Source organism: Paenibacillus sp. B46(2026) (assembly GCF_056786355.1).
Map to the genome: position 1 here is coordinate 5,363,448 of NZ_CM165907.1, position 57,671 is coordinate 5,421,118.

Sequence of the window (57,671 nt, forward strand, 5' to 3'; positions counted from 1 at the left end):
GGACTCGGTAAGATTGTACATTGTGATAGGATTGTTCCAGTCTAGGGATAAAACGGTCGAAGTCGGCACTTACCATGCCTGTGAACAAAATATCGACCACATGCAGCAGTGCAATACGTGAAGCCATATCTCCACGCCTCATGCCTTCTTCCAGAGAAGACGTGAACAGTGGAATGTCCGATACAGTTGCGAGTGTGTTACTTCCGTAGGAAGTCAGTGAAATCGTAGAAGCTCCAGCCTGTTTGGCACAATGCAGCGCATCGATGGTCTCTGGTGTTTCGCCCGAATAGGATACGGCCATCGCCACATCTCCCTCTGCGAGCGAAGATGCGGATGTAATCTGCATGTGTGAGTCGGAGAAAGCCGTACAGCTTTTGCCGATCCGCACCAGTTTCTGATAGAAATCCTGCGTAACAATCGACGAGGTAGCCACACCGTAAAGATCGATGCGGCGAGCCTGACACAATAATTGCACTGCTTGCTCCAATCTGCCCAAATCCAGCAAACGGGTGGTATCTGCAATAGACGCGAGGTGGTTGGCTTCGATAGCTTCAACAATTTTGGAGAGTGAATTGCCCGCCACAATATCCTGATACGCCGTTTCATCAGATGCGTGGGACAATTCTGCGGCGAGTTTCATTTTGAAATCAGGAAAGCCTTTGAAATGAAATGACTTGCAAAAGCGGGTTACCGTCGCCGCACTTGTGCCACTCTGCTCTGCCAGATGACTAATCGTCCAGCCGGGAATGTCCGATGGAGATTGCATAATGACTTCGGCAATACATCGCTCCTGAGACGGAAGGTTATTCAGTTCTTGCTGCAACGCACGTAATATGGCTGCCATGAGGACCTCACTTTATGAAAATTATTTTTATTTATTTTTATAGAATTAAGAAAATCATTTTTATAACTTCATTCTAATCAAGACGATCCTGCAAATCAAGAGGAATTTCACACGACTTTCAAATGAAGGAGCGGTGTAAAATGATCCCTCGCCACTTGATCCAAATGTTGGATACCCTTTATATTGAAAATAGAGAGGGGCGCAATAATAGGAATCATAATTGATATGAATTCGGTTATTTCATTTTTTCACGCTAAAACAAAAAAGCCTCTTCCCTTCTTTGGACAAAGAATAGGAAAGACTCTCGCGTTACTACGAATTAATTCATTTTAATTCATGCCATCTATCTTTTTAAGAACTCACTGGCTAAGCCGGGTACCGTCATTTGATGAACCGATTGATTTTCAATTTCCTCTGCCAGATCGTCATCTGTTAGAGAAACGAAGAACGTAATGTCTGCTTTTGCTTGTCCAAATTGGGCAAAAACGTCATCGGATATCTCATTTACCACTTTGGCGATGATTTCAATGATCTCATCCTTATACTTCTGAACCTCTTCTGTTGCATACAACAATCGGCTGATATGGTTAAAATACGTATCGCCGCCATACTGATATTCGGAGCAGCCCCATCTGTAATAGAACTCGTCCTCCTCAATCTATCATTTTGCATAATATTTTATTCGATACAGGCTGTGCAGCAACTGTATTTGATACCGATGCATTAGCTGCAATAGGTATACACATTGATTTTATTAATGGACGAGCTAAGCGGATGTATGGGGTAGGTGGAACGAGCGAAATCTGCTATGAACAGCACATTCCCAATCTTCGTATCGATCATATGGCTTTGACGGAATCATTGGCATTGATTTTATGATGAGAGCTTCTTGCAAAGTCGACTTTGAATTAATGAATGTTCAATTTTCAACATAAGCCATGTAATGATAGCCTTTGGATGGTTGTCATTATGGGCTTATTTTTGTATAACATGGATTGGTGACTCAATCCCGGAACAACGCATAATCTGAGGTTAATTAACTAAAAATCAACAGCAAAAAAGCCTTGCCCCATTCTTCATGACAAAGAATAGAGAAAGGCTTTCATGCTGCTACTTAATCCTAACTGCAATTCGCGTCAGATCTTCAGTTCTCCAAGCTTAATCAGCTCGACAACTGCCTGCGAACGACCCTTAACATTGAGTTTCTGCATCACATTCGAAATATGGTTACGCACCGTTTTCTCGCTGATGAATAACTGCCCTGCGATGTCACGCGTTGTTTTGTCCTGAACCAGTAATTCGAATACTTCGCGTTCACGGTGGGTTAACAAAAATTTGCTTTTATGATCGATACCCTTCAATGTTCACCCCTCCTTGCTCGGGTTGTGTTGGTGTAACAAGGTTAAGGGGATACAGTCAACTCATCTTATGTCAGGTCAAGAGCGTTGGTTCAATTTTATAAGAAAAATGGGCAGGAATTATGTGATTCATTGTCCAAATAGAACGTGTTCGGTTATATATGTATTGGATCATGTAAAACAAACATGCCTCTGCAGCTGATGTTGCCATCCACGCAAAGGCACACTTGTTCATCTGTCTTAAAAATTACCGATTCATTCGATTCATTATGCCATCGTTGTTGTTACGATTTAAGATACCATCGCCAAGGATGCCATCACGGTTATTGGAATCCGTTCCGCTCGTTGGGAAAATGCGCTCCACCATCGATTGGAACGTATCGATCATGCCACTGACCGGTTTACCGTTACGAATATCTGTGGCATAGTTCTCGACATGCTCCACAAAATCCGGATTGGCTGATACATATACATTCTCGATGTTCGGTGCAAACTGCTTGATTTTGGCTGAAATTTTACCCTTGATCTCCTCGGAAGTGTTGTCATCCGTGCTATCCATCCGTGGACGTTCACTTCTTGTTCCATACTGACTTTCGTTCATAGGGCGTGCTTTGCCGCTGTTCGTCAGACCACGCATCATGCCCATCGTGCCTGTGCCCATCGTGCCGTAGATGCCGCGATCATTGCCCATATGGCTGCGATCAGTTGCTGTACCCGTGTTCAAGCCTGGAGCAATACCGCTGGTGCTGTATGGAGACATCGTTCCGGTTCCGCCATTCACACGCATACCACCCATATCCTGATTCATGTTTCCACCACGCATGGTATCACTGGCATGATTGCGCATCGCCCCACCCAGCATGCTTGTACGACCATTCGACTTGCTATCCAGCTTACCTGAATGACCATCCGCCAAACGAACAGCCACATATGCATTACGATCCGTTAACATGACACGGGCAGTTAGAACTTCTTTCATCTCCGTGATCCGTTTTGCCAGCTCTTCACTGGATTTCAGATCAGTGACATTATGCATGCGATAACTTTTCGCACGAATGCCGTCCATGCCATTCGTTTCCACACCGTAACGGTTAATACCGTTGGCTTGCTCACGAACACTTTGCGTATGAAGATTGTTGGTATCCCGATTTGTGCCACATCCTGTCAAACCGGCCATTACAAAAATTGCTGTAGACAATGATAACGTAATAGCTGTTGCCTTTTTGACTGCTGGCATGTACTCATCCTCCAATGTTTGTTGGTTTTGTTCACAAAGATAGGATGCGCTTCTGTGCGTGCCGATATGCTGAAAGGATATGGTACCTTACCCTGTAGTTTTTGGTCTTCCTTTTGATATTTACCCCCATAAAAATAAAAAAACAGTGCTGCTATGTTCGCAGCACCGCATTAATCTATTTAGTTCGATTTCGGTCCAAGTTAGTTATAATCACGTATCGTTCACTCGTTCATTCCCCGTCTGTTGATGAGGAAATCGTTGACTCATTTTCAGAACGCGATGACTCTTCTGAAGAAGTTGTCGATGCTTTAATCGTCTCCGGGAATTTCTCCGCTTCCGTCAGACTCGTCGCATCCATGGCATATGCCCACTGACCATCCGGCGTAATGACCCAGATCTGATCCGGTTCGGATGGCAGTGTAAGCCCCCGATATACATCTCGAACTTGTTGCCCATTTACCGTCTGTTCAACAGACAAGGTGAATCGGGGAACAGTGCCCTTCAGCTCGGAAGCTTTGCGCACATCATCGGCTGTAGACAGGTTTTTGATTTTGCCAATGAGAGATACGGCATCTGTGGCTTCAATGGATTTTCCATTCAGTGTCCATACCTGCTCTGCAGCACCATCCCCCGATGTCGATTTCAACATCCAGGTGGCAGCTTCACCTTCCCACTCCAGAGACGCGACATTCGTCTCATCCATGTTAAAAGGGGTTGTATCCAACAGATCACGACGTGACAAGTCTATGTTGGTCATCGCCTCTGTCTGCACGGCAACTACGGGACCCGAATCAACACGCACATAACGTGCATCATCTGCTGGAAGCTGGCCGCCAATAGCCAGTTGGATCTCCCGCTTATCTTTGAGTTTGATATCCATACGTGTAGCATCTGATCCTAATCCGTATTTATCCAGATCCGTCGGTTCTTCTTCCACCAACAGTTCCTGATTCGCAACACTCAGAGCATCCAGCCAACTGCTTACACTGTAACCGTTCAGAGGATAGGCTTTCGGTTCAACCATCTGCCAGACGCCATTCTCAAGCTCCAAAGTCGACGATGCTGCTGCACCGGATGTCTTCTCCGTTGTGTCATGTATCGTGATGGATTGGATGTCCCCGGACTGAATGCCAAGCAACTTGGCTTGTACCGCTTCTTCTTCCCGAAAATAATTTTGACTGGCTGCGTACACCCAGCCCACAATCAGTACGATGACCACCAATATCGTTGGAACCCATTTTCTCATACCCGTCTGCGCCTCCACCATAAGAGTACACCGATGATAACAAAGATGAGCGGGAACGCGACAATCGCCACGAAGAAGATCGTTCTGGCCTGTTCACCGTTCAGATATGCCATCTCATAACCGGCTTGTACCCGTGGGCGAATCGTCAGTCCATCTTCTTTTTCACTCAGATAGTTCACGGTATTCAAAATAAAGTCCCGATTGCCGCCATTCGCAATGTCCGAATCCTGCATGAAAATGGACGATCCAAGAATAACCGCCTTCGGTTTGCCATCGGTCGTATCGGCTGCATACCCTAATTCCACTGGACCTTGAATGTCCTCTTCCGGATCATTGGTCGTTTCATTCTGTAATAAGCCGCCGATATTCGTCTCCCCATAACTGTCATTCGAAGAATGCATTAATGGGGAAAGGGTATATTTATCCAGTTCTTTGCTGGTCAATGCAATCGACAGCGACAACCTTGGATACAATTGGCTGGCAGCGAGTTTGTCCGTGATTGCATGTGTACCATACTCTGGCACCACCCAAAGGGGCCCCATCGTACTGGCCTGCTGATTACCAACCATGACCGCATGCTCATCAACAACGCCATAGTCAGCCATGAGGGCATCGATGTTTTTCCAACTGGATTTCATATCTTCCACAAATCCGAGGGATAATAACAACTTGCCTCCATTACTCAGATACGTGCGAATAGCCTTCATTTCGGTATCACTGAGATCACGTTGTGGCCCAATAATGGCCAGCACATCTGCATCTTCCGGAACCTTCCCGGCCTGATTCAGCTGCAACTCTTCCGTCTGCACATTATTTTGTTCCAAGGAGGATTGCAGCGTAGTCATCTGAGCGAGACTCAGCTCTTCATGCCCAGTCAGGAATACCATTTTGTGCATCTCGGTAGAGGACATATTCATTAACGCCTGCGTAAGTTTCTCCTCACCTGTGAACTGATATGACCCGTCACTGCCGTCACCTGTCGCGGTAAACAAACTGGCGATATCAATCACTTTGTGTTGATCTCCCTGCTCCAGCACAATGGAGCTGCCTGTTATGCCATATTTGGATGCAAGCGCAGGTTCCTGCGTCAGATTATACTGTTTAAGCTTCAGCTTACTGTTGCGTTTGGTGTATTCCTCCACCATATCCGTGACCTCGCGGTTCAGGACGGTGTTGTTGGCATTTTCGACGGTTAACACCAGAATGTTGACGTCATCCTTCACGTTTTTGATCGCAGTAAGGGACTGGTCAGACAACGTGTATTGTTTGTTCGAGGTCAGATCCAGCTGGAAGCCGCCAAGTGAATTCAGGAACAGTGTTAGCAAAATAAAGATGCCAATCACCGCTACGGACAGCACGGTACTGTTGGTATGACTTAACCATTTTTTCATCTTCTCACCTCCACCGCTTCCGTTCCACAATTTGAATGCTTAACAGCAGAAACACACCCGAGAGAGTGACATAATACAATATATCCGGCCCACTAAGCACACCTTTCATGAAGCTGTCGAACCGGTTAGTCAGGGCAAACGGGTCCAGCCAATGTTGCAAAACAGATCCCGTATTGCCTGCGAATGAATTAAGCATCCACAAAACGAGCAAAATAATAAAACCCGCCACCGCAGACACCATCTGATGCTGGGATAACGTAGAAGCGAACAGTCCAATCGCCATCATGCTTCCGCCCAGGAAGAATAAACCCAGCGCAGACATCCATACCGTCGTCATATCCAGTGTCCCATAGAACGACATGATGAAGGGGTACACCAGACTGCACAGGATGAGCACGACCAGAATGGCGAGAGCAGCGAGATATTTGCCGAAAATAATTTCTGTTACACGTGCCGGAGAAGTCAGCAATAATTCATCCGTTCCCTGCCTGAATTCCTCAGCGACCAAACGCATCGTCAGCAATGGGACTACAAACAGAAGCATGGACAGTGTGTCCCCCAGCACGAGACGGTAATCGACAATACTCGGCTGGTAATATACAAAGCTGGAATAGAACAACAGACTGGTCATCAGTACATATACGGCAAAAGCAAAATAGGACGTTGGTGACAGGAAATAGGCTTGCAGCTCTTTGTTGCATACCGCCATCATTCGTCTCATTTGGAGCCCTCCCCTTTGCGAGAATGGGACGAAGTATCCGCTGTATTCGTTGATGTTCCCGATATACTTGTCGATTCGATATCTGAAGTTACATCCTGATCCGTCTCTGCCCCAGCAACCTTATCCACATCCGCCGAATTCTCGTCTGTGTCTGTTGTCTCGGTTGTGGTCAGCTTCAAGAAGATTTGCTCCAGACTTAGATTTTCCTTTTTCATCTCCAGTATGGGTAATCCTGCACCAGACAAAAGGTAGAACAGCTCTTCCCGGAAATCTTCCGCGCTTTCTCCAGTAAGCAGCATTGTAACCGTATCCGCTGAATCTGACGTAAGTGAAGTGCCTTTGGCGGTATTGGCATCCGATGCCTGAATGACTTCACTCCGCACCTTCTCCCATGGTGTCAGCACATTATGTAGTTGCTCCGCAGTGGCTTTCACTTCAATCGACACCTTGAACTGCTCTCCCATGGATGAGCCAAAATGCTGTGGCGAACCATCCAGTACGAGTTGTCCCTGATTAATGATCAACATACGATTACAGAGCGTGCTCACTTCAGGCAAAATATGTGTACTGAGCAGCACCGTATGGTTCTCGCCCAGTTCCCGGATCAGATCCCTGATCTCGATAATCTGATTCGGGTCAAGGCCCGATGTTGGCTCATCCAGGACCAGCAGGTCTGGCTTATGAATAATGGCTCCCGCCAGTCCAAGACGTTGCTTGTATCCCTTGGATAACCCACGTACCAGTTGTTTTTCCCGACCCTGAAGTCCCAATCTGCTAACCATTTCACTGACGCGCAGCTTGACCTCACGTGCCGGGACATCTCTCAGATTCGCTACAAATCTGAGATAGGACTGCACCGTCATATCCGGGTAGAGCGGCGGAGTTTCTGGCAGGTACCCAATCTTCGAACGAACACGCTGGCCCTGCTCATGCACCGATGCACCATCCACCATAATGGAACCCGCGGTTGGATGCAGATAGCCCGTAATCATACGCATCGTTGTTGTTTTTCCGGCACCATTGGGCCCGAGAAACCCCACAATCTCACCACGTTCCATGGTGAAATCCAGTTGATGCACGCCGCGTTGCCCTTCGTACACTTTGCTGACCTGTTTCACTTCGAGCACATCATTCATCCTTTCCCGTTAAAATACCCGTGCGCCATCGTTTACTGTAGATGATGGTACACGGGAAGTTCTTTGTATATTACGTGATCTAGCCTAGCCTCAGCTTAATGTCACTTAAAAGAAAGCTTAAAAAATATTGTCCAAAATGTGAACATTCGAAGCAAAACCCACACCCTGCGCTTAAAGCCAACGTACCATAGAGTACAGGAGAATGTGCTCCTGACCAAAAGTCAGAGGGTGAATCGTGTGAAAGTATTATTCACGTTTTATATTTCAAGCGGTGGCGTGGATACGTTAAATCGACTGCGCACCGCTGTTCTGAATCGTCATGGTATTGAAGCGCACCTGCTGTATCTCCATGCAGGCTCGGGATTGCAGAATAACAGCGATACACCCACCTTCACCACATCCAGTGACGAAACTATCCATCATATCATTCATAGCCAACATTATGATGCCATCATTGCCACTTCGGACATTGCCATGCCCGGTCGCTTAAGGGGGCTTGGGTATACAGGACGAATTATATTTGAGGCTCAGGGACTCGGAACACGGGAGCAGGCCCTGGAAACCATACAGATGGCTACACCTTATCTTCAAGCCCATTGCGATGCCGCAGTCTTGCCTCCGACAGACCATCTGCTGGATATGTTCATTCACATCTGTCCATGGCTTCATCGGTTTGTTATTCCTAATATGCTGGATACGGACACCTTTGCCCCAATCTTGGTGGATGCGCCACCCTATCCCGTGCTAGCTTGGGTAGGGCGACTTGAACACAACAAAAACTGGCGTGAATATTTAACCATATCCAGTGAAATCGTCAAAAAAAATCCGAAAGCCAGACTATGGTTATTCCACGATCCAACTTTGGCTAATCCAGAAGATGAAGTCATGTTCCGGCACATGCTGGCAGAATACGGGCTTGAGGATCGGATTGGCATCTTCATTAATGTTCCTCATTCTCAGATGCCTGCATATTATTCCATGATTGCCGCTTCAGGAGGCATCATGTTATCTACTTCTCTACTGGAAGGATTCGGCTATGCCGTCGCTGAAGCCATCAGTTGTGGCTGCCCGGTACTCAGTACGGATTCAGACGGGGTGCGTTCATTTATCACACATAATAAGACAGGAAAGTTTTATCCGATTGGAGATGTCTCAGCAGCTGTTGCCGAAGCTATGGACCTCATGAACAACCAGAAACTACGCGAATATATTCGCATTCAGGGCAGACAGCATATGAGCTTGTCTTTCTCGCCTGATCGGTATGCCGTTTCTTTCCGTGAAATGATGACCGCCTTGCGTATTTTCCATTGAGGATCGCAAAAAGGCAGCTCAGAGGGATTCTCTGAACTGCCTTAACAGGGTTGATATTTTTAGTGTCCCATCATCATCGCGGGATCAGGCTTGTCGCCATTCTGAAGATCTTCCTTCGGCATTGGTTTTGGTTTGCGCAGGATCAAACTGAGCAAACATCCGAACAATGCAATACAAGCGGCCAGGAAGAATGTATCATTGAAACCACCCACCAGACCTTGCACTATAGCCGTCGGCTCCGTACTCGTTGTATTGTCTGCGATTCTTGAAGTAAGGAAGCCTGTAAGCCCTGCAACTGCGAAGGATACGACCACTTGCTGTGCTGCAGCCGTGAGCGGTGTAACCCTTCCAACCAACTTACGTGGTGCGGCATTCAATACATGCGTATTGAGCGGCATCATGGACAAGCCCATACCCAGGCCCATCATGACCAGAGCTGTTATAATCAGACCAAGACCTGTCTCTGCCGTGATGGAGGACAGAATAAACAATGCACCCGAGATAATTCCCAGACCCACGAAGGCCAGAGGTCTCGCACCAATTTTATCAAACAATCGACCGCCGAGCGGCATACCCACTCCGGAAGCCAGAGCCTGTGGAAGCAGAATGAGCCCTGTCTCCAGTGCAGTGTACCCTTTGATTTGCTGCAAATAGAGCGGGATCAGAATCATCGCACCGAACAGCGCCACTTGTGACACCCATGCGAGAACAATCCCCCGCGAGAAGTCAGATGATTTGAATACCCGAAGTTCCAGCAACGGATTTTGATGACGCAATTCTACAATAATGAACAAAATGAGCGCTACACCACCCACAATTACACCCGTCAGTGTTGTTGCAGATGTCCAGCTCGTTCCACCCTCACTCACACCATAAGCGAGCATCGAGAACGCAATCGGAGCCAAAATCATGCCGAGCAGATCCAGTGCAGGCGTGCGTCCACGATCCGTATCAGGCAAGAACTTGATACATAGAATGAAAGCTGCAATACCAATTGGTAAGTTAATCAGGAAGATCCAGTGCCAGCTTAGTGATTCAATAAACCACCCGGACAATACTGGACCTAATGCAGGGGCAAGCAGCATGGGAATTCCGAGCATACCCATGATGGAGCCTCTTCGCTCAGGAGGAGCCAGACGAAAGACCATCGCCATACCAATAGGAGCAACCATGCCTCCACCAAGGCCTTGAATGATACGGTAAATGATTAATTGCTCAGGTGATTGGGCAATCGAGCATAACACAGAACCCAAGGTAAACATGGCAATCGTGAATAGGAATACTCTTTTGGCACCAAAGCGGTCCGTTAACCAGCCTGCCAGTGGAATAACCGCAGATAAAGCCAAGGTGTAACCCGTAACCGTCCATTGGATGGTCTTAAGATCCGTCTCAAAATATTGAACGAGATTCGGAATGGCCACGTTCACCACCGTGCTGTCCAGTATAACCATGATCATACCAACGATAATAGCCAGGAGTGGCAGTATAATCGTTTTGATTGAAAACTCTGCGGGCTCCTGAGATACTGCTGTTTGTTCTTTCACGTTCTCCACACTCTTTTCCAGCCGGGAGATCGCAGGTTTATCCCTGCGTCTTGCTCAGCCTATATTTACGACCAATTTCAAACCATCGTTTTAAACTTTCGTTTAACACTGATCTAATTCTAATGAAAATACCTTTGCTGTCAAGCTATTTTTTAGAACTTTCTACTATGGATACACCACAAAAAAATGGAACAGGCATTTCCCTGCTCCATACACTGGCTGATCATACCTATTCAATTATGTCCATATCAATCTGCGAGCTTTGTCATCTGATATTCTGACAGTATGCCCAACGTCTGACCGTGAATACTCCTGCAGTACATTCGAATAACCAGATGATTCGGTGATGAACTGTTGCTGATGATCCTCATTTCATAAGGCTCGGATGACACATCCAGATTATGAATGACCTGGTTACCGCCCGCTCCCCCCGAACCCGATCCGATATGAAAAAGATGTCGGTATAGCTCCCCGTGGATACTGGCCGCACCAACAAATACATCTGTCCCTTCCCCGCCGCCAACATAGGCTAATTCCACATCTATATATTTCACGGGAACAAAAGTCTGTAACAGATTCTCATGAATTTCAAGTAAATATGCGGCCACTGCAGATCCCTCCTTCGAAGCATGAACCTTCCTGTACATAGGATATGCTTCCTCTCGTCCATTGCCATCTGCATTTACCCATTTTCGAACAATTGCTCGGAAATGCCCGACCTTCCGGTCCTCTTTTTTCATAGAATAAAAGGATAGAAGCTCGGCCGGTGCAGGCCGTGACAAGGAGGTAGCTATGAGAGTTCTGCTCGTTACGTATTGGGAGCTTACACATATGGGTGGAATATGGACATATGTCAAACAGCTGGCTGACAGGCTGATCGCACTTGGTGTTGAAGTTGATATCATGGGCACGAATGGTGCCAATAACGAAGTATATATTCGGAATCTGAACCGGGCATTCTCCAAGGATAAAGTGTGGCCTATGCTGCAAGCGAAGCTCAACCCAACCGATCTGCCACAATTCACAGCTGATCCTCTTCTGGCTTATTATGAATTGAACAGATATGCCTTCGAGATGGCTGCCGCTTATCTGGGGGTGGACCACTATGACGTCATCCATGCGCAAGATCCGGTAGCCGCCGTCGCTATAAAACGCATCTTGAACCGCAATATTCCGCTTGTCACCAGTTATCATGGAGCACTTGCACGCGAAGCCTTCTATGATGCCCAAAATTCCAACCCGCAGCTAACCCTCTCTGCATATTTGCAATCGAAACGCGGACGTTATTTTCTCTCATTGGAAGAGCGAAGTGCAGCACTGTCTGAGCTCATTCTGGTGTCCAGTCATTGGATCAAGAGTACGCTTACAGAGCTTGCGGTTCCCGAATCGAAGTTCCGGATAATCCCTTATGCCGTGGATCTGCCGGCCTACCGTGCATTAGCAGCGACGAAGTTCCGCCAGCGACCACCCACCGGCAAGAAAGTCATCGCCTTTACCGGAAGGCTTGAATATATCAAGGGCGTTCATGTGTTAATAAAAGCCTTAGCCAGTCTGAAAAGTAAACGTTCCGATTGGGTCTGCTGGATCGCAGGGGAAGGCAATCTGTTTGATGAATTGCGTGCCCAGGCCACGGCGGCTGGTATTTCAGCCGATGTTGTGTTCTGGGGCAAGCTGGACAATATTCCTTCCTTCCTGCGACATGCCGACATCTATGTCCAGCCCAGTCTGCAGGACACCCAGCCGTTCTCCGTTACCGAAGCGCAGCTGGCGGGTGTACCTGTTATCGTTAGTGGTACAGCCGGCATGCCTGAGATGGTTGAACCTGGACGTACGGGATGGGTTGTTCCTCCGCAGGATGTCGACTCGCTCCGTGAACTGTTGGATGCACTACTTGAGGATGATGTTACCCGGAGAACAGTGGGTGCGGCGGCGAAAGCATGGGCTGAACAACACCGTTCACTGGAAGTGATGGGATTTCGTACATTTCAAGTCTACCAAGAAGCCATCTACAGAGGAGGACATACGATATGACGTTACTTGTACCGAGTGATCTATACAATCGCTGGTTTTCGACTCCAGTTTCCACACCTCACATCGACGTGGACTACGCTGTAATGAATGAATTGATGAAGAAGCTGCCTAAAGGACATGTATTTCCCGATCCTGCATCGATGGCGATCATGAATTCAAAAGATTGAATCGTCCAATGATATGCCGTCTTCATATAACATGCAGGGAATATCAAACAAGGGGTGTCCCATATGTCATTAGAATGACTGGGGACACCCCTTATTTGCTTTAATTGTGTTCTAACGAACCGAGAACGCGCTATATGCTCCATTTTGCACAAGTCTGACATGTAACGAATCACAGAGACGTTATTTCATACATCGCGGGGGAAATCCAGATCTTATTAATCTGTCGCCAACTTGGAATACATATTCAGATCGTTGAACGTTTCGCCTGCCCTCTCGTATGCTCTGAGGGTGCCTTCGTATGTGAAATTGAGCTTTTGTAATAGCTTGATCGAGTTCACATTATCGGGGTCAACCTTTGCTTCAATTCGATTCAGCTTCAAAGCCGAGAATCCGTGAGCTAACAAAGAAGAGATCGCTTCGGTAGCATATCCTCTGCCCCAGTGTGATCTCGCAATGTCATACCCAATTTCTGCTTTTAGATTGTCAAAATCCAGCAAATTATAACCACATGAACCTATGATTTCATTGGTCTCTAGCAAAATGATAGAGAACCGAATGGCCTTGTTTTCCTGAGAAAGATCATGCAGAAGATTAATCATTTCTATGGCTTGATTTTCATCTGTAAAATGATTGATATTCATAAATCTAGTAACATCCGGATCAGACCAAATCTTATACAAGCTGGCCGAATCCGATAGGTTCATTTTTCGCAAATATAACCGTTCTGTGTGTAACTCTGTAATCAATACTCTTACCTCCATCAATTTATTAATAGTTAGGTTTAAGATATTGATATCTGCGCATAGTCCAGTCCCTTCTTTTCTCAACTTAAATTCATTATATAAAAAAACCACAGGATGCTGCCACTTGTTCACCAAAAAGAGAGCCCTCCCTTATAGCAATTAAAAATTGAAATATAAATGAATAACAAAAAAGGTGGGTCCCTAACATTACAAGGGACCTACCTTTCTAACAACAATTATACGTTTCCTCATTTTAAAGAAAATTTTTTTTTTCTAAATTTGTATTTTATAATTCTTCAATACGAATGACTCTATCAAAGTAAGTAAGTATATTGGTATTATGCGTAACAACCACAATTGTTTTTCCCTTCCTATTTAATTCTTTTAAATGTTCTAATATATATTTTTCGTTCTGCTCATCCAAGCTTGCAGTTGGCTCATCAGCAAGAATCAGATCACTATCTTGCAGTATAAGTCTTATAATGGCAATTCTTTGTTGTTCCCCTCCACTTAGCTGATACACCATCTTTTTTTTCAGTGCGGTGAGTGCAAATTCATCCAGATAACGATCAATCAACTCATTCTTGGCTTTTTTGTTCATCTTCTTATATTCTAGAGCCAAGCCCAGATTCCAAAGCACAGTTTCATCATCCACCAAACCATAATTCTGAAATAAATACCCTATCCTCTTTCTCCTCAGCATCATTGCTTCTTTGGAATGAATTTTAGGGTTCTGATGCCCAAATAGATGCAAGTTTCCTTCATCTTTACTCGTAATCAAACCGATAATATTTAATAAAGTTGTTTTTCCTTTTCCGCTTTCACCTGTAATTGCGACCATTTCACCTGTATTTATGGTTAGATTCATCCCAGATAGTATGGCTGAACCTTCATAACCTTTTCCAATATTAACAAGCTCAATTTCATGCATCATGATCCTCCCCGTAATATTTTATGAATATTTCTCACAATAACCAACCTATACAGGATAAATAAAATAACAATGTCTACCAATAAAATTAATAAATATACTATTAAATTAAATGGGATGAAGAAGTTTAAAAACGTAGCAGATAACAAAATGAGTGTAATTAGAAAGCGTGATCTCAGTATTCTAAAATCACTAAATCCCAAACCATACTTGTTAGCCAGATTTTTTCTATTGAACATTACATCAATGTAATTAGAAATATAAATAACAAAAACTAATGTAATTAAGAACAAAACAACAAATATAAAGGATTGTTGCATGTAAAATTCTGTAGAACTTATTTGACTTTGAAAAGGTGTAATCAATGAACCTTCAATAATTAGGTTCGATAAATTGAAGTTTTTGACTTGAGTCGAAAATTCTTCTCTGCTGTCTGCTTTGATAATGATGTTTCCTTGATTTAATTGGTCATAATAGTATAGTTCATCAAATTCTCCCTGATCCAAGATTATAATTGGGTCTTCAATCTCTTCCCCTGAAAGCTCTCCTCTGTCACCTTTACCAAGTAATTCAGGTTTCAGGCCGTTTGCAATATATAGAATGTCCACTGACTTGATCAAATTAGAGTTGGCGTTCTCAATTTCATAATTTTCATTATAACTTAATAATGCATTGTATCTTTTTGTATAGTATTCAATGATTTCTTGTTCATGTCGCTTATGCTTTTCAGGCACCAGAATTGTTGGTACTTTGATACTCTGCAAATGAATCGGCATACCTTGAGGATCTAAAATGTCCACAAACGTATTTAGATAAGTGTCATTCACAAAAATATGATTCTCCCTAAAATCAGATAAAACCTCTTCGCGTGTAGTTCCTCTGCGTTCTAATAAACTAGAAGAAAGTTGAGATAGTACACTGGAGAAATTGTGAACATATAACTGATCCGAGTTCCTGAAATGTTGTAATATCTCTTTAACAGAATCCCCATATTCAACAAGCAAATTTTTATTTTGAAGAGCCTTTTCATACTCGTCTGAGTTGTATCCAATGGACGTATAATAGTTTTCTAAATTTGAAAACTTATCATAAGTATGTAGTGCCTCTTTGTATTTAACAAAATTTTGTGAAAAAATTGAGGCAGATACTGTGATTGATAAAATCAATATAATTTTCACAGCATATAAACTCAAATTTAATCGGTTAGAATATACTTTATTTTTTATCATTAAACTAATGTCTATATATTTGAGGCTAACTTGGGTAATCAGCAGCATCATTAAATTTAATATCCCAATACTTAATAAGTAGAAAAATAACATGAAAAAGTAACGTGTTACAATATTATTGAGACTCAGGTAATAAACGATATGTACACCAAATATAATTGGAATAAGAATACTCTGCAGCAAAATAAGTTTTCTTACAGAAGTCATAACCATACGTAAAGATGAGAATCCTAGAACCTTTTTCACTGCATTCACCTTTACTCTTGTAAAGGTATAAATAAAAAAGATAAGTTGAGACAGTATCAAAAGTATCCCAAAATTAATTGAATTAGATTGAAATATCTGCTGATATTCGATCATAGCTGAATCTGCTTTCAATGTGATTCCAATATCACTCGAGATATTGTTTAATATATCTTCATCGAGATTGGTGGAAAAGGCCCCATCACTATCTATGAACTCTTCTTCCGTTAATACATAATAATTGAATGTCTTATTAGATGAAGTTGAGTTCAATAAATTTAGATTTGCCAAATCGCTATGATATATTTCATAAATCATTTTGTTATTGTTAGATACAGGAGTTTTTATCAATTGAAATTTGCATTTGTTATCGATTTTACATTGCTCATTCAAGCTCTTATATAATTTTCTCAGATTATCTCCGTTGTAATTTTCCACACTATAGGAACTTAACGAATCATCTCCAAGATGGTTGAGTTCAAAAATTGGATAGATTGTCTGATTAAATATAATTGATAATAATAATAGTTGACCAAATATGAAAATAAAAATTGCCCTTACCATGTTTTACCACCTTTAAGCAATCATTTATGAAACAAGAAGAATGGCATCCTTGATGCACCTAAGTATAATCAAACATTAACTATGTGGATTATTTACTACCGCCACTAGAAAGAAGCCGATAATCATAATAAGATGATTCATTACACCATAGACTTCTCTCAGCAGTTATATACGCTTTATCTGGAAGCCATCCTGACGTAGTTACACTCGAACATACCTTTACACTAGCTTTAACCTCATAGAATCTTCCATCATCTTTATTATTATCATAGATGTCAGAGAACACGCGGGTTCCTGTTTGACCCCCATCATACCATAAGTCTCCTCCTGCAACCGGTCCAGCAAATACAGTTACAGATGTTAATGCGAAGACTACTACCGCAAATAAAGCAGTCAGACCACGTTTGAAATTTTTCAACTTTTTACCTCCCCCAAAATATGGATGCCATTCTTCTATAAGTAAAATACTAGTACACTATCAAATTATTGTCAATATATCCCTAGTGAATATTTTAAATAAATTGATTTTTTTTACAAATGATACCGTAACTATTCTCCTGTATAATAATTCTAAATCAGTTTTCATATCTCGTAGTCGAAACAATTAACACTTACTCCTACAACAAAAAAAGTACCCTTACCCAGTAATAGCATAAAGGTACTTTCTTCCCATTTGAACCTCTGAATCCACCAGTCGTGACTACTCTATTTCCAATACCCACCAACCTGAAGCAAATTGAGCAAAATAGGCCGATGCTTCGCTTGAACTTGTTCCATCTCGGCAACCAGTGCCTTGAAGTGACGTTTGGTTCCCATCGACTCATGCAAACGGTAGCACATCAGCGGTTCATTGTAATAGAACATCTCATACATCGGAAATAGTCTCATCCACATCTCATAGTCATGTGTGTAGCGAAAATCGGTGTCGAACAAGCCGAACCGCTCAAATGCATCCATCTCTACCATGACAGTACAGCCGTTGATCGGACAATCTTCCAGCAGTACCTGCAACATCTCCAGACGGCTCCCCACCTCAGGCTGCACCGTATCCAACCACTCACTATCTGCGTTCACATAATGGTAGGCACCATGGCAGAATGAAGCCTTGACCTCGCGCATAAACTTCAGTTGCTTCTCCACCCGATCCAGCAGCATCACATCATCTGAACTGAGCCAGACAAAATATTCTCCTGTCGCCTGCTTGATTCCCTCGTTCAATGCTGTTGCGGTTCCACCGTTTTCTTTGCGAATATAGCGGATAGAATCCATAAATGGCTGTAGCCGCTCCACATGCTCAGTTGACCCATCATCCACCACGATCACTTCAATCTGCGGATACGTCTGGTGAATGGCACTGTGAACAGCCTGTTCGATATAAGCACAATTGTAAAAAGGAATGACGATCGATACTTTCGGCTCCATTCGGGCCTCCCCTTCCTCCGCTTGTCTCTGCACAGCCATTGCTTTTTCTCTATTATATGAAGAACGATTCAATCGGTATCGGACATCTGTAGTGCTGTATAAGCACATTTCAAAACGGATGGGCAGCATCTCGGCTCGCTAAACTTGCATACTTAGGCGTGTGATATAAGAACCGTTAATCGCCCCCCCACCCTCACTATTGTCGGCAAAAATGCTGCGCAAAGAGGGCGTTAATCAGCCACCTTCCGGCCTCATAACTGCCCTCCTACGCTACCCGCCAAGCGCCGCTATACGCTGCAATAACGGTTCGCGATATCTGGACCATACCATGGATGCCTCTCTGCCGATGACATCCGCATGCCGAACTGATCCCATTCCTCCATGCCAACGATACGCAGTAAGTGGCTCGTTCAGGTACGGAAAACGATGACCGTTCAGAAGAATACGCAGCCAGAGATCCAAATCGTGCGTATAAGGCAGCAACTCATCGAACAGACCTACTCCGCTGAACAGATCCTTTCGGATCATGACAGTACAGCCATTCACCGGATTGCCGTTAACGAACACGCGCAGCCAATCCAGATCGGCCATCGGTGCAGGCCCCCCGTTCAACTTGGTCACGGCAGAATGTTCATTGATGTAGTGAAAGTTTGTATGCGAGACGAGCACATTCTCGCGTTGCATAAACTCCAGCTGATGCCGGATTTTATCCGGGTACAGATAATCATCCGAACTGAGCCAGGCTACATAATCACCAGAAGCATGGCGAATGCCATGATTAAGTGCCGAAGCTGTACCACCATTGCTTTTGCCAAGTACATTTATATATGGAAGATAGGGCTGAAGCAACTCTGCATGCCGGGTAGAGCCGTCATTCACAACAATGATCTCCACATCAGGATACGTCTGGTTCAACGCACTCTGTATCGCCTGTGGCACGTAAGGGCAGTTGTAGAACGGAATCACAATGGACACTCTTGGACTCAACTTGTCGTCCTCCCTTGCTGGGCACGAACATCACTCAGGATATCCTGAAGCGATGTGGCAAATGGAATCAGCGGCTGCCAGCCTAGCTTGCGCAGCAGTGATAATTCCTCCTGTTTCCCCGCACCATCCGGACCGGAAGACGCTCCATCCCAGCGAACAGGGACTTCTGCTGCTGTCATGGACAACAGCAGATCTGCAATTTCACCAAGACTGCGCTCGACTCCGGACACCACAGGATATACCGTACCACTGGTTCCTTGTACCAAGAGAGTTGCATATGCCCTGACGGAATCCCGCACATCCAGAAAGTCACGAGTACTATCTCGCCCGGACAGGCGGAATGCCTCGGTTTTGCCCGCCTGCTCACAGGCTACAACATGGCGCGCAAGCAGTGAACAGATGCCTGTGGAAGGACCGGCTCCGATCAGATTGCCCGGCTCCGCCAACATAATTTGTTGTCCGAAGAGCGACATCCACGACAATGACACCATCTCTTCCAGAGCTTTACTGAGGCTGTATGGATGCGGAGGCTGGGGAATCCGGCCAGGTTCAGGCGTATATTTTAACCTCGATCCTACAATAACGGTTCGTGCTGTCGGACAACTGCGAAGCGCATCCAGCAAATACAGCACGGCCATCACATTGGTCTCCAGGACCAGTAGCGGATCAGCCCACGAATCAGGTACTGAATTTTTGCCAGCGAGATGCAGCACATAGTCGGGCTGCACCTCGCCGATCAGGTGACGCACTTGCTGTTTATCATTCAGATCACAGACATGAACTTGGGCGCCTTTACCGAATGAATACACATCAGGTCTCCGGACTACCGCTGCAACCACTGCACCAACTTCCCGAAAATAAGACACGGCATGTCGCCCGGTAAATCCGGAGGCGCCTGTGATCAGTACTTTCTTGCCTGTCAGCTCTGCTCCATCCATAATGCCAACTCCTTCAGCATTGTAGAATAATCCGGCAGGTCTGTCTTCACATCCTCGCGAGTGGACACCAGCGTACGATCCTGCACCATACTGTCATCACGCACAATCGTCACATCCTGCTTATCCCAGGTCTGCTTGAACAATACAAGCAGGTCATGCTTGCTCACAGGCACCGGATGAGCCAGGTGGATGAGACCACTAACGGATGAAGCCAGGTAATGGTCTACCCATTTGGCCAGCTCAAGTGTGGTCACACCGTTCCAGAATACGCGGGTATACCCGCCGATTTCACCTGTGCTGGACATAAACCATTGCATCAGACCAATGCCGCCTTTCCGAATCTCGGGTCCAATGATGGACGTACGGATCGTCAGATGGCCTTTATCCTGAACTTCGCCTAGTGCTTTGGTGATGGCGTAAGCTGAAGTCCCATCCGTTATATCATCTTCCCGGTATGCTCCCCGGTCCCCGCTGAACACACAATCTGTGCTGATATGAATCAGGCGTGCACCAACCGTATCCGCAACCCGCCGCAGACGATGCGGCAGGAAACCATTAATATGATATGCCGTAATTTTGTCCTCATCTGCGAAGTTGTTCAACACACCTACAGCATTAATAATCACATCCGGGTGCACCGCTTCTACCAATCGATCAACCATGAAGCTGTCGTTCACATCCAGGAGCAGACCATTCGGGTCCGTGACATCCCGAGTTGTGTAGAAGACGCTGTGTACACCTTGACGGCGGAAATAGTCGACCAGAATATGGCCGGCCATTCCGTTCCCACCAAGTATCAGCAGTTTCATGACAGGAATCCTCCGCGTTTCAGAATTTCACGAATCTCCTCTTTGGTCATCAGTTGATGTTCTGAACTGAAGCTGTTGAAGGAGACCGGAGGACAATTCGTGTAATGTTCACGTAGCCCCGGTATACCGAGTGTTGGGAGAATGACCAGGTACTGCTCATCGTAAACAACGGTAGTCATGCTCTCGAATTCACTCATCAGTATTTCATGAATTTTCTCACCTGGGCGAATACCACGTTCCACAATGGCCACGTTATCCACGCCGGAATCCTCAATCAACACTTCAGCGAGATCCACGATTTTGCATGTCGGCATCGTCATGACAAAGATCTCTCCACCGACACTCTCCACCGATGCTTTGAACAGCAGAGTAATCGCGTCCTTCAAGGTAAGAAAGAATCGAGTCATGCTCATATCCGTGATGGATACCTGGCCTTTTTGGCGGATCTGATTTTTGAACAGATGCACCACACTTCCATTTGTCCCCAGTACATTCCCGCCCCGCACTGTAACAAACTTGGTATCGCTGTGTAACAAGTTCGCATATACGATTAATTTCTCGCCGATGGCCTTTGTCATTCCATAGAAGTTGGACGGATTGGCAGCCTTGTCAGTCGAGATATAGATAACCTTTTCCACCCTGTTCTCAATAGCCGCCTCGATCACATTCTGTGTACCAATGACATTGGTTTTGAGTGCTTCGTACGGCTGATCTTCACACACCGGAACATGCTTGAGCGCTGCCAGATGGAATACATAGTCCACATGCTGGCAGGCAGCCGTCAAGGCGTCCTTGTCACGGATATCTCCAATCCGGAAATGAAGACGCGAGTCTTCAAAATCACGACTCATGGCCACTTGGCTGGACTCGTTCCGGGAATACACAATAATTTCTTTGGGTCGCTGGGGTAGCAGTTGAGCTACAAGTTCATAACCCCATGATCCCGTACCGCCAGTCACGAGTATACGCTTATTTTCAAACATGCATTTTCCCTCCAAGCAGAAATTTAACCACTTTACTGGATACGTCTGTTGCTTTGTAACCTTGCGGGCAGTCCCAATCGTTAGACATCTGAGTCATGACCTTCACACAATCGGCGATACGTGCCGCATCCAGACCGGAGACCACATTGCTGCCGCAATCTACTGTTTCCGGGCGTTCTGTCGTTCGACGCATGGTCACGGTCGGTACACCCATAATGCAGCACTCCTCCTGCACGGTACCGCTATCCGTGAGTGCACAGCGTGCATGACGTTCGAGCATTACGAAGTCGAAGAATCCAAACGGCTCGTGAAACTCCACCAGCGGGTTCATCTCCAGTTGCAAATGTTCTGCAATCCGGATCGCTGTTCGTGGATGAATGCTGCAGATCACACGCAACCCGTGTTCCTCCGCGACCTGATTCAGCCCTTTCATAATCTCCAGCAAATGAGGAGGGTGATCCACATTCTCGGCCCGATGGGCGGTAACCAAAAAATATTGCCCGGACTTCAGCTTGAGCTTCTTGAGTATTTTGCTGGAACTTACTTGCGCATCGTAGTGTTGCATTACTTCATAGATGGGATTGCCCGTGAGCACGATCCGTCTGCTGGGCACCCCTTCGCTAACCAGATGTTTCTTGCTCTGTTCCGTGTAAGGCATATTAATGGTGGAGATGGCATCAATCACCCTGCGGTTCTTCTCCTCAGGCACATCCAGGTCGAAGCAACGATTGCCTGCTTCCATATGAATAACAGGAACACCCATGCGCTCAGCCAGCACAGCACACAAAGCGCTATTGGTATCACCGAGCAGCAACAATTTATCGGGCTTCTCCTGCAATATCAGATCTTCCATCTGCGTAAACATCGAGGATAGCTGTCGTCCCAGAGAGGCCGCTTCATCCTGAAGAACGTAATCCGGTGCACGCAGGCCCATTTCCTTGAAAAAGAGACCGCTGAGACTTTCCGTGAAGTTCTGTCCCGTATGCACCAGAATATGGTTGGACGCGTACTGGTCCAGCTTGGAAATGATCAGGCTGAGTCGTATGATCTCAGGTCTCGTACCCAGCACCGTCATGATCTTCATCGTAATCCCTGCCTTCATCTTGTATTGGAACCTTTGCGCCCTGCTCGGCTACGTCCCGCCTTGGCAGATTTGCGTCTGCGACTAGCCGATTTTCCAGTATGCGGACGCGGTCCCTTCATTGTCCGGGGTTTGCCCTTGCGTTTGCCAGTTCCCGAAGTTTGTTTCCTCCCCTCACGATCTCGGCGAGAATGAGGTGCGAGTGACTTGCGGCGACGTTTTCCCGTTCTACTCCCCTGTTTGATAAGCTTTGCAGCGGAGCGAGCAGCTGCAACACCCTGAGCATCGTGCCCCAATGCAATCGGTGGTAATGAGGAAAGTGGTAACGCCTGAATGACGCTCAATGGGAATAACAATGCCCTTACTGTAGCCGGCTCCAGAGCCAATACCGTGCGCAATCCTCCATCCCCCCATGCATACACAGGTCCATTCGGAGGTTGGATGTACGTAAACCATCCGGGAAAACGTAACAACCACTGTGTCACCATCGTATGCAATTTCGTTCGGTAGGTTTCAATCCCGTACAGCCTTTCCGCTTCTGTCCGATTGCGCCACCCCGTATCAGAAGCCAGCTCTGAATCATTCAGCAAAGTTGTCGCCAGTGTGACAAGCGCTTCGGTATCCCCCGGCGGGGCCAGAAAGGCATCACTGCCTACGGATTCCATTAATTCCTTCAACCCACCTTGGGCAAAGGCAATGACCGGTTTGGCAAAGTAGAGCCCCTCCAGTGCGGTCATCCCAAATCCTTCTTTGACCATGCTCGGAATAACCACAATATCCATGGCAGTATACGCCAGAGATACGTTCTCTTCGAACGTGGTGAAAGTAAATCGGCGCGAATAGCCAGATTTCTTCACCCTTGATACACATTCGTCGTAATACTTTTTATCCGAGGGTGTGCCGATGATCCAGAAACGACAGCGCGAATGCGTCTCACAGATCTTCAAGGCCATATCCACAAAAGGTTTCAACCCTTTGGCATCATATATAAAGGAAGAAATATAACCGATACAGGTCTGCGATGACTTGAAGCCGAGTTCCTTGCGCTTGCGCTCACGCAGATGAACCCAGTGGTCCGGTGCTGGTAGCGCGGGTTCCCAGGTAGGCGAAATGACGGTTAGTTTATCACCCATGCCAGCTTCATGGAATGGGGCGACCGCTGTCTCGGATATACCGATAATCCAATCCGCATACCGGCCAATCATCTGGATCGCCTCGGTTGTATATTCATTCGAGTGAATGATCTCGGTTATCTTCCAGATGACCGGAATCTGAAGCGATTTCGCCGCTACAGCCGGCATTACATTGACACAGGTGTTTGTTAACACCATATCAGGCGCGGTTTCCCGAATTAGAGAGACCGCCTCCTGAAACGCGGGTGTATGGCGAAGATGCTCCGCATCGTCTGCAATGCCCCGGTAAGGTGTGTACACACCGTGAAGCATCGGCAGATTGCATATTTTGACCTGAATGCCGAATCTTCGTGCAAGCCCCGCAAGCTTACCCTCCTGTGGAGCTACGAGCACACAATCAAAGATCGAACCGATTTCCCTCATAAAATGAAGCAGCAGCTTCTCTGCGCCCGTAATACTGCGGGTGTTGCACACATGAGAAAACAACATCAGTTTTGGTTTCGTTGCCATGGCCGCACGAACCCTGTATGTGAACATCCTGATACAGGGTACAGTGCACACCTCCTCCCGGCCAAAATTAAGGGAATATAATGGTTAACATTTCATTAATCCGTTTGCCGTACGTGTGGTCTTTCAGTGTGCGTTCGAGCCCTCGAAGTGCAATCTCCCGACGTTCTTTCTCATGAGTAAGATAATATTCCACCTTGTCGAGCAACTCCTGTGGGGAGGAATACGTCTCAATTTCCACACCCGGTTTGTAGAAACGGGCAATATCATCGCGTTCATCGGTCAGCTGTAGTGTTGTGGAGGAAGCAATTTCAAACGTTCTCGGGTTCGGTGAGGCTGGCGGAATTTTGAGGTGATTGTTATTGACCGAATCATCTTCATGGGATCGATGCAGGTTGATGACAATTTTGGTGCCATTGTACACATCATTGGTCTCCTGCGGACTCATCCAGCGGCCGAGTTCGATCTTCTCTCCATAGGCGGTGTAGTCAGGCAGACGGTCCCACCAGATGCCGTTAAATACCGTATTGTGTGACATCAACTGCGCCATGATCGGGTTGAAGAAGTACACCCGGTTCCAGTAGGCGGAGCCGATAAAGCTGACATCTCGTTTTAATGGGGCAGGGGTTGTAATCGGGAAGTAATGATTTGTGAAGGCTGCAAAAGGAAGGTAGTGAACCGATGCACAACCGCTTTGTCGATACAAATCGATACAGTTCAGTTCCAGCGTGAAAACATGGTCAAAATGTCTCACAATCTCCAGTGTCATGTCTGTGTAGTACGGATCATCCGTGAGCCAGATCGCTGTCTGAATGCCCGCTTGGCGAATCGCATCGATATGCTCGATGGGAATATCCATTCCATCCAGCACAAGCACCAGATCAGGACGCGTTTGCAGTGCAATCTCGGAAACCGGTTGACGCGGATCAGACAGGGTTACCTGAGCTACCATACCCTGAAGTGTTGCCATAATCGCCTCATCCAGCGGGGAGTACGGGAAGCCTTTACCCGAAGATACATACAGCACATGCAGCTGCCGGAAAGGCAACGGTTCCTGTGCACAATTCACAATATAGTTGGCGCGACCGCGCAGATATCCTTCTTCCTTACCCGCATCATATCCGGCATGTTGCCCATTTTTGCGCGCTTGATCTGCCAGGCTGAGTACGGGTGCATGAACCTTTTTGGTTTTACGGTGTTTGAGAGACATACCGCCACTCCTTTATTTTTGGGATAGGGTTCTCGTTGGTGCTGTACTTCAGATGGGGATTACAGATGTTCCAGCAACTGAGCAATGCGACGCGTGAACGTGTGCTGGTTCATCGTAGTGAGAAGTCCACGCCAAGCCATCGCTTGACGCTCCTCTTCATGTTTCAGATAATAGTGGATCTTGCGCTGAAGCTCTGCCGCATTGCTGAACGTCTCGATGTCATAGCCCGGCTGATAATAACGGGGCAGGTCTCCGCGTGCATCCGTAATCTGCATCGTGCCGCAGGCACTGATCTCATACGTGCGTGGATTAATCGAGCGGCCTTCAAGATGGTGTGTGTTGCGATTGTCTTCTCCATTCTCGGAAGTCCGGTGAATGTTAATGACGATCTTGGCCCCATTGTAATAATCCACTGTCGCTCCGGGGTCAATCCACCCTTCGTGGATGAAACGACCAAGGATATCAAAGCGTGACAGTCGGTTCCACTGACTACCTGCGATGAACACCTTTTTGTCCGCGAGAAAAGGGGCCAGCTCATCAAACAAGGCAATCCGGTTCCAGAACCCTGTACCGATAAAACAAATGTCGTACTGATGCTGCGGAGCCGTGCGCCGCGGTTGAAACTTGCCCGGATTCACAGCCAGTGGCATATAGACGACCCGGCTTGCTCCATGTCCCAGATAGAATGGCACAGCGGCCTCTTCATGCGTGAACACAACATCATAGTGCTGACAGAGGGTCGCTGTATCTTCGGTGAAATACGGATCATCCACAAACCATACGGCCGTTCGAATACCGAGTGCACGTATGCCCTTCACCTGCTCCAGATGATCTGCAGGAAATACATGCAGACCATTCATGACGAGCACGACATCGGGTCGATGCTGACTGGCTTCCTGCAACATCGCTGCTGGCGATCCAACAACGCATTCACGTACAGACTGCTGCAGAGCCAGGGTGACACCTTCATCGATGGCATCGAAACCTTGCGGAATATACAGTACCTTCATGTCCCGCAGGGTCGGTTCAAACATCTGCACCCGCTCCATCATGGCCTGACAGCCGCCAAATCTGCGGCCTTCTGCGTATCCGCCGCGGTAAGCCGTCTCCGCTTCGGTCAGCGGACGGTGTCTTCGTTTTGCCACATTCTTCACCCTGTCTTCCTTCAGGAGATCTCACTTCCAGACTCTCCCCGTGATTGGTCTTCCCTCTAAAGGATATGCCTCGGGGTCAGATGCATCATGGACGGGTGTCCTGCAAGGCGCAAAATTGGCGCTTGCCCTCCACATCCGCCTGTACGGGCATGTCCGCTTCTGCGGCGAACCAAATAACCCGGAGGGATCTGTCCCCCCCGGGCTATTTGCATCTGTTAGACAGGTATCATTCCATGCAGGAATAATCGTGTCTACTCGGTTACTGTGCTTTGTACGCCAGCTGATGTCCGTCCTCGAATCCCTTGGCGAAACCCGCGTTGAATCCCTCGTTGTACGCCTCGTTGTATCCCTGGCTGTACGCACTGTCCGGGTTCGGATCGGTAGGGGTAGCCGGGACGAATGGTTGTACGGGCTTTGGGCTCCGGTGCCGCCGTACCGTACGTTTCTTTTTTTTGAGCCACGCACTGCGTCCTTTAATCGGGCGTTTGTGAAGTACACGTTTCGCTTTGAGCGCACGCAGCTTACGGATTTTACGCAGACGGGCTCCACGGGCTACCAAAGCTCTTTTGGTTCTCAGTCGTATTTTCTTTTTCTTTAACATGTCAACATTCCTCCTGTATGTCCCGAACGATACGAATCGCACACCCGGGGTCTTTGAGCCAGGGCAAGCCAGGCTCCCCATGCTGGATTCGGGCCAGTCTGATGCCCGTAACCATACGAGACATCTCTTCCTGATAGCGACTCAGCAGACGAATGTTCTCGGCCAGACTGCGGGCGGATACTTCCGAATGAGCGGATACGCTGGCTACACTGTCCAGAATGCGTGCCAGCGCCTGCTGACTGTGTGCTATGGATTCAATGAGAGCCAGTTTCGCTTCCTGCTCACGCCGCATCAGACTCATTTTCCCAAGTCTCCCAGATCCATGCCGCCAAACATGCCACCGTCCATACCGCCGCCATCTTCGCTATCGTTCTGTACCATCACCGCTTTGAGATTGTTGCACAGTCCGGTTTCCATCCGGGTCAGTCCTTCCAGCAATTCAACCAGCTGATCATGCATTTTGAGTGGCTCACCTACCTGATCCCCATGCGTCAGAAAGGTATCCCCATTCAGATGATTCAGCGTCCAGTTCCGTACCTTCTCGGCCTCAATCGCTTTTGCCTCCAGGATCAGGGCAATATTCCACTGCATCTTGGCTGCTGCATCCAGCATCAGAATGAGGCTCTGTTCTCTACTCATACTCCTTCACCCGCCTTCCGGGCTTATTCTTCCTCTTGAACCGCGATCTCCCGCATGACCTGGGTCAGTGTTTCGGCGACAGCCTCTTCCAGATCTGCAAGGCCTCCCAAGTAGGAGATAATGCTTTTGTTGATTTGCCCCGAGCTATCCAGCAGACCGTCAACGCCATCCAGCTCCGGTTCGATATCTGGCAAATGATTAATGATTTCAGACATGCGTACAGCGACTTGGCGTTTGGCATCCAGCACTCGTGCGATCTGCTGATGAGAATGCGCAATATGTGTGATAATTTCATCAATTTTGCTCTGCATGGTCCTCCTCCTTACCGTCACGGCCTGCTTCACCCAAAGAAAAACCCGGCCTATCAGCATTTGCCTGTTACAGCATATGCCGGGCCGGGATCGTCAGTTACTACAGCTTGCGCCTATATCGTCAGATGACATAACTCCAGTCGGAAGAATATCGACTGAGGAATTGGCGAGTACGTTCCTGTACCGAGTAGGTCCATCTGCGAAGTCTGCGTTCTGCAACGGCGAAAGACTGATATATACCTCAAGTACGTGGGAGGTGGCGAAGATTAGCGTCTGCCATAGGCTGTTCTCTATAGTACACGAAAAAGCCATCCCCAATACCCGATTGGAGGATGGCTTCATCCTGTATGAATCTTATTAATTAAATTGGTTCATTTTGATATTACATAACTTGATGTTTTACATGACTCATCTATCTGCGACTCGCCCATTTAATTTTACGTGCGACTTCCAATCGCTGTAATTGCAAGAGCCCGATGCGTTCCTCGAATTTCTTGCGTTCATCTATGGAATGAGCGGCATGAATCTGATGGCAAAGACCTGTCAGTTTGCTGTTGATATAATCAAACCGTGTCCATAATTCTTCTTCAGGTGTGCGCTGCTGCTCCGTCGCCGTCTGAAATATTTTGAGTTGGTGGATAAGGGATTGCTGCCATTCCTGATCTTGAACTTGGATGGCAAAATGCAAAAGATCCAGATAGTCATCGATTTGCAACGAAACGCCGCAATCAGGTTTAGTGTTCATCGTCGTCTCTCCTTATTTCAGTACTTGGCTGGAATCAGTCACTTCTATCTTACAGGAACAAGCCCCCTGAAAGCGAGTACTGAACGGTTAAATTTTGGAAAAAAAATTATTTTTTTATGTTAAATTAGCTTTACATTTCCATTAGGGCTAATTCGGTTAACTGTTTGATATTGGTGCATATGAAATCTGTAATAAAAACCCGTGTTAAGGAAGAAACACTTTCCTTAACACGGGTTTTTCGTCATGTTTTATATAATATTGATGCATATAAAATCAGTCATTTTTTCCATCTCGCTGCTGTCTGGTCATCAGTAACATGATAAACGAGATGATGATAATGGAAATGGTCCACGCCCAGGCCATGGTCTGATTGCCCGAATCCACAGCGACATAGATCGCCGTCGGTACCGTTTGCGTTTTGCCTGGAATATTACCTGCAATCATCAATGTCGCTCCGAATTCCCCGAGTGCACGGGCAAAGCCCAGGATGAAGGCGGTCATCAATGCTCTGCCTGCGAGCGGCAGGGAAATGTAACGAAATACCTGCCATTCATTCGCCCCAATCGAACGCCCCGCATCTTCCAGATCACGATCCACACCACTGAATCCCGATTTCATCGTCTGATACACCAACGGGAAAGCAACTACCACCGAAGCAATCACCGCAGCCCACCAGGAGAAAATAACCGGTGCAGCAAATATCGCTTCAATCCATTGTCCTAACAGACTCTTACGTCCCAATATGACAAGCAACAGAAATCCGACCACCGTCGGGGGAAGAACTAGTGGCAGCATAAATGCTGTTTCCAGCAAAACCTTCCCCCGAAATGAAGTGCGTGACATCTTCCAGGCTATAGCAATGCCCAGCACGGCAGCCACCACACTGGATAACAGCGCAACCTGAAGTGACAAACGCACCGGTGACCAGAATACGGACCAGTCTATTGCGTTCACATTCATTCCGGAATGGAGAATCCGTATTTTGCGAAGATATCAAGTACTTCAGGGGTTTGCAAATACGTATAGAATTGATCGGCTTCCGTACGATGTTTCGTTCCTTCAATAATACCTACCGGATAATTGGCGGGTGTGTAGTTATTCTTGTCTACCTCAAACGCAATGTTCACCTGATCTGAAGTAAGCGCATCTGTTTTGTATACAAATCCTGCATCTGCATTGCCTGTCTCTACATATTGAAGAACCTGCCTAACGTCTTTCCCTTGCACAAGCTTGCTTTCCAGTTCATCCCACAGCTTGGCATTCGTCAGAGCTTCCTTGGCATAGGTTCCCGCAGGCACACTTTCCGGAATTCCAATCGCTACTGTCTTGATGGAATCGCTGGTGAGATCCGCTTCGCTGGTTACTGTATGGGTTCCATCTGCTGGCACTATTGCCACCAGTGAATTCTGTAGCAAGTTCTTCTGATCGCCCGATGCAATCAGGTTCTCATCCATCAGCGCACTCATATTCTTCATTGCCGCCGACACGAAGATATCAGCCGGTGCCCCCTGTTCAATCTGCTGTTGCAAGGCACCTGATGCGCCAAAGTTAAAATTCAGTTCTATATTGGGATTCACTGTTTCAAAGTTCGTTTCTATTTCCTTCATGGCATCCGTCAGACTGGCAGCCGCAGAGATCGTCAGATCTACCTTTTCCTGCGGATCGGTGTTGCCTGCTGATGAACTTTCACCAGATGCCGCTGGCGTTGAAGTCGTCTGTTCTGCACCCGTGGACGTATCCGTAGTCCCCGTGCTTGCGCCACAACCAGCCAATACAAGAGCCAGTCCCAGTGACATACTTCCCAAAACATATCCGATCCTCTTGCTCATACATTTATCCCCCAATGTTATGTTTGGTTATAACTAGATATAATTGATTATAACTAATTATACACAAGACGATTAAAATGGGAAGGTGAGTTCATTCACATTTGATTTTTGTTATCTGTCCTATGCGTTTCTTCCCTGTTCTCAGGTTTATGGCATCCCTCAATTAATGGTATAGTACAAGAAACATTTATAACAAAACCATAATTAAATTGCTCTATACCTTTGAAGGAGGATCTTCACTTATGACGGAGGAGCAATCCTACACAACGGAAGAAATATCCAAGCTGCTCAAAATATCGAAACTGACGGTCTATGACCTGATCAAAAAGGGAGACCTCGTCGCATACCGTGTGGGTAAACAAATGCGAATTGATAGCGCCGATCTGGAGGCATATAAACGTCGCTCCAAGCAACTCCAATCCCCAGGTCTGCGCATCCCGACTTCGGATCAGGCCTCGGCATCCGGGACTCAACCCGGTCATAGTGATTCCCAGGGGACTTCCCTGCAATCAGCACCCCCCGCCGGATCTGCGCCAGCAATGTCTGGGCATGTGATGACAGGTACGCCACGGCATCTGGTCATTACAGGTCAGGATGTCAGTCTGGATATTCTGATGCGACATATGGAGAAACAGACTATGGACATTCGTCCGCTCCGCTCGTTCATGGGTAGTCTGGATGGACTTATCTCGATGTATCGCGGCGAGTCCGACTTGGTCAGCACCCATCTGCTCGATGGAGATACCGGTGAATATAATCTGCCGTACATTCGCAAAATTTTGACGGGACGGTCTTATGTTGTGGTGAATCTGCTGTCCCGACCTGCAGGATTGTACGTTGGGCGCGGCAACCCGCTTCATTTGCAAAATTGGAACGATCTTAACAAGCCTGAGCTGCGATTGGTTAACCGGGAGAAAGGTTCTGGGGCGAGAGTATTGTTGGATGAACAACTTCGGCTGCACGGAATTCCTGCCGCAGGTCTGAACGGATATGAAGTGGAAGAAACCAGTCACATGGGCGTGGCTGCCAAAGTCAGTTCGGGTGAAGCCGATGTCGGAGTCGGTATTGAGAAGGCTGCGAAACTTGTGGGACAGGTTGATTTTATCCCACTCGTTCAGGAACGCTATGATCTGGTCATGCTGAGGAAACAAGGCAATGAAGCTTGGACCGAATCGGTCCTGCAGATTCTACAATCGCCGGAGTTCAGGCAGGAACTGCAGTCATTTGAGGGATATGATGTATCCAGAACAGGTGAAATTTTGTACGAAGCGTAGTCATACGAAATAGATCCCATGATAGTCCATGCTAAACGTATGTTGCACACAATGCATATACAAAACGCCTTGCAATGGCTGCAAGGCGTTTTTGGTGGTTCTTTCTATATATAATTCATTATATTAAAGAATAGGCTCCTTATTGCGGTAAATCGATCTCCAGGATGAATACACCATACGCGGACATGTTGATGTCATCCTGAACTGTTGTACCCGATAGTAACTCTTTTGCTTGCTTCTTAAGCTTGATGGGCACTTGTTGATCCGAATAGTTGAGTAAAAATACATAGGCTTTATCCTTACCAGAACGGATACCAAGTTCAACTTCGGACGGTACCTCTATCAGGTCATCCACTGGCGAAGATAGCTCTATTTCACCTAAAATAGCATCTACGACCGGTTCGTTGTAAGCCGCCCCATAATACCATACCTGCCCCTGACCTACCGCACGTTTGGTCAAAGCAGGATTACCTGCATAGTACTCGGATGCGTACTCAGCCATGACCTGCACGTCAGGATGCTCCACCTGAAGAACTTCGTTAAATCCGGCCGTTGACGTTCCCTCCTGAAGTCGCTCACTCGCTCCACTCCATTGCAGTTTGGCTGCGGAAACGGTTCCTTTGATTAATGTAAAGTCCTCTACGGTTACACCACACAACTCAGCGACAGCCCCTGGGAACGGTCTCATATAACAATGCCCCTTGAGATCCTTATAACCGGTGCGCGCACCGAAAAACAGAGTCCCTCCTTGACTGACATAGGCTTGCAGCAGTTCTGCTGTCTCGTCTGTCATGATGGCCGGGTGAGCATAGATGATCACCTTATATTCGGATAACGCCTCCAGTGTTGTCGTTGGTTGCAGTGTAACCAGATCCGTCGGAATATGACGATACTGGAGCTGCTTATACCAGGAGCGTACGCTCTGTTGATGAAGCGGGCCGTGCCACTCGTCCAGCTCTCCATCCCAGATGTTATCGTAATCCTGCAGGATCGCAACATCAGCTTGATATGTAGTCCCCGCAATAACGCGCCCTATTCTGGCAAACTCTTCACCCACTTGTGCAACCTCGCGTACTCTTCTGTTAGGTTGATTATGGTAGTCATTAATCCCGTGCCAATACATCTCGGTTCCGAACGTTGCTGTCCGCCAGCGGAAGTATACAAGCAGATCCGTACCATGAAGAACGGATTGATATGACCATAATCGGATCTGTCCAGGTCTTGGCGTACCCATACCGATACTATCTACCCAACCTCCTGGTCCAGACTGTTGTTCCATGACGCAGAAGTTCGGTGACATATTGCGTACATTGGATAACTTCATGCTCCATGCCCGGTCTTGCAATGAATTATCGTCTGTCCCTGGAAAGATCGTGGCAAACTGCGGATACGAATCATAAGAGAAGAAATCCAGCAGGTCCTCTGTCATTTCATGATTATCCAAGTGTCCGAACGTACCGTTAGTCGTGATCCAATGTTCCGGATCGAGTTCCCGAATGATATCCACCTGAAGCTTGGCAAATGAAATCGTATTGGCTGATATGAATCTCTTTTCATCCAATGCCAGGTGAGGATTGGGCGATGGACTAACCATATTTCGGGTAAGGTGAACTTGCTCCCAGTCGGTATAGGTCTGACTCCAAAAAACGGTTCCCCATGCCTGGTTCAGATTCTCCAACGACTCATAACGATTTTTAAGCCATTCACGAAAGGCGACATGATCTGCCTCAGCGTAGAAAACATCCATATGGCAATTGAATTCGTTATCGATCTGCCAGCCAATGACAGCCGGATGGTCTTTATAGGCGATCACCATATTGCGTACGATCTTTTCACATTGCTGTCTGTAGATTGGACTGCTGTAATTGGTATGGCGTCGCATGCCATGTTGATACAATACCCCATCCTTATTCGCATTCAATACTTCGGGATATTTTGATGTTAACCATGCTGGTGGAGTTGCAGTAGGTGTTCCCAAAATAACACTCAAGCCGTATTGATGCGCCAGATCCAGTGCCTTCTGGAAAAAACTAAAATCAAACTGGTCTTCTTCCGGTTCAAAGATGGACCATGCGAATTCAGCCATCCGAATAACTGTGATATTCATCTCTTTCATTCTACGGAAATCGTCCTCCCACAACGCTTCCGACCAATGCTCAGGGTAATAACAGACCCCCATTTTTAACTCATTTATTTGGATTGATTTTGCCACCTTTAATTGCCCCCTTAACCTGCCATATTGCCTCCTGTATTCGCATGCGTTCGCAGAGACTGTGATTTTGGATATTGTATTATCTTCTGTGCAGTAGCTATTACTTCACCAGTTGTCCATTACAAATTATAACAAGAAGTGCCCTGGCTATAAAGACCAAGGCTTCTTGTTTATATGTTCTCTTTCGTAATCTCTTCAATACTTAGGCCAACTGTAATTCTCATCAATCGATGTCTGTTCGATTTGCATACTGATACTATTATTTTTGATAAATATTCCAAATAAAGGTATAGTAAACTAAGGAAAAAACATAATTTCAGAGGAGTGACTAGCAATGAAGTTGATAGGTTTAATTTTACTGGGTTGTGTGATTTCATATATCCTCGTTCTTTTAGGGACAGTAGGTTTAATAGTTGGCATAGGAATATTAATCGGTTTCTTTCTAAAGTTTTATTTAGATATTAATGAAATCAATGAAAAGATAAACCTACTTACACAAAATAATGATAGAGACTAAAATTGTGTGAATATCCGTTCACATTTCACTGAAGGAAATTACAGATTTTACAAAAGAGTGGTTTACAGATTCAGGAAAGTGAAGTATGTTTTTAGAGTAAGTTAATTTTTTCTAAAAAAAGGGAAATTGATGAATTAAAAACGCAAAAGTTCTAGCATGTATCACTGCACTCGCTCTAATTCTAACTACAGGAGTATCCACTGGAACTGCTGATGCTAGCGTACCACAAAGACAACAACAGATTAACTCACTTGATTTTAGTGAAACAGTTTCACCAAATGATATTAGTATACTTAGTGACGCGATGCTGAGTGAATTAAATAAAGAAGATGGAGAGATTGTCAGTATTCAAGAAGTTGAAAGAAACTTAGATACTGGGAATCCCGACATAATGGTACCAATGACAATGCCAACTTCTGACTTTAAAATGACAGTAGTTGCCCAAAGAATTACTGAAAAAGGGTCCGGCTATGATAATTTCAGATTTGTGGCAGAAGGAGATTGGATTGAAACCCCTTTCTTTGAATTTACTGATAAAATAGCGTTGTCCTGGTCTGATGATTTCACATTATATTCAGACTCTTCCTATGTTTATAACGGGATTGTTAGTAATTACAATAATACGATAAGAAGTACCGTTGACCCTGAAAAAGGCGTTTCATATGATGTCAATCTTAGACTTGGTAACAATGATGATTCCGTATTCCTGATTGCGAAAGTCTATAAACCAAACGAAACCGGTACCGCAAATGTGGTCGCTGAGTATGGTCACGTAGAAATTGCTGCTAGAGATATAACAGTTGGTTTTAGTGGCGGCAAGAGTAGTGCTGAAATATCAATGTCTGTTGGATTTGGTGCAAACCTAGAAAAGGCTTCACCAGGTTATACTAGTTTCTCATATTAATTTTGAAGCACTACATTCTAACTAGCATTATCTCATGATTCAAAAATAAAGGTTCGTCGTCTCTAAATCAGAGACAACGAACCTTTATTTAATCCCGGTTAAAGTGTCCAATTAATATGCAGACATTGAATCAAGGCAATTTAATATTCCGTCCAATAGCTTAAATCGCCAGATTTAAGGTGGAGCAATCGGAAGTTTATTCTCTCTTTCCCTCGACCACGCTGCCGGAATTGCCGGATACAGTACACCCTACTTTAGCCGCAAATTCAGTCAAACATTCGGAATCTCCTTCCCGGAATTCCTGATGGAATCCAGGTTATTACATGCAAAACAGCTGCTCGCGACAACCAACCTTTCCATTAAGCAAATTACGCTGGAAACGGGATTTTCACAGTCAAGCTACTTCATCCGATGTTTTAAAACCCAGGAAAACGTAACGCCTATGCAATTCCGTATGATGCACAATCATTCGTTATAGGCACGGCACGTATTCCATGATCAAGCTGACGTAAAAGAAGACTCTGCACATAACATGCAGAGTCTTCTTCGCTCATTTTTCATATATGCTCATTTGTATCTTCGTCCTCGTCAGCCTCACTCACGCCAGAACAGCCCGGCCTCATCCCGTTCAACCTGCTCGAGCACATTCTCAAAATCGGAACAAGGTGTAATGACCTCTACCGGATTCCAGCTGCTCTGTTCATCTCTGGCATACACTTTCCACTGATTTTCTTCCCAGTAAAATCGGGCTATGTGCATCTTGTCCCATTGATACCGTTCTTCGGCAGGTCTTTCTTCGGTCAGGATCAATTCATTGTCATTCATCTCATATGTCAACCTCACCATCGTACGCAGTGGCGCAGGTACCTTCTCATGAATATAGCCGTTCATAACGGACTGAATTCTTCGTAACGTAAACAAGTCCAGCATGAAGATGCACATCCTTTCAGCAAAATACCAGCCGTTTATCATTTTACCAACTGGATTTTGTTACGCCAGGAATCTGACCTTGATGAGCCAGTTCTCTGAACTTAATTCGAGATACCTTGAACTTGCGGAGATAACCCCGCGGGCGACCTGTCACTTCACAACGGTTCTTCAAACGAGTCGGAGATGCATTCCGTGGCAATTTCTGCAATGCTTCGTAATCCCCTTTTTCCTTCAGCTCCCGGCGCAGGTCCGCATATTTTGCCACTATGGCCTGACGTTGTTTCTCACGTACCACTTTAGATTTTTTAGCCATGTATTACAGCTCCTTTATCCATTGAATTTATGTCTATTTATCTATATAAATTGAACTAAAGAATATTTACACTGCACACTCCGATGACAGAACAACCTTCCGATCGCTGTTATCCCCAGATTTTTTTGATTCCTTTTATAAAGGGTAAATCCGGGGATAGCGTATGCTTTCGATGTAGCTTTCCTGCAGAAAGCTTGTAGGCGAACGCTCCGCTTCTTCAGGTCCTTTCTGTCCTCTCCGTTTTGTGTAAATGTTTACTTCAATTGATATAGATGTGCTTATATAGCGTTACTCCAAATTCAGAACCATCAATTTCCCAGTTATACGACTTCCACAGGCCATGGCAGCGGATTGTCGAAATGCCCCCAATCGGCTAGCATCTCTTCATCACTGAGCAGGCACTGGTCCAGCTCGTCTTCAATGCTCGCACGTTCCATTTCGATCCCGATCATGACAAGCTCCGTCTGACGATCTCCCCACTGGGCATCCCATTTCTCCAGAACATCCGGTTCGTTACGTAAAATCTCTTCTTTGTCCGCTTCCGGCAACGCCGCGACCCAATGTCCCGCAGGACCGAACTGAATGGATGGCCCTGCCTGACTGAGGCTTGCAGCAACATCCCCTTCAGCCGCGAGCCATACTAAGCCTTTGGCACGTACCACTTCTTCCGGCCAGTAACTCATGAACTCAGACAGACGAGAAGGATGAAATGGCTTTCTGCGGCGATAGACGAAGGAACCAATGCCATATTCCTCGGTTTCCGGGGTATGCGACTCCTTCTCAAGTTCCTGAATCCATCCAGCGGACATGCTCACTTTCTCGAAGTCAAAGCGGCCTGTATTCAGAATCTCAGACGGATTCACCTGTCCATTCTCGGTCCGAATGATCTTGGCGTTAGGCTGTAACTTGCGGATGATGCCTTCGAGCTTGTTCAGCTCGGTGTCATCGACCAGATCACATTTGTTCAGCAGCAGTACATCACAGGTTTCGATCTGATCGATCAACAAGTCTACGACGTCACGGGTGTCCTCATCTCCGGTCGCCTGATTACGATCCAGAAGACTCTGTCCTGATCCAAAATCATGCCAGAATCGATTGGCATCCACCACCGTTACTAGACAATCCAATCGGGCCAGACTAGTCAGATCAATACCCGACTCCTCATCGGCGTATGTAAAGGTCTGTGCAACTGGAACAGGTTCACTGATTCCGGTGGATTCGATCAAAATATAGTCATACTTGCCTTCGTTCACCAGCTTCTCAATCTCTTGCATCAGATCATCCCGCAAGGTGCAGCAGATACAGCCGTTCGACAACTCCACCAACTTCTCTTCGGTTCGAGACAAGGTTGCCTCCCCCTTAACCAGCGCAGCATCAATATTGACCTCACTCATGTCGTTGACAATCACGGCAACCTTGAGCCCTTGCCTGTTGTTCAACACGTGATTCAAAACGGTTGTTTTCCCTGAACCGAGGTAACCACTCAGTACGGTTACCGGCACTTGCTTTTGTGTCATAGATCTCTACTCCTTATATGTGCAGTCTGTGTAATTCAGAATTTAATAGTAATTATTACGATTAACAACAATGACTATAATCCTGTTCGACGGTTGTTGTCAAACTATTTTTTGATTCTACCTGCAAAAAAACAAAAAAAAGGCTGATGACCTACCCTTGCACTTTCGCATCCTGAGGATACGTTTTGGCAAGAAGTGAGTCATAAACCTCCTCTGTAAATATCGTAATACATGCGGGATAGGCTGGACAGCGGACTATACCAATATAAACTCGAAGTACGCCTGTACCGCGACAGAATCAACACATAACATCTATATAGATTGAACTGAACATTTACACGAAACGGAGAGGACAGAAATAACCTGAAGAAGCGGAGCTACAAGCTTTCTGGAAGAAAGCTGCTTCGGAAGTATACGCTGTCGCCGGATTTTCCCTTTATAAAAAAGAATCAAAAAAATCTGGGGATAACAGCGATCGGAAGGTTGTTCTGTCATCGGAGTGATCCGTGTAAATGTTCTTTGGTTCAATTTATATAGACACCACAGATGCGCCCTTGTTCCCCGCTTCCATGCGTTGCCTGAACACCAACACCAGAATCATCGCTGCAATAGAGAGCAACGTGCAGATCATAAACATGGTCGAATATGAACTCACCTGCACGATGAGTCCCATCGCCAGTCCCCCCAGAGAGAATCCAAGGTCATACGAGGACATGAAGATCCCCATGAGTACATATCTGGAGTCCGCAGGCAGCACAAAAGACAGATATGTGGTTAATGTCGGGTACAACAATGCCAGGGCAAAACCGCTGAACACCGCGGAAAGATACACCAGTGACCCAATGGTCTCCATTAGGCTGAGCAACTGGGTCCCCAATGCTGCACACAGCATCAACCCTGCCATCAGCCAGGTATTCCAGCTACCGTCGGACGGAATTTTTTTACGCAAAATAAACCTGCACAGGATCACAACCAATCCCTGAATCGTCAGAAACACCCCTGCACTCGCCATTTCGGTGGATACCATATACAGCGGAAGGAAGGTCGCTGTTGCCCCAAATACGCAGGACGCAAACAACATCACCACACTGCTGATCAGCAGTGGTGTACTGCGCCAGATGCCGCCGAATGAACGCAACATATCGCCTAGCGTATACGATTTGTTCTGCACGGTACTCCGCGGCAGATCCACATTATATCCAATCAGAAGTGGCAGAGCCGCCAGTCCGATCATCAGCAGCGTAAACGCCAGATCACTGGCATTTTCCCAGATTTGTATGGCGAGGATCGGAATGACCAGAGAAGGAACCATCGTAAACAGGGTGTACATGGACAACCCTTGTGCCCGGTCCTTGTCCTCCAGCTTTTCTACAATGCCTGCCTGCATCGTCATGGAGAAAAAGGCCGTGGCTACCCCTTGCAGAGCCCGCAACCACAGATATGTCTCCACACCAAAAACAACAAACAGCAGCAACGTCCCGGCGTGCAAAAGCAGGAGCCATTGCATCACACGAAGCGGTCCATGTTTGCCAAGAAGCTGTGCTGCAAAAGGTCTCAGGAGCATACAGGTGAACATGTATGCCCCCATCATCAGACCAATCTCGGCCTGATTCAACCCTGCGGCCTCGCTTCTCAGAGGCAGAATAATCGTCAAAGCTGAATTCGCCGCAAAAAACAAAAAAGCCAGCATATAAAACCGGATAAACGAAAAGGATACCGGATTTAATTTTCCATTGGATGTTGCCGTCATTGAAGACTTCAAACGTTCGTCACCACTTTCTCTTCTGGCAGTTAACTCACAGATGTACCTGTCACGGGTCTTCGCCGTTCATAGGCAAAAACGACCATTACCGCTCCTAGGATAGCACACATCATGTACATAAATGAATAGGAAGAAAAGTCAGCAACCGGTCCCATAACGACACCGCCCAGAGAAACGCCCAGATCTGCCGTCGCTATAAATAATCCAATCAGCACATTTCGATTAAGCTGTGGCAACACAAAGGATAAATAGGTGGTTAACGTCGGATACAGGATGGATTGAGCTATTCCCATCAAAATCGCCCCCACATAGAAAAAAACAGCTCCTCCTGTTATCGAAAAGCTTACACACAGCGCAGCCACTGCCAAAAGAAACATCGTTCCCATAATAAATGGTGCGTGCCATTTGCCGTCCGAAGGGATTCTTTTCCGAAGCATAATCCGGGCTAGCACTACGGTTCCTGCTTGAAGCATCAGATAGACACCCGCATTACCGCTTGGCAGTTGGCCGGCATATAAAGGAATAAAGGTCGTAACCGCTCCGAATACAACGGAGGCACTAAGCATCAATACACTACATTTGAACAGGAACGGATTTTTGACCAGCTCACTAAAGGATTGGAATACGCCTACGTTCTGAGCAGGAACATTTTCGGTAGGCTGCTCCGTGCTCTTGTCCATTTTGGCGCTATATCCAAACACGCCTGTACAGATGGCAATACCAATCAGAACCACTGTAAAATAATCCATTCCTCCGGTCTGCCAAATTCCCAATGCAAGAACAGGACCCACAATGCCCGGTATATAGCTAAATAACGAATAATATGAAATGCCCTGGGAACGATCTTTCTCCGGCAGGGCATCGATAATGCCGATCTGTAACGCCATGGAGAAGAAAGCGGTCGATACCCCCTGTAAAATACGAGCGACCAAATAGCCACCGAGTCCCGTAAACGTATATAAAATCAGGGCAAAGCCGTTGACGATCAGGATAAAACGCAATACTTTGATCGGCCCTTGTTTTTGAATGATATGACCTGCCCATGGCCTGAAAAACATCGTTGTAAACATGTAGGCTCCCATGATTAGCCCAATGGTTGTACTGCTGGCGCCCAGGGATTCCCCCTGCAAAGGGATAATTACATTGAGAATAGCATTTGCACTAAAATATAGAAGAACCAGTATGTACAAACGCAGAAAAGGCCCAGACATCGCTCCACTCACAATGGACTTCCCCCTAAAATGTAATTAAATGCTTCAATAATTTTTTGGCATATTCGGACTGGACATCCTTGAGCTGCCCAATCGGAACTATTTCCTCAATCTGACCATCTCTGAAAATAATGACCCTGTCGCAAATATAGGCTGCCGCCTGAATATCATGCGTGATAAACACATAGCTCATCTTGTAGATTTTCTTTAATTGTTTTAACAATTGCAGCACCTGGATCTGAACAGACACATCCAGAGAACTGATGGCTTCATCCAATAAAATACATTTCGGTGCAGTGGAGATGGCTCTTGCAATACATACTCTCTGAGCCTCTCCTCCGGATAATTCATGAGGATATTTCCGTCTGTAGGACGGGTCCAATCCAACTTGATATAACAACTCATCGACCTTGCTTTGCATATGTTGCTGAACCTTTTTTTGAGCCTTCAGGGGCTCGATGATCGCTTCTTCAACGGTAAAAAACGGATTAATGGAAGACGTATAATTTTGAAATACCGCACTGATGTTTCCCATTCTCACACTGCGATCCTTCACGTTTTTCCCCTCAAACAAAATGGTTCCACGATCCGGCTTTTCAATGCCCAGGATCAACCGTCCCAAGGTGGACTTGCCACTTCCACTTTCGCCGATGATGCCGAGACATTCGCCATGGTGGCATTCAAATGCAACATTCTTCAAAACCTGCTGTCTTTGTTTGGAAAACAGCCCGCTCTGTCTATAGGTTTTCTCAATGCCATCCACCTTCAGCACTTATAACCCCTCCTGCATCAATTTCTTGAAATGGTTGCTCAGCTCCAGTCGGGTAGACACTAAATATTGGGTATATGCATGTTCCGGTTCTGAAAACACGGACTGAATGTCTCCTCTTTCGACAATAGCTCCGTCCTTCATGACCATAACCTCGTCCGCAATTTTCTGCACCACACCGAGATCATGCGATATAAACATCATGGAACATCCCATGCGTTCGCGTAATTGAATCAACTGTTCAACCACCTCGTACTGAGAGATCGTATCCAGCGCCGTTGTCGGTTCATCCGCAATAATCAGATCCGGCTCTAACACCAGTGCCAGCGCGATCATGATTCGCTGCAGCATCCCGCCAGACAGCTCGTGCGGGTATTGATTCAGGATGTCTTGCGGATTTTTCAACATGACGCTTTCCATGGCATTTTTTATTTTCCGCTCAATCTCCCGGGTATTCCAGCCAAAGTGCTCCTGAAGTGTCTCCCGGATATGGACACCAATCACACAGGAAGGATCGAATGCACTCATGCCATTTTGCAAAATCAGGCAGAGATTTCTCCCTCTTTTTTTTCTCATCTCTTTTTCCGTAAGCTGGTTCAGATTCTCACCTTTGAATAAAATGGTTCCGGATTGCTGAAGCCACGCTTTATTCAGTCGCATAATGGATCTGCACGTCACGGACTTGCCACTCCCGCTCTCCCCCACGATGGCCAGACAGCTTCCTTGCTTTACCTGAAATGAACTGTCATGAATAATGACTTTACCCGTACGTGTATCCCATACTTTCAAGTTTTCAACCTCTACTATATTCATAAACCGTTTTTCCCACCTCTTTCTTGCGAACCTTGCCTTGATAGGTCATTAATTTAGGATCCAAAGCAACCTGGAGTGCATCCGACAGAAAATTAAAAGCGGACACCACAATGACAATGGCCAGGCCAGGTGCCAACATTAATTCAGGTCTGGAGAACATGACCTCCCTTGCCTCGTTTAACATCATGCCCCATTCAGCATGGGGAGCCTGAATACCGAGTCCGAGAAAGGAGAGCCCCGAGATCTGCAGCATCATTGAACACATGGAACCACTTGAGATCACCGCGATATCGGCAAATGTAACTGGAACAATGTGCCTGGTTATAATTCTCAGGTTGGGCGTGCCGGATGCCTTGGCGAATTTCACATAATCCATTTCGGAGAACTGCATCACAGAGGTTCGAATGACGCGGGCAAACCAGGCCCATTTCATAAATACAAAGGCAATTAAAATATTTTCCAGCCCTGAACCCAAAATGCCGACTACCGCCAAGGTCATCACATATCCAGGGAAGGACAGCATGATATCACAGATTCTCATAATCAAAGCATCTGTTTTTCCCTTAAAGTAACCCGCGATAAATCCGACAACAGCTCCAACCAAAACTGACAGAATCAATGCAACCAAAACCCATAAAACACTGGGACGAATGCCGTAAATGAGCCTGGATAAAACACATCTGCCCAAGTGATCATTCCCTAACAGGTACGCCCAGGATGAGGATGCATATCGAAGCTTCATATTCACTGCCTCGGGGTCATGTGGTGCAAATAAAGGGGCAAATATGCCAGCAACAATAGTGACCACGATAATCGCCAATGATGTAATAGCCAGCTTGTCTTTGCTCAAATTTTTCAATATTCTCATCAGATATCCTTTCTCAACCTGGGATTCATCGCAGCATTGATAATGTCCGAAAGTGTATTAAACAACACAAACGTTACCGCCAAAATCAAAACATATGCCTGAATAATCGGGAAATCCCGACTTAGAATCGATCGCACGCTGAGTCTCCCGAGTCCCGGCCATGCAAATACATTTTCAATGACGACTGTGCTCCCCAGCACGATGGGGATCGCCATGCAAAATATTGACACCGCCACTTGAAGTGAGTTTCTTAAAATATGCATGGTCACCTTTTTCTCGCTTAATCCGCTGGCTCTTCCATAGAGCACATAGTCCTCATTCAGATTGCTTAACATGGAACTTCGTACTGTTCTAAAATAAATGCCCGTGTAACTTACCGTAATCACAATAACCGGCAGGATATAACTTTTGTAGGAGTCCATCCCGCTGGTTGGCAACAGATCCAATTTGACAGAAAAGTACCAAATCATGATTGCCGCAAGCCAATAGGATGGCATCGCCGTAAGGAAAAATGAGATGCCTCTTACCGATTTATCGATGACTTTCCCTTCTCTCATGGCACAGATCACGCCCAAGAGGATCGATAACACAATAATAAAAATGGATGAGACCAGTGTTAACTTTAGCGTATTCAGAAAGGCCGGACCTACCATTGACCATACGGTTTCACCCGATACATAGGAGTTGCCAAAGTCAAACTGCAATACGGCAATCATCCAGTTTATATACTGGATCATGAACGGTTTATCGAATCCTAATGCTTCGTTGGTTTGGGCGATTAATTCATCTGTGATCTGGGGAACGTCCTGTGCCTGTAAGACCACTACGGCGGGGTCCAGAGGAGAGAGATTAATTAAAACAAACGTTATAAATGAAATAATGATCAGCAAAGGTATGGCCAGCAATATTCTTCTGACGATATAACTTCCCATATCCATCTCCTTTTCGGACGAATTCGTATTCATTTACAATAAAGGGGGGGGAGTTGTCCTCCCCCCCTGTTGATGTCATTCCTATTTAAAATTCATTTGCTCAAATGGCAATTCATATTGAGTCTGCTTGAATGAAATTCCGTCCAGACTTTGGGGAGCGACTACCGTAACACGCCCGTTGGTAAGAGGAATAAACACCGCTTCATCATGAACAATTTTCATAATATCCGCATATAACGCTTTTCTTGTTGCTTCATCTGTAGACACCATGACTTCCTCAATTTTTTTATACAATTCCTCTGCTTGGGGAAGGCCGCTTGTCGTATGTTTATAGGATGAATCCGAAGTAAACGCAGAGATTGTGCTCTGTGGGTCGTACGCCAGTCCCCAGGTCTGATTGAATAATAGATCATACTCGCCGGTTGACCTTCTGTTTGCGATGGAAGTGGACTCCTCTCCAACAATTTCCACTTGCATCCCTATTCCTTTTAACGAATTTTGGATAAATTCTGCCTGTGTTTTTTGGGAAGAGGAATTGCTGTCATAATACAAGGTCATGGCTAGGGGCTTACCATTTTTCGTTCTCACAGCTTCACCATTCGCCAGCGTCCAACCCGATTTTTCCAAAAGTTCTTTCGCGGTTTCCGGATTGTAATCCCGTTTTTTCAAGTCAACATCCGCGTAATTGACGTTGGATGAAAACAAGCTGTCCGCTACCGTTTGCGTTCCATCAAAAATATCGTTACTGATGCTTTCCCGGTCGATGCCATACCATACGGCTTCACGAACAGCCTGATCTTGAACCGGGCTATCCATTTTGCTGCTATTGGCTACAATCATGGCGGTATTCATCGGTTCACTTCGCACGATTTGATAATCGCCAGACTCGGCCAATTGATTCATCGCTTCAATATCAATGCTGTCTGCACCCCGATCATCGGTAAATACAAAGTTGATTTCCCCTTTTTGTAATGCCAGGAATGTCGTTTCTCCTGCCGGAAGAACCTTGGATGTGATTTTCTTGATTTCAGGTGCGCCACCCCAGTAAGCTTCATTCGCTTCAAACGTAGCATTCTCGTCGAGTTTATGTCCGGTAAGCTTGTAGGGGCCTGTACCATGATAACCACTCACCCCGTCTTTGGTTCCGCCGTCCTTGAAATCCTTGGGGGATATGAAGACATAAGGTCTGGTCATGGACAGTTCCACTAGCGCCGGGTAATAGGCTTCCGAGAGTGTCAGCTCCACGGTATGCTCATCCACAACCTTCACATTCGTAATTTTGGCAGAAAGCTTAATCCAGGTATGTTTTTCCGCATTGGCCTGAACCGCATCGATATTTTGTTTGACTGCCTCTGCATTAAAAGGCTCGCCATCATGGAATTTCACATCTTTGCGCAGATGAAACGTATAGGTCTTGCCATCCTCTGAAATATCCCATGATTCAGCCAGCAACGGCTTGATTCCATCGACCGTGTTTTCAACCAAAGACTCGTAAACCATCCCTTGAGCAGGCATGGAGCCGGGATACAGATGGGGATTCATATCGTTAATATCCTTGGCAGAAGCATAGATAAGTTCAGTCTGAACCTGACTATTGGCAGGCTCCGTTTGGGCCTCCCCTTTTGGGCTCTGTCCGCATCCGGCGAGCAGCGCAATGGCAGACGCCAGCAATAATATAGATGTAAAAGCACGACCCTTTTTCACAACATTTCCTCCTGATGAGCAAATTTAAATTCAAACTTTACACAAGACCACTACCCGACCAGAACAACCTTCCGATCCCTGTTATCCCCAGATTTTTTGATTCCCTTTTCCAAAGGGAAAATCCGGGGATAAAGGGGAACGCTTCGCTTCTTCAGGTTTTTTCTGCTCCCTCCGTTACTGTGTAAAAATAAATTTAATTTGCATTATTTAAATGTAATTAGACCCTTAAAAGTCCGGTGCAGATCATGCGGATATCCTCGTCAAAGGATTGGATCACAAAGGCGTCGGACAAGCGTTGATTCGGGTGTGCGTTAGCCACTTCCTGAATCTTCGCCTCATATCTGGCGATGAATTGATCAATGGTTGAACAGCTCACATCGAGATGTCGGGCAATGCCCTGAATGATTTTGATGCGGTAGTAATCTTCCTTGGGCATGCGGGGAATATCCAGCTCCCCTTCACGGTTCATGAACATTTTGCGGAATGGTACCGCTGAAAAGTCGAAATATTTCCCTGCCGAATCGGGTTCCGAGAATGGATCAATCAATAATGAGGTATACCGTATGTATAATAAATACTCTTGATGAATGACCTGCAACTGATTGAAATTCTCGATATCCTGTCTTGATAAACTCTCTAATCTTACCGGATAATTGTCATCCGTCATGAATTGAAGCAGATTGACTCCCTGGATATTGAGCCGGTCCGTAATATTCATAATCTCCTGCCACTGTGCCCGCATTTCCCGTATCAACACTTGTGTAATCGGACCTTCAGGATACATCTTGTATACATATTTCTGAATATCCGATGCTCCAAAGATGGCCTCTAATGAGAAGTCATTCATGAACAAGGGCGGATGCACGTACAACGAAATATTTCTCGTTTCCGCTTCCAATGGGGATTGCATCACTTCCAGCGCAACACCCAAACGGTCATAAACTTGGCATAGCTTGCTGACCTGTTCAGACGGGTAAAGAGTCGAACCGATATAGACCTTTTTCTTGACTCCTGTAGTAATCACATGATTCGACGGATGTTCGTGCATCCAACGGGTATCTCCAAGGTAGGTAGAGAAACTGATCACTTCCGGATCTGCATTCCGCTCTCTCATATAATGGCTCACCAGACCATTGGACCCGAAGGTTGGAGAAACCAAAACAATACATTTTACTTGTTTAATGAAGTTCTCATTCATTTGTTCCAACACATCGATATAAGCATCCGTGGTTACAGCCAAAATGAGTGTGTCCCATTCACCTTCAATGGTTTCATATCCTTTGAACACATGATCAACGTAACATTCACCTGCCAGCGGCTGATGCTTCTCATTTTGAATGCTGACCTGAATACGTTGATTGCTCTGTTCGAGGGCTGCAAACATCGATGCTGAACGAACCGATTGTCTCCCTGCAATGCCTATACAGCAGTTGAGATGATCTTTGAGCGTTACCGCAAGCTGAATGGATGCAGGTCCGGTTCCGAGTATCAGAATTCGCTGAAGATTGCTCATATAAGCCTCCTTTATTTCAAAGTTCAACCTGGACTCCATTTGGATTGACTTGGATGGCTATGCTTTCTGGTACAACGCAATATCGAACACATCATCGGGACGCAGGATCTTGTCCACCAGCTTCCACTTGCTGCTGTCCGTCTCTCTCATGGGATAATTGAACAAGGACTTCAACTGGTCACCATATCTCATGGCTACAACCACCTGCGCATTCGTCAGGGCATGCAGTTGATCGAGCAGATCATATTTAGGGGCCACGGTAGAGCTGAAAATGATATGGGTTGCTTCCCTGGTATAATCCAGATCCTCCAGCAATGTTGACTCCAAACGAATCTTCAAGCCCGCGCCCAGCGTCTCCACCACCTTCTGCCCGAGTGTAATGGATTCTTCATCAATATCGATTCCAACGACCTCTGCACCTGTTCGCTTGGCGATGAGTAATGGGGTCATGGGGAATGAACCCGAGCCTACCAACAACACTTTCGAATTGGAGGTGACATGGAAGCTGCCGAATTCTTTATCGATACACTCTTCGATGTTTTTGAAATAATCGGCAATCTGCACATCCCCGTTCTCCAACTTCAATGCACGATATTTCTCCATGATCGCCACACACTGAGCGGATTTATTTCTTAACGCCCACACAAGCGAATCAAGCTCTTCCAGCTCCGATTGCTCCAACTGTTCCCAGGCAGCCTTATTCTCCTGATCGGTCACAAAGCGGGAGTAGTCATTGATCACAGCCTCCAGCTCCGAACTATGCTGAATCGTATGATCATACTTGCTCGCGAGCTTATCAAATTTCTCTGCAAACTCACTCAAACATGTCTGAAAATGGACCAATGTGATCATTCCTTTGCCCCCTATACGTTGTCATGGTCATGTACCTCATGCGTTTACATTGCTCCATTCCATTGGAGCATCTATGAAGGCTTTGCCCTGTGCCACGATCCCAACAGATCCCTCAATCGTAATACTCTCAAGTTCTGTCCCATTCCACTCGGCTATCACTTTGATTGCACCACCGGGCTGCTTGATGTACTGCGTAATCTCTCTCTGCTGGCTCCATGCGAGATAGGCTCCTACGGAGGCCGTACCCGAACCACACCCTCTCTCCCAGATCAGACTATCCAGCTCTGGAACATAGATGAGCGGGGCCATTTCTTCCGAGTGTGATTGATATAACAAGATACCGATCAGCTTATCTCCCATGGTTAGTCCCAGTAATCTTGCAAGGGTCTGTGCCCTCTTCTTCATCGTATCGTCGAAGTCATCGACTTCGATCACGATATGGATGAACTCAGCGTACCGGAGGATCACCATATCCAGCTCCATGCCTTCGTACCGAATTGTTCGCTGTTCGATCTGTCTCGGAACAGGCATGGTTATCTGGCAGTCGTATTCGTTCTGCTGCTTCTTCACATGGCACATGATCAATTGATCGGTTCCGGAAACCTCCAGCATAATATCCATAGACTCCTGTTGTGCCAGTCCTGCTTCAGATGCGAGGTGTGCTGCAAGTGCCATACAGGCATTGCCACAGAACTCTCCTCCGGCCATTTCCAGATGAGCAGCAGCTTCCGGTCTCCGCGTTGGTTCAATGAACCCCACTTGTTCAGCATAAACGTTGTCATACGACATTAGGCGGGTAGCAATATGACTGTATTGCTCGGCTGCATGATCCGTTTCAACCAGAATCGTCATGTTTTGGGTGGGACTGAACTTGATAAAATCAATCTCCTGTTTCATCGCAGCGGCTGCTCCTGTCCTTATTATTAGGATTACGTTGGTATACTTTCCCTTACAAATACTAATAGTAATGATTACGATTATCAACCGAGAAAAATATAGCACATCCTTTTGGGGAGCGTCAACAAATATTTCCATTTGTAAAAGAATGCACTTCATTCGGTCCTTTACTTCTCCTCCTGTCAGAAAACCCAAACAGAGCTGACGTTTACGCGCCAGCTCTAGCCAAAATTGCAACGTTCGATAAGGTTCAACATAACCAAATAGAAAGATTAAATTATAAGTTTTAAATATGAATCGTTTTACAAAATTAATCTCTATTAGCCCGTCCAAACTGGTCTAACGCCTGTTTCGCTAATACAGTGTAGAGCTCGATCTGATCCGGACTTCCATCTATGGCCCACCTCAGGGTGTCAAAAGCTTTCAATAGCAACACATGCCTCGCTTGGTTCAGTTCACGCTCCTGCTCTTGTGTACTTGTCCCATACCCTTCTAAAAACGCTTTCAATTCTTCCTTGTCTGGACCCTCACCCCGTAGCTGGCATTGCATGAGTTGAATGATATCGCCGTACGGCACGACGGTGACCTCCGCATTTCCCCAGTCCAGAAGGGTAATCTCACCCGTAGAACTTACGATTGTATTCTTCAAGGAGAGATCGCCATGGCATAAGCCAAAGCGGAACTTTTGCATTTTCAATTGTTCGAACCATTGCCTTACGACCTGTGATTCCTTCATCGTAATGACACCAAGCTCAATCAATGGATCTTGCTCCGTGAGACTATTGATATTGTATTGCACATATCCTTGCCAACTGCCATCTGATCCTGCATGAGGAGGAGAATAAAATTGGTTTTGTACCTCATCGTGCATTTCCCTTCCAAAACCAGTCACCGGGATGGATTGAAACTGTTTTGTGAACTCACGTTGGTCATAGTTTAAAAGGAAATCGATGATCTTTCAATCGCTACGCTCTAGTGATATAACTTCCAACTCGTATGTAATGTTTGGATGCGGAATGAGTCAGAGCGATTCCACAGGATACCGCTGCATCTTTCATTCCGCATCATGCTGCTGATTCGCATAAACAGATCACCTGACATTACAGATCTGGGTTCAAGAGCTGAGGTGGGGCGATAATCGGCCATCCTTCTTCCATCGAATCCAGTTGGTCCGCAGACACGCTGACAATATGCCCGGAAAGCACGCCCCAACGTTCTGCGGCATAAACGGATACAAATCTTCTGCGCTTTCCTCCGCTAATCTGATATCGAATCTCGGGTGCATCCACTGCGGCAACAATACTTCCTTCTGCCCAGGCATTGGGAGAACCCTGAACCGCTGTCGTATGCACCTGATGTGACTCCACCGGCCATCCTTGCACGTCCCCCGCTGATATCAGTGCTTCTCCGGCAGGAATGCCGAGCAGATCCGGTTTCGCAACCTGAACAGGAGATATGCCACGCGGTACAGGGATGTTTAGCTTACGCCGCCGCCCACTAGTCAATGTATAGACATCGCCTTTGGCATCAGACACGAACGAGCCTTCGGGGTAAAATTCACTGCTGCGTCTGAACTGTAGTGCTGGATTTTGGCTACCTTGCGTTGAGATTCGCTGACGTGGATCAGTCGTGCTCGTATCCCTATCCTCTTGTTGACCGGATGGGTTAAGAGAGGTTTGTTGTCTTCCCAAGCGAGAGGTTTCGGCAACCAGCGTATGGGGATCTCCCCACTTTTGGCTGTAAAACTGCTCGTTATCCTTGTTCACTACAGCAAAATCCTGCTCCCCCAGTGCTTTCATGCTGACACTTCCGAAGTGATGAATAAAGGCATCACCGGCAACCGCAAGTTGGTATCCTGCCAGCTTCACCCGGATGATCCAGTCGTCATCTTCAAAATTCCCCACCGCATACCCTTCGTCCAGATAACCTACCCGCTCCAGCAACTCCCGTGAGAACAGCCAGCAAAATCCGACCAGACGATCGGTTATTCGATGTTTGTCTGCATCGGGACGATTATGTGTGGCGGCAAAAGGCCACATCTCTTCTACCTCACGGTACGGAACCTGAATCTGCTGATCCCCGCCAATATAGTTGGTCACCGGACCCACCACACCAATCTTCGGATCACTGGCAAGACAAGTCATCATATTATCCAGCCAGCCCGGGGTAACCAGCGTATCGTTGTTCAGTACGATGATATGTCGTCCTCTCGCCATCATCAGCCCATGATTGACACCTCCGGCAAACCCCCGGTTCTTATCCAGGGCAGCAACCCTCACCATACCGCCTTTACGGAGCATGGCCTCGGCAGTTCCATCCTTGGAGGCATTATCCACGACGATGATCTCGAAGGGAGCAGGGGTATGCTTTTCGATACTGGACACACATTGCAGCACATAGTCCCGCTGATTGTACGTGGGGATAATGATGCTAACTCCTTCAAAAACAAGACCAAACGAGCTCTGTCCCTGGCGGACACCTTCGTTGTATCCTCTGTTATACCCCTGTTTGTAGAGCCTTGCGCCTTTGGCTGTGCGCCTGCTTTTGCCTTTACGTCTGGATTTCCGTATTGAGCGACGACCTGCTGCATGCAGGACTGCCATGTCAGATCGCGAGACATCGTGCTGTGTGGCACGGCGGTCCGCTTTTTTTTCGCTGCTTATGCTGCCATTCCGGTTGTTTTCACTGCGATTGCTGATGTTTGAAGTGTTGTTATGGGGACTGTTACCCTTACGATGGCTGACGTTTCGAGCATTATTCTTGTTACTATGCCTGTGACGTCCTTCCCCACGTTGTTGATCGGATGTACTCATGTTGCTTCCTCCATTTCCACTCGTCCGTGAGAACAGTGTCGCACTTTACTTGCTCCCGGACGGTCCACTAGAGTTGAAGCTCTCCGGTTACCAGTTTGTCTGCCAAATGTCCAAAATCCAGAGCGACCTTACCGAGTTCACCTGCGATTCGCCTACATAGGATGACCGCCGGAATTCCTGCCGCCACCAGCGCGATATCAAAAGCATGTTCAGCGGTTTGCTGCATCACCCTCGGAACATCCATGACTCCCGCTACAGAACCAATGATGCCTGTGACATGAACCCCCCGACTATGCAGCAGTGCCGCAAGCTCTGCAGCCTGGCTGCCGATGAGCAGAACCCGGCGCCCTTGCAGCACGGGCAGCACTAGACCAGACTGATGCAGGCTGTAATTGATCGTGGAGCTGGTCAATTTCAGCCCAGACCAGTCGATTCCGAAGTGGCGCAATACGGGGAAGAGCAGTCCCTGAAACGTAGGCGCACGCGAGATCGGCACGCCAACCCAGTCGGCGGCCTGAATCGCTTCCGCGAGCATTGCGCGGATGTCTGGCGTTGAGCATGGCACCCCTGCATAGGGCAGAAACGGTGCCAGCTCCTGCACTTCATGGCCGGGCAGCACCGTATCGGCTGCCAGGGTGAGCAGTTCGCCATCTCCGAGGCGAACGACAGACAAGGGGCGCTGTGCATCCAGCGCCGCCATGATGTGGCCAGCCATCTCATGAGGGCTGGCCAGCCGGGTCAGGCTGGGCGCGTATTGGCGGAAGCCCGCCGCGATCAGATCTGCCGCCGCCACGGCAGGCAGAATGTGATCCGGCGGGATGTGCTGCGCCACCAGCGCCTCCCCGCCGGCGAATACGCCGTCGCGGTAGCCCTCGGCGTAGCCGCCGGGCACGGCCTGCGCCTGCGCTGCGTGCTCCGCAGGCGCAGCAGGCAGGCCCTTCGCGCTGCCCGCATTCGCGGCGGCAGCGCCTTCCCGCCCCGCGGGGGCGACACCCTTCGGGAGTGTCGCCTGGCGCGAGGCGGGGCCAGCACCGCTGGCAGGCATCGCCTGTGGCGTGCTGGCTTGCGGTGCTGGCATGGGCGCACGGCGCATCGCCGTGCGCTGCTTGGCGCGGGCAGCGGCACGCCCGCCCCGCGCTGGTGCATGCCTGCGCCCAGCAGTGGCCTGGCGCAGACCGGCTTTGCCTTTGCCGGCGGGGCTCGCCCTGCTGGTACGGCTGGGTTTGCCCGTATTACCTGCCCTACGCACATAGCTCGCTCTGCCCGCAGCACTGCCCGTGTTGCCCGCTTTGCCTGCACGGACCTTGTGCCCTGCACCTGCAGACGTACTCGCTTTTGTCCGGGTACTTCGTTTCCCCGACTTAACACCTCTGACTCCAGCGGACCCTGTCCCTGCTCCCGCTGCTGTACCACTGCCCGTGAATACGGACGGGTGCGTGCCCCGGGGTTTACCTGTCACCATAGCCCCAGCGGCCCCGGTGCGTATCGCTACTCTCACGCCATTCCCTCCTTTGGCATGCACGTGGCTTGTCGCTGCGCAAAGCGCCGGAGCATCCTTCCAGCTCCGGCGCAGGGTGTTCTGCTCCCATGGGGCACCGCACAGCGGCAACATCAGGCGCATTGATGTTAGGGCAATTGTCCTTTCATGCGGACAGCTGCTTCCTGGAGCGAATCAAACGTACCCGCATCACTCCAGTATTTTTGCAAAATATCATATTCCAATCCACCCGCAGATGCGTAGTGATTGTTCACATCCGTAATTTCAAGCTCTCCGCGCGCAGACGGCGTGATGTTGCGAATGAGGTTGAATACATGATCGTCATACATGTATATGCCCGTTACACAATAAGAGGTTTTCGGATGGCTTGGTTTTTCCTCAATGTACGAGATTCGCTCCGGATGCTGTAGATCAAAGACCGGCACCCCATAACGACGTGCATCATCCACCTCTTTAAGCAGAACCCTTGCTGTACCGGCAGGTTGCTGCATATAACGGTCCACATAAGGCTTCAGATCGTCACTGAAGAGATTATCCCCCAGAAGCACAACGAATTTTTCTCCAGGAAGGATAAAGGCGGTCGCCAAATCCAATGCTTCTGCAATCCCGCCCGCCTTTTCCTGAATGCGATACGTCAGCTTGACCCCATAATCCGCTCCGCCACCAAGATACTCTGTGTACAGCCCGGCGGAATGTTTGTTGATTACAATCAATAGTTCATCAATGCCTGCCTGGCGGAGCCTGTCGATACCATACATAATCATCGGATGTTTACCGACTGGGAGCAGATGTTTGTTAATGAGCCGGGTCAGAGGATACAGTCTAGTTCCTGTTCCGCCGGCAAGAATTACACCTTTCATTCCACGTTCCCTCCTTCATCGGATGTGTCCATATATTCAAGCGGATCGACATGCCATTTGCTCATAAAAATCGAACGATTACGCTCAAGCAGCTGTTTCCACGCCAACTTATCTGTCTTCTGGAAGCTTGCACTTCCCTGATGATGCACGAGGACATCCCCGCATACCAGCAAGCGATATCCCTGTAATCTTGCTCTATAACAATAATCGTCATCCTCATAGTGTCCCGGAGAGTACGCCTCGTCAAGCAGTCCGACCGATTCCACTACACTTCGTTTTATCAGCATACACAGACCGACAATCCGGCGCACTTCCCTCCACCTTGAAGAATCCGCAACATTGTTGGAAGCGGCCAGCTCCTGAAAATGTTCGATGTTTCGAAACGCCAGTTCAATCTGCTGGATGCCGCTGGCATAATTGGTGACAGGACCCGTAATCCCAATACTTGCATCACTGTACAGAGCAGTTCGCAGGTTCTCCAGCCAACGGGGCGTGACCGTAACATCATTGTTTAGCAGCAACAGCTCATCCCCGCAGGCTGCACGAATTCCAGCATTACACGCTGCCGGAAATCCCCGATTATCCGGGAACCTGACAAAACGAATCCGCTCCAGTGCACAATATTCAGCCGTTCCATCCGTCGAACCATTATCCACAACGACAATTTCGTATGACGCAGGGTCACCCGAGTATTGTCGTATCGCATCAATGCAGGGCCTGATCAGATCCAGCCCGTTGTACGTTGGGATAATCATACTCGTCAGTGTCATCTGGCGTTCCTCCTGTAAGCCACTTCTGCGCGGGAGAGCGTGTGTGCCTGGGATGCATTCCAACCCGTATCCAGCCAGGTAGCCAGTGCCTCCAGATGATCTCCGATGATCAATCTGGCGACATCATTCCCACTCCCCGTGTTACCGGGACGCAACCGATTGGACCGGATAACGTCCACCTGACTTGGTGCCGATACGCTCATCCCATGCTGAATTGCCAGGCTCTGTGCCTTAGGCGGAACGGCCAGTGATGCCGGCTTCACGGTCTGAATCATACGACGAGACAAGGCGTGGGGCACGGCTGTCATGGAATTGGAACCGAGATCTGCCCTGCCTAAGGTTCGGTTCAGATATGCCTTAATCCGGCTCACCTCATCCTGACCTGCAAACGGAGGAAGCAAGGAGGTCAGATTATTCAACGCCACATCCTGTCCCCGATCCACTGCGAACAGAAATGGTGCAAGCTGTTCCGCCGATACGACCATATCCCCATCCACAAAGAGAACTATCTCCGCATCCGTCATCTTGGCTCCAATGGACCGGCCCACATCATGTCCGGCCCGATCCGGTTCATACACGAGCGTTATCCCCGGCTGCCTCAGCACCTGTTTCAAACTGTCATCGGTCGTTCCATTCAGTACGACAATGATATCTGTCAGAGGCAAACGCTGTAGTTGCGACAACACCTGCCCCAACGTACGTTCCTCATTGCAGGCACAGACAACGGCAGCAGCCGAATGACGAAGGGGCAGCGGTACGATCTGAAATGAATGTCCTGAGGTATGGGCATATCCCTGCATAAATGCCTTGCCTGCATTCATGGCTATCTCAAAGTTGCCTAGCTCCGCAACGTTTGCCGCGTGTGTGTTCCATGCGAAACGCGCGTGTTTTTCTGACGCTGTGTTGTCTGCCTTCGCCTGGCTTCCTGCAAGTTGTCCAGCCTTCCACATCAAACGCAGATCCACCAGACCAGCTTCCGATCGGTTTCTTCTCGTTTTTGGGGTGATGGATTGCTTCTTGTTCCCATGACGCTTGTTGATACGACTGCTTCCTGTCGTCGTTCGTCTTCGTCTTCGTCTATTTGTTGTCCGCCTGCGGTGGACAAACCCTGAACGTCCCTTCATTTCCTCACCTCCAGCATGCTGCATCATCCGATGCGACATGCTTACCTCGCCAGGCTGCGAACACGTTGCAGATCGGTATGGCCTCCGCGGGGACCGAGCGTGTCAGTAATCCACCTGATCGCTGCCAGATGATCATTCAGCACCACTTGACTAAGCGGGTCAGGTCCGCTTCGTTTTTTGATTCGAACTGCATTCATTCTGCCCACAGGTACGTGATGAACAGCACGTACCCGGAGTCCGCCGATCACCGCCTTCGCTTGTGCGAGTGGCGGAACTTCCAGTGATGATATTCCGATAACCTCAAGTCCATGGCGGCTTATTGCATGCGGAATAGCTGTCATCGAGGCCCCTCGGAGATCGGATCTTGCGAGTATGCTGTTCAGCATGTGTTTGGCCTCCACTACGGGATGAACGGGGCTGCGAGTGACCGGCCCATGATAGTCGTTGAGCGCCACATCCGTCCCCTTCAGTACAGCCTGCACATAAGGTGCAAGGTGCTCTGCAGGAATGGTCATATCTGCATCAGTGAACAGCAATACCTGACCGCGTGCCTCCGCTGCGCCTACTTTTCGT

The 57,671-nt window shown here is 47.2% G+C and carries 59 protein-coding genes (2 of these 59 cut by a window edge); 7 read left to right on the top strand and 52 right to left on the bottom strand.

The features are described 5' to 3' along the window. The 8 genes from AC1S8V_RS23805 to AC1S8V_RS23840 all read right to left on the bottom strand — a co-directional run. Nucleotides 1-844, bottom strand: partial view of a MurR/RpiR family transcriptional regulator gene (locus tag AC1S8V_RS23805; RefSeq protein ID WP_482071033.1) — the 5' portion only. It extends 20 nt beyond the left edge of the window; 844 of the gene's 864 nt are visible here — the first part of the coding sequence; it begins with the start codon at nucleotides 842-844; the stop codon falls past the left edge of the window. A gap of 343 nt (nucleotides 845-1,187) precedes the next feature. After that, a complete protein-coding gene (locus AC1S8V_RS23810; RefSeq protein ID WP_482071034.1) occupies nucleotides 1,188-1,418 on the bottom strand; it encodes a hypothetical protein in 231 nt (76 codons plus the stop codon). Nucleotides 1,419-1,980: 562 nt separating this feature from the next. Beyond that, nucleotides 1,981-2,205 (bottom strand): helix-turn-helix domain-containing protein, encoded by a 225-nt coding sequence (locus AC1S8V_RS23815; protein WP_017692532.1) that lies wholly within the window; start codon nucleotides 2,203-2,205, stop codon nucleotides 1,981-1,983. Nucleotides 2,206-2,449: 244 nt separating this feature from the next. Beyond that, on the bottom strand, nucleotides 2,450-3,439 hold the full coding sequence (locus tag AC1S8V_RS23820) for a YhcN/YlaJ family sporulation lipoprotein (RefSeq protein WP_482071035.1): 990 nt from the start codon (nucleotides 3,437-3,439) through the stop codon (nucleotides 2,450-2,452). 229 nt (nucleotides 3,440-3,668) lie between these two features. Further along, complete coding sequence (locus tag AC1S8V_RS23825) at nucleotides 3,669-4,685, bottom strand: DUF4340 domain-containing protein (protein WP_482071036.1); 1,017 nt, start codon at nucleotides 4,683-4,685, stop codon at nucleotides 3,669-3,671. Next, the gene (locus AC1S8V_RS23830; RefSeq protein ID WP_482071037.1) at nucleotides 4,682-6,076 is read right to left on the bottom strand and encodes a GldG family protein; all 1,395 of its coding nucleotides are present in this window, start codon (nucleotides 6,074-6,076) and stop codon (nucleotides 4,682-4,684) included. Before AC1S8V_RS23830 ends, AC1S8V_RS23825 begins: the two co-directional genes overlap by 4 nt. A 4-nt stretch (nucleotides 6,077-6,080) precedes the next feature. Then, entirely contained in the window at nucleotides 6,081-6,797 is a 717-nt protein-coding gene (locus AC1S8V_RS23835) for an ABC transporter permease subunit (RefSeq protein ID WP_482071038.1), read from the bottom strand. Beyond that, on the bottom strand, nucleotides 6,794-7,924 hold the full coding sequence (locus AC1S8V_RS23840) for an ABC transporter ATP-binding protein (protein WP_482071039.1): 1,131 nt from the start codon (nucleotides 7,922-7,924) through the stop codon (nucleotides 6,794-6,796). Before AC1S8V_RS23840 ends, AC1S8V_RS23835 begins: the two co-directional genes overlap by 4 nt. A gap of 237 nt (nucleotides 7,925-8,161) precedes the next feature. On the opposite strand from AC1S8V_RS23840, the gene AC1S8V_RS23845 reads away from it, so the two are divergent. Then, entirely contained in the window at nucleotides 8,162-9,244 is a 1,083-nt protein-coding gene (locus AC1S8V_RS23845) for a glycosyltransferase family 4 protein (protein WP_482071040.1), read from the top strand. A gap of 59 nt (nucleotides 9,245-9,303) precedes the next feature. Here AC1S8V_RS23845 and AC1S8V_RS23850 read toward each other — a convergent pair whose 3' ends face one another. Continuing rightward, nucleotides 9,304-10,788 carry a DHA2 family efflux MFS transporter permease subunit gene (locus tag AC1S8V_RS23850; RefSeq protein WP_482071041.1) on the bottom strand — a complete coding sequence of 495 codons (1,485 nt, stop codon included), beginning with the start codon at nucleotides 10,786-10,788 and terminating at the stop codon, nucleotides 9,304-9,306. A gap of 248 nt (nucleotides 10,789-11,036) precedes the next feature. Continuing rightward, the gene (locus AC1S8V_RS23855; RefSeq protein ID WP_482071042.1) at nucleotides 11,037-11,396 is read right to left on the bottom strand and encodes a hypothetical protein; all 360 of its coding nucleotides are present in this window, start codon (nucleotides 11,394-11,396) and stop codon (nucleotides 11,037-11,039) included. Nucleotides 11,397-11,580: 184 nt separating this feature from the next. On the opposite strand from AC1S8V_RS23855, the gene AC1S8V_RS23860 reads away from it, so the two are divergent. Continuing rightward, on the top strand, nucleotides 11,581-12,819 hold the full coding sequence (locus AC1S8V_RS23860) for a glycosyltransferase family 4 protein (RefSeq protein WP_482071043.1): 1,239 nt from the start codon (nucleotides 11,581-11,583) through the stop codon (nucleotides 12,817-12,819). After that, nucleotides 12,816-12,986, top strand: a complete 171-nt coding sequence (locus AC1S8V_RS23865; protein ID WP_482071044.1) for a hypothetical protein — start codon at nucleotides 12,816-12,818, stop codon at nucleotides 12,984-12,986. Before AC1S8V_RS23860 ends, AC1S8V_RS23865 begins: the two co-directional genes overlap by 4 nt. A gap of 215 nt (nucleotides 12,987-13,201) precedes the next feature. Here AC1S8V_RS23865 and AC1S8V_RS23870 read toward each other — a convergent pair whose 3' ends face one another. From AC1S8V_RS23870 to modA, 21 genes are all read right to left on the bottom strand, one after another. Further along, a complete protein-coding gene (locus AC1S8V_RS23870) occupies nucleotides 13,202-13,732 on the bottom strand; it encodes a GNAT family N-acetyltransferase (RefSeq protein ID WP_482074570.1) in 531 nt (176 codons plus the stop codon). Nucleotides 13,733-14,015: 283 nt separating this feature from the next. After that, nucleotides 14,016-14,663 (bottom strand): putative bacteriocin export ABC transporter, encoded by a 648-nt coding sequence (locus tag AC1S8V_RS23875; protein ID WP_482071045.1) that lies wholly within the window; start codon nucleotides 14,661-14,663, stop codon nucleotides 14,016-14,018. Continuing rightward, complete coding sequence (locus AC1S8V_RS23880) at nucleotides 14,660-16,696, bottom strand: hypothetical protein (RefSeq protein WP_482071046.1); 2,037 nt, start codon at nucleotides 16,694-16,696, stop codon at nucleotides 14,660-14,662. Before AC1S8V_RS23880 ends, AC1S8V_RS23875 begins: the two co-directional genes overlap by 4 nt. Before the next feature lie 88 nt (nucleotides 16,697-16,784). Then, entirely contained in the window at nucleotides 16,785-17,114 is a 330-nt protein-coding gene (locus tag AC1S8V_RS23885; RefSeq protein ID WP_482071047.1) for a hypothetical protein, read from the bottom strand. Between the two features lie 287 nt (nucleotides 17,115-17,401). Further along, a complete protein-coding gene (locus tag AC1S8V_RS23890; protein WP_482071048.1) occupies nucleotides 17,402-18,190 on the bottom strand; it encodes a glycosyltransferase in 789 nt (262 codons plus the stop codon). Between the two features lie 198 nt (nucleotides 18,191-18,388). Continuing rightward, entirely contained in the window at nucleotides 18,389-19,105 is a 717-nt protein-coding gene (locus AC1S8V_RS23895; protein ID WP_482071049.1) for a glycosyltransferase, read from the bottom strand. After that, nucleotides 19,102-20,043 carry an NAD-dependent epimerase/dehydratase family protein gene (locus tag AC1S8V_RS23900; RefSeq protein WP_482071050.1) on the bottom strand — a complete coding sequence of 314 codons (942 nt, stop codon included), beginning with the start codon at nucleotides 20,041-20,043 and terminating at the stop codon, nucleotides 19,102-19,104. The genes AC1S8V_RS23895 and AC1S8V_RS23900 overlap by 4 nt, the downstream gene beginning before the upstream one ends. Beyond that, a complete protein-coding gene (locus AC1S8V_RS23905) occupies nucleotides 20,025-20,852 on the bottom strand; it encodes a dTDP-4-dehydrorhamnose reductase family protein (protein WP_482071051.1) in 828 nt (275 codons plus the stop codon). Before AC1S8V_RS23905 ends, AC1S8V_RS23900 begins: the two co-directional genes overlap by 19 nt. Continuing rightward, the gene (locus AC1S8V_RS23910; RefSeq protein ID WP_482071052.1) at nucleotides 20,849-21,835 is read right to left on the bottom strand and encodes a polysaccharide biosynthesis protein; all 987 of its coding nucleotides are present in this window, start codon (nucleotides 21,833-21,835) and stop codon (nucleotides 20,849-20,851) included. Before AC1S8V_RS23910 ends, AC1S8V_RS23905 begins: the two co-directional genes overlap by 4 nt. Continuing rightward, nucleotides 21,828-22,919 carry a non-hydrolyzing UDP-N-acetylglucosamine 2-epimerase gene (gene wecB, locus AC1S8V_RS23915; RefSeq protein WP_482074571.1) on the bottom strand — a complete coding sequence of 364 codons (1,092 nt, stop codon included), beginning with the start codon at nucleotides 22,917-22,919 and terminating at the stop codon, nucleotides 21,828-21,830. Before wecB ends, AC1S8V_RS23910 begins: the two co-directional genes overlap by 8 nt. Before the next feature lie 14 nt (nucleotides 22,920-22,933). After that, a complete protein-coding gene (locus tag AC1S8V_RS23920; protein ID WP_482071053.1) occupies nucleotides 22,934-24,586 on the bottom strand; it encodes a glycosyltransferase in 1,653 nt (550 codons plus the stop codon). A gap of 40 nt (nucleotides 24,587-24,626) precedes the next feature. Beyond that, nucleotides 24,627-25,766 carry a CgeB family protein gene (locus tag AC1S8V_RS23925; RefSeq protein ID WP_482071054.1) on the bottom strand — a complete coding sequence of 380 codons (1,140 nt, stop codon included), beginning with the start codon at nucleotides 25,764-25,766 and terminating at the stop codon, nucleotides 24,627-24,629. A 59-nt stretch (nucleotides 25,767-25,825) separates the two neighbouring features. Next, nucleotides 25,826-26,920, bottom strand: a complete 1,095-nt coding sequence (locus AC1S8V_RS23930; protein WP_482071055.1) for a CgeB family protein — start codon at nucleotides 26,918-26,920, stop codon at nucleotides 25,826-25,828. A gap of 56 nt (nucleotides 26,921-26,976) precedes the next feature. Continuing rightward, complete coding sequence (locus AC1S8V_RS23935) at nucleotides 26,977-27,132, bottom strand: hypothetical protein (RefSeq protein WP_482071056.1); 156 nt, start codon at nucleotides 27,130-27,132, stop codon at nucleotides 26,977-26,979. Between the two features lie 47 nt (nucleotides 27,133-27,179). Then, complete coding sequence (locus tag AC1S8V_RS23940) at nucleotides 27,180-27,521, bottom strand: hypothetical protein (protein WP_482071057.1); 342 nt, start codon at nucleotides 27,519-27,521, stop codon at nucleotides 27,180-27,182. Nucleotide 27,522: 1 nt separating this feature from the next. After that, a complete protein-coding gene (locus AC1S8V_RS23945; RefSeq protein ID WP_062837871.1) occupies nucleotides 27,523-27,822 on the bottom strand; it encodes a hypothetical protein in 300 nt (99 codons plus the stop codon). Next, a complete protein-coding gene (locus AC1S8V_RS23950) occupies nucleotides 27,819-28,160 on the bottom strand; it encodes an alpha-helical endospore appendage domain-containing protein (protein WP_289390277.1) in 342 nt (113 codons plus the stop codon). The genes AC1S8V_RS23945 and AC1S8V_RS23950 overlap by 4 nt, the downstream gene beginning before the upstream one ends. A gap of 23 nt (nucleotides 28,161-28,183) precedes the next feature. Continuing rightward, entirely contained in the window at nucleotides 28,184-28,471 is a 288-nt protein-coding gene (locus AC1S8V_RS23955) for a hypothetical protein (RefSeq protein WP_017692509.1), read from the bottom strand. A 412-nt stretch (nucleotides 28,472-28,883) separates the two neighbouring features. After that, complete coding sequence (locus AC1S8V_RS23960; RefSeq protein WP_482071058.1) at nucleotides 28,884-29,216, bottom strand: hypothetical protein; 333 nt, start codon at nucleotides 29,214-29,216, stop codon at nucleotides 28,884-28,886. A gap of 273 nt (nucleotides 29,217-29,489) precedes the next feature. Then, the gene (gene modB / locus AC1S8V_RS23965; RefSeq protein WP_482071059.1) at nucleotides 29,490-30,176 is read right to left on the bottom strand and encodes a molybdate ABC transporter permease subunit; all 687 of its coding nucleotides are present in this window, start codon (nucleotides 30,174-30,176) and stop codon (nucleotides 29,490-29,492) included. After that, nucleotides 30,173-31,045 (bottom strand): molybdate ABC transporter substrate-binding protein, encoded by an 873-nt coding sequence (gene modA / locus AC1S8V_RS23970; RefSeq protein WP_482071060.1) that lies wholly within the window; start codon nucleotides 31,043-31,045, stop codon nucleotides 30,173-30,175. The genes modB and modA overlap by 4 nt, the downstream gene beginning before the upstream one ends. Before the next feature lie 242 nt (nucleotides 31,046-31,287). On the opposite strand from modA, the gene AC1S8V_RS23975 reads away from it, so the two are divergent. Continuing rightward, entirely contained in the window at nucleotides 31,288-32,319 is a 1,032-nt protein-coding gene (locus AC1S8V_RS23975; protein ID WP_482071061.1) for a substrate-binding domain-containing protein, read from the top strand. Nucleotides 32,320-32,458: 139 nt separating this feature from the next. Here AC1S8V_RS23975 and AC1S8V_RS23980 read toward each other — a convergent pair whose 3' ends face one another. Beyond that, complete coding sequence (locus tag AC1S8V_RS23980; protein WP_482071062.1) at nucleotides 32,459-34,531, bottom strand: beta-galactosidase; 2,073 nt, start codon at nucleotides 34,529-34,531, stop codon at nucleotides 32,459-32,461. A gap of 334 nt (nucleotides 34,532-34,865) precedes the next feature. Between AC1S8V_RS23980 and AC1S8V_RS23985 the strand changes: the two genes are divergently transcribed. From AC1S8V_RS23985 to AC1S8V_RS23995, 3 genes are all read left to right on the top strand, one after another. Then, nucleotides 34,866-35,048: a hypothetical protein gene (locus AC1S8V_RS23985; RefSeq protein WP_482071063.1), complete on the top strand. Its 183-nt coding sequence runs from the start codon at nucleotides 34,866-34,868 to the stop codon at nucleotides 35,046-35,048. A gap of 304 nt (nucleotides 35,049-35,352) precedes the next feature. Next, a complete protein-coding gene (locus AC1S8V_RS23990; RefSeq protein ID WP_482071064.1) occupies nucleotides 35,353-35,952 on the top strand; it encodes a hypothetical protein in 600 nt (199 codons plus the stop codon). A 229-nt stretch (nucleotides 35,953-36,181) separates the two neighbouring features. Next, entirely contained in the window at nucleotides 36,182-36,430 is a 249-nt protein-coding gene (locus AC1S8V_RS23995; protein ID WP_482074572.1) for a helix-turn-helix transcriptional regulator, read from the top strand. Between the two features lie 116 nt (nucleotides 36,431-36,546). On the opposite strand, the gene AC1S8V_RS24000 is transcribed toward AC1S8V_RS23995, so the two are convergent. The 20 genes from AC1S8V_RS24000 to AC1S8V_RS24095 all read right to left on the bottom strand — a co-directional run. Next, on the bottom strand, nucleotides 36,547-36,882 hold the full coding sequence (locus AC1S8V_RS24000; protein ID WP_482071065.1) for a DUF3024 domain-containing protein: 336 nt from the start codon (nucleotides 36,880-36,882) through the stop codon (nucleotides 36,547-36,549). 43 nt (nucleotides 36,883-36,925) lie between these two features. Further along, entirely contained in the window at nucleotides 36,926-37,195 is a 270-nt protein-coding gene (gene rpsN, locus AC1S8V_RS24005) for a 30S ribosomal protein S14 (RefSeq protein WP_036605831.1), read from the bottom strand. Nucleotides 37,196-37,515: 320 nt separating this feature from the next. Further along, nucleotides 37,516-38,712 (bottom strand): GTP-binding protein, encoded by a 1,197-nt coding sequence (locus tag AC1S8V_RS24010; RefSeq protein ID WP_482071066.1) that lies wholly within the window; start codon nucleotides 38,710-38,712, stop codon nucleotides 37,516-37,518. A gap of 529 nt (nucleotides 38,713-39,241) precedes the next feature. Then, nucleotides 39,242-40,474 (bottom strand): staphylopine family metallophore export MFS transporter CntE, encoded by a 1,233-nt coding sequence (gene cntE / locus AC1S8V_RS24015; protein WP_482071067.1) that lies wholly within the window; start codon nucleotides 40,472-40,474, stop codon nucleotides 39,242-39,244. A 29-nt stretch (nucleotides 40,475-40,503) separates the two neighbouring features. Then, nucleotides 40,504-41,697, bottom strand: coding sequence for a staphylopine family metallophore export MFS transporter CntE (gene cntE / locus AC1S8V_RS24020; RefSeq protein WP_482071068.1), 1,194 nt, complete (start codon nucleotides 41,695-41,697; stop codon nucleotides 40,504-40,506). Between the two features lie 13 nt (nucleotides 41,698-41,710). Next, nucleotides 41,711-42,457: an ABC transporter ATP-binding protein gene (locus AC1S8V_RS24025; RefSeq protein ID WP_482071069.1), complete on the bottom strand. Its 747-nt coding sequence runs from the start codon at nucleotides 42,455-42,457 to the stop codon at nucleotides 41,711-41,713. Further along, nucleotides 42,458-43,267 carry a staphylopine uptake ABC transporter ATP-binding protein CntD gene (cntD, locus tag AC1S8V_RS24030; protein WP_433746760.1) on the bottom strand — a complete coding sequence of 270 codons (810 nt, stop codon included), beginning with the start codon at nucleotides 43,265-43,267 and terminating at the stop codon, nucleotides 42,458-42,460. Next, nucleotides 43,248-44,135: a staphylopine uptake ABC transporter permease subunit CntC gene (gene cntC / locus AC1S8V_RS24035; RefSeq protein WP_482071070.1), complete on the bottom strand. Its 888-nt coding sequence runs from the start codon at nucleotides 44,133-44,135 to the stop codon at nucleotides 43,248-43,250. Before cntC ends, cntD begins: the two co-directional genes overlap by 20 nt. Further along, nucleotides 44,135-45,067, bottom strand: coding sequence for a nickel/cobalt ABC transporter permease (opp1B, locus tag AC1S8V_RS24040; RefSeq protein WP_433746766.1), 933 nt, complete (start codon nucleotides 45,065-45,067; stop codon nucleotides 44,135-44,137). The genes cntC and opp1B overlap by 1 nt, the downstream gene beginning before the upstream one ends. An 81-nt stretch (nucleotides 45,068-45,148) precedes the next feature. Then, the gene (gene cntA, locus AC1S8V_RS24045) at nucleotides 45,149-46,771 is read right to left on the bottom strand and encodes a staphylopine-dependent metal ABC transporter substrate-binding lipoprotein (RefSeq protein ID WP_482071071.1); all 1,623 of its coding nucleotides are present in this window, start codon (nucleotides 46,769-46,771) and stop codon (nucleotides 45,149-45,151) included. A 217-nt stretch (nucleotides 46,772-46,988) separates the two neighbouring features. After that, nucleotides 46,989-48,284, bottom strand: a complete 1,296-nt coding sequence (locus AC1S8V_RS24050; RefSeq protein WP_482071072.1) for an opine metallophore biosynthesis dehydrogenase — start codon at nucleotides 48,282-48,284, stop codon at nucleotides 46,989-46,991. A 57-nt stretch (nucleotides 48,285-48,341) separates the two neighbouring features. Further along, a complete protein-coding gene (locus AC1S8V_RS24055; RefSeq protein ID WP_482071073.1) occupies nucleotides 48,342-49,136 on the bottom strand; it encodes an SAM-dependent methyltransferase in 795 nt (264 codons plus the stop codon). Nucleotides 49,137-49,172: 36 nt separating this feature from the next. Then, the gene (locus tag AC1S8V_RS24060) at nucleotides 49,173-50,033 is read right to left on the bottom strand and encodes a histidine racemase CntK family protein (protein ID WP_482071074.1); all 861 of its coding nucleotides are present in this window, start codon (nucleotides 50,031-50,033) and stop codon (nucleotides 49,173-49,175) included. Between the two features lie 310 nt (nucleotides 50,034-50,343). Further along, entirely contained in the window at nucleotides 50,344-50,904 is a 561-nt protein-coding gene (locus tag AC1S8V_RS24065) for a phosphotransferase family protein (protein ID WP_482071075.1), read from the bottom strand. Nucleotides 50,905-51,133: 229 nt separating this feature from the next. After that, nucleotides 51,134-52,846, bottom strand: a complete 1,713-nt coding sequence (locus AC1S8V_RS24070) for a glycosyltransferase family 2 protein (protein WP_482071076.1) — start codon at nucleotides 52,844-52,846, stop codon at nucleotides 51,134-51,136. A 67-nt stretch (nucleotides 52,847-52,913) separates the two neighbouring features. Next, nucleotides 52,914-54,467 carry a GT-D fold domain-containing protein gene (locus AC1S8V_RS24075; protein WP_482071077.1) on the bottom strand — a complete coding sequence of 518 codons (1,554 nt, stop codon included), beginning with the start codon at nucleotides 54,465-54,467 and terminating at the stop codon, nucleotides 52,914-52,916. Between the two features lie 5 nt (nucleotides 54,468-54,472). Then, nucleotides 54,473-55,204, bottom strand: a complete 732-nt coding sequence (locus AC1S8V_RS24080; protein ID WP_482071078.1) for a sugar phosphate nucleotidyltransferase — start codon at nucleotides 55,202-55,204, stop codon at nucleotides 54,473-54,475. Then, nucleotides 55,201-55,974: a glycosyltransferase family 2 protein gene (locus tag AC1S8V_RS24085; protein WP_482071079.1), complete on the bottom strand. Its 774-nt coding sequence runs from the start codon at nucleotides 55,972-55,974 to the stop codon at nucleotides 55,201-55,203. The genes AC1S8V_RS24080 and AC1S8V_RS24085 overlap by 4 nt, the downstream gene beginning before the upstream one ends. Further along, complete coding sequence (locus tag AC1S8V_RS24090) at nucleotides 55,971-57,098, bottom strand: glycosyltransferase family A protein (protein WP_482071080.1); 1,128 nt, start codon at nucleotides 57,096-57,098, stop codon at nucleotides 55,971-55,973. The genes AC1S8V_RS24085 and AC1S8V_RS24090 overlap by 4 nt, the downstream gene beginning before the upstream one ends. Before the next feature lie 41 nt (nucleotides 57,099-57,139). Further along, nucleotides 57,140-57,671 carry the 3' portion of a glycosyltransferase family 2 protein gene (locus AC1S8V_RS24095; protein WP_482071081.1) on the bottom strand. The gene runs 464 nt beyond the window's last position, so the window shows 532 of its 996 coding nt (coding positions 465-996); the start codon falls outside the window, past its right edge; its stop codon occupies nucleotides 57,140-57,142.

What these genes read in the sequence shown, in the direction of transcription:
- AC1S8V_RS24050 (WP_482071072.1), bottom strand. Translation starts at nt 48,284, where the DNA reads ATGAGCAATCTTCAGCGAATTCTGATACTCGGAACCGGACCTGCATCC.
- AC1S8V_RS24065 (WP_482071075.1), bottom strand. Translation starts at nt 50,904, where the DNA reads ATGCACGATGAGGTACAAAACCAATTTTATTCTCCTCCTCATGCAGGA.
- cntD (WP_433746760.1), bottom strand. Translation starts at nt 43,267, where the DNA reads ATGAATATAGTAGAGGTTGAAAACTTGAAAGTATGGGATACACGTACG.
- AC1S8V_RS24090 (WP_482071080.1), bottom strand. Translation starts at nt 57,098, where the DNA reads ATGAAGGGACGTTCAGGGTTTGTCCACCGCAGGCGGACAACAAATAGA.
- opp1B (WP_433746766.1), bottom strand. Translation starts at nt 45,067, where the DNA reads ATGGGAAGTTATATCGTCAGAAGAATATTGCTGGCCATACCTTTGCTG.
- AC1S8V_RS23935 (WP_482071056.1), bottom strand. Translation starts at nt 27,132, where the DNA reads ATGCAAATAGCCCGGGGGGGACAGATCCCTCCGGGTTATTTGGTTCGC.
- AC1S8V_RS23975 (WP_482071061.1), top strand. Translation starts at nt 31,288, where the DNA reads ATGACGGAGGAGCAATCCTACACAACGGAAGAAATATCCAAGCTGCTC.
- AC1S8V_RS24010 (WP_482071066.1), bottom strand. Translation starts at nt 38,712, where the DNA reads ATGACACAAAAGCAAGTGCCGGTAACCGTACTGAGTGGTTACCTCGGT.
- AC1S8V_RS23875 (WP_482071045.1), bottom strand. Translation starts at nt 14,663, where the DNA reads ATGATGCATGAAATTGAGCTTGTTAATATTGGAAAAGGTTATGAAGGT.
- cntC (WP_482071070.1), bottom strand. Translation starts at nt 44,135, where the DNA reads ATGAGAATATTGAAAAATTTGAGCAAAGACAAGCTGGCTATTACATCA.
- AC1S8V_RS23985 (WP_482071063.1), top strand. Translation starts at nt 34,866, where the DNA reads ATGAAGTTGATAGGTTTAATTTTACTGGGTTGTGTGATTTCATATATC.
- wecB (WP_482074571.1), bottom strand. Translation starts at nt 22,919, where the DNA reads ATGAAGATCATGACGGTGCTGGGTACGAGACCTGAGATCATACGACTC.
- AC1S8V_RS24075 (WP_482071077.1), bottom strand. Translation starts at nt 54,467, where the DNA reads ATGCGCCTGATGTTGCCGCTGTGCGGTGCCCCATGGGAGCAGAACACC.
- AC1S8V_RS23835 (WP_482071038.1), bottom strand. Translation starts at nt 6,797, where the DNA reads ATGAGACGAATGATGGCGGTATGCAACAAAGAGCTGCAAGCCTATTTC.
- AC1S8V_RS23990 (WP_482071064.1), top strand. Translation starts at nt 35,353, where the DNA reads ATGCTGAGTGAATTAAATAAAGAAGATGGAGAGATTGTCAGTATTCAA.
- AC1S8V_RS23860 (WP_482071043.1), top strand. Translation starts at nt 11,581, where the DNA reads ATGAGAGTTCTGCTCGTTACGTATTGGGAGCTTACACATATGGGTGGA.
- AC1S8V_RS23910 (WP_482071052.1), bottom strand. Translation starts at nt 21,835, where the DNA reads ATGTTTGAAAATAAGCGTATACTCGTGACTGGCGGTACGGGATCATGG.
- AC1S8V_RS23920 (WP_482071053.1), bottom strand. Translation starts at nt 24,586, where the DNA reads ATGTTCACATACAGGGTTCGTGCGGCCATGGCAACGAAACCAAAACTG.
- AC1S8V_RS24055 (WP_482071073.1), bottom strand. Translation starts at nt 49,136, where the DNA reads ATGATCACATTGGTCCATTTTCAGACATGTTTGAGTGAGTTTGCAGAG.
- modB (WP_482071059.1), bottom strand. Translation starts at nt 30,176, where the DNA reads ATGAATGTGAACGCAATAGACTGGTCCGTATTCTGGTCACCGGTGCGT.
- AC1S8V_RS23940 (WP_482071057.1), bottom strand. Translation starts at nt 27,521, where the DNA reads ATGTTAAAGAAAAAGAAAATACGACTGAGAACCAAAAGAGCTTTGGTA.
- rpsN (WP_036605831.1), bottom strand. Translation starts at nt 37,195, where the DNA reads ATGGCTAAAAAATCTAAAGTGGTACGTGAGAAACAACGTCAGGCCATA.
- AC1S8V_RS23905 (WP_482071051.1), bottom strand. Translation starts at nt 20,852, where the DNA reads ATGAAACTGCTGATACTTGGTGGGAACGGAATGGCCGGCCATATTCTG.
- AC1S8V_RS23820 (WP_482071035.1), bottom strand. Translation starts at nt 3,439, where the DNA reads ATGCCAGCAGTCAAAAAGGCAACAGCTATTACGTTATCATTGTCTACA.
- AC1S8V_RS23950 (WP_289390277.1), bottom strand. Translation starts at nt 28,160, where the DNA reads ATGAGTAGAGAACAGAGCCTCATTCTGATGCTGGATGCAGCAGCCAAG.
- AC1S8V_RS23925 (WP_482071054.1), bottom strand. Translation starts at nt 25,766, where the DNA reads ATGTCTCTCAAACACCGTAAAACCAAAAAGGTTCATGCACCCGTACTC.
- AC1S8V_RS23960 (WP_482071058.1), bottom strand. Translation starts at nt 29,216, where the DNA reads ATGAACACTAAACCTGATTGCGGCGTTTCGTTGCAAATCGATGACTAT.
- AC1S8V_RS24060 (WP_482071074.1), bottom strand. Translation starts at nt 50,033, where the DNA reads ATGAAACAGGAGATTGATTTTATCAAGTTCAGTCCCACCCAAAACATG.
- AC1S8V_RS23900 (WP_482071050.1), bottom strand. Translation starts at nt 20,043, where the DNA reads ATGGATGGAGCAGAGCTGACAGGCAAGAAAGTACTGATCACAGGCGCC.
- AC1S8V_RS24080 (WP_482071078.1), bottom strand. Translation starts at nt 55,204, where the DNA reads ATGAAAGGTGTAATTCTTGCCGGCGGAACAGGAACTAGACTGTATCCT.
- AC1S8V_RS23880 (WP_482071046.1), bottom strand. Translation starts at nt 16,696, where the DNA reads ATGGTAAGGGCAATTTTTATTTTCATATTTGGTCAACTATTATTATTA.
- modA (WP_482071060.1), bottom strand. Translation starts at nt 31,045, where the DNA reads ATGAGCAAGAGGATCGGATATGTTTTGGGAAGTATGTCACTGGGACTG.
- AC1S8V_RS23945 (WP_062837871.1), bottom strand. Translation starts at nt 27,822, where the DNA reads ATGAGTCTGATGCGGCGTGAGCAGGAAGCGAAACTGGCTCTCATTGAA.
- AC1S8V_RS23865 (WP_482071044.1), top strand. Translation starts at nt 12,816, where the DNA reads ATGACGTTACTTGTACCGAGTGATCTATACAATCGCTGGTTTTCGACT.
- AC1S8V_RS24000 (WP_482071065.1), bottom strand. Translation starts at nt 36,882, where the DNA reads ATGCTGGACTTGTTTACGTTACGAAGAATTCAGTCCGTTATGAACGGC.
- AC1S8V_RS23955 (WP_017692509.1), bottom strand. Translation starts at nt 28,471, where the DNA reads ATGCAGAGCAAAATTGATGAAATTATCACACATATTGCGCATTCTCAT.
- AC1S8V_RS23830 (WP_482071037.1), bottom strand. Translation starts at nt 6,076, where the DNA reads ATGAAAAAATGGTTAAGTCATACCAACAGTACCGTGCTGTCCGTAGCG.
- AC1S8V_RS24085 (WP_482071079.1), bottom strand. Translation starts at nt 55,974, where the DNA reads ATGACACTGACGAGTATGATTATCCCAACGTACAACGGGCTGGATCTG.
- AC1S8V_RS24070 (WP_482071076.1), bottom strand. Translation starts at nt 52,846, where the DNA reads ATGAGTACATCCGATCAACAACGTGGGGAAGGACGTCACAGGCATAGT.
- AC1S8V_RS23825 (WP_482071036.1), bottom strand. Translation starts at nt 4,685, where the DNA reads ATGAGAAAATGGGTTCCAACGATATTGGTGGTCATCGTACTGATTGTG.